The 57671-nt window shown below is 45.8% G+C and carries 48 protein-coding genes (1 of these 48 running past the window's edge); 18 read left to right on the forward strand and 30 right to left on the reverse strand.

From position 1 onward, the window contains the following. The 4 genes from CLV98_RS12610 to CLV98_RS12625 form a co-directional block, all read right to left on the reverse strand. Positions 1–2210: DUF8696 domain-containing protein (locus tag CLV98_RS12610; RefSeq protein WP_146202275.1), on the reverse strand; the 2210-nt coding region annotated here is incomplete at its 3' end. A gap of 839 nt (positions 2211–3049) precedes the next feature. Continuing rightward, positions 3050–3718, reverse strand: coding sequence for a 2-C-methyl-D-erythritol 4-phosphate cytidylyltransferase (locus tag CLV98_RS12615; protein ID WP_109674923.1), 669 nt, complete (start codon positions 3716–3718; stop codon positions 3050–3052). Positions 3719–3802: 84 nt separating this feature from the next. Beyond that, positions 3803–4852 (reverse strand): tRNA preQ1(34) S-adenosylmethionine ribosyltransferase-isomerase QueA, encoded by a 1050-nt coding sequence (queA, locus tag CLV98_RS12620; RefSeq protein ID WP_109674702.1) that lies wholly within the window; start codon positions 4850–4852, stop codon positions 3803–3805. Positions 4853–5066: 214 nt separating this feature from the next. After that, on the reverse strand, positions 5067–6569 hold the full coding sequence (locus tag CLV98_RS12625) for an acetyl-CoA carboxylase biotin carboxylase subunit (RefSeq protein WP_109674703.1): 1503 nt from the start codon (positions 6567–6569) through the stop codon (positions 5067–5069). A 184-nt stretch (positions 6570–6753) separates the two neighbouring features. Between CLV98_RS12625 and CLV98_RS12630 the strand changes: the two genes are divergently transcribed. After that, the gene (locus CLV98_RS12630; protein WP_109674704.1) at positions 6754–8016 is read left to right on the forward strand and encodes an aminotransferase class I/II-fold pyridoxal phosphate-dependent enzyme; all 1263 of its coding nucleotides are present in this window, start codon (positions 6754–6756) and stop codon (positions 8014–8016) included. A 264-nt stretch (positions 8017–8280) separates the two neighbouring features. Next, entirely contained in the window at positions 8281–8460 is a 180-nt protein-coding gene (locus tag CLV98_RS12635) for a BF3379 family histone-like protein (protein WP_109674705.1), read from the forward strand. Positions 8461–8518: 58 nt separating this feature from the next. Here CLV98_RS12635 and CLV98_RS12640 read toward each other — a convergent pair whose 3' ends face one another. From CLV98_RS12640 to CLV98_RS12650, 3 genes are all read right to left on the reverse strand, one after another. Further along, complete coding sequence (locus CLV98_RS12640; protein WP_109674706.1) at positions 8519–8929, reverse strand: MaoC family dehydratase; 411 nt, start codon at positions 8927–8929, stop codon at positions 8519–8521. Positions 8930–9080: 151 nt separating this feature from the next. Continuing rightward, on the reverse strand, positions 9081–9458 hold the full coding sequence (locus CLV98_RS12645) for an HPF/RaiA family ribosome-associated protein (protein WP_109674707.1): 378 nt from the start codon (positions 9456–9458) through the stop codon (positions 9081–9083). Positions 9459–9682: 224 nt separating this feature from the next. Continuing rightward, on the reverse strand, positions 9683–9985 hold the full coding sequence (locus tag CLV98_RS12650) for a DUF4286 family protein (protein WP_109674708.1): 303 nt from the start codon (positions 9983–9985) through the stop codon (positions 9683–9685). 156 nt (positions 9986–10141) lie between these two features. Between CLV98_RS12650 and CLV98_RS12655 the strand changes: the two genes are divergently transcribed. Continuing rightward, positions 10142–10561, forward strand: a complete 420-nt coding sequence (locus tag CLV98_RS12655; RefSeq protein WP_109674709.1) for a cytochrome B — start codon at positions 10142–10144, stop codon at positions 10559–10561. 57 nt (positions 10562–10618) lie between these two features. Here CLV98_RS12655 and cysM read toward each other — a convergent pair whose 3' ends face one another. The 11 genes from cysM to CLV98_RS12710 form a co-directional block, all read right to left on the reverse strand. Then, positions 10619–11491: a cysteine synthase CysM gene (gene cysM / locus CLV98_RS12660; RefSeq protein ID WP_109674710.1), complete on the reverse strand. Its 873-nt coding sequence runs from the start codon at positions 11489–11491 to the stop codon at positions 10619–10621. A gap of 50 nt (positions 11492–11541) precedes the next feature. Further along, complete coding sequence (locus CLV98_RS12665; RefSeq protein WP_109674711.1) at positions 11542–12756, reverse strand: lipase family protein; 1215 nt, start codon at positions 12754–12756, stop codon at positions 11542–11544. 87 nt (positions 12757–12843) lie between these two features. Then, positions 12844–13575: an alpha/beta fold hydrolase gene (locus CLV98_RS12670; RefSeq protein WP_109674924.1), complete on the reverse strand. Its 732-nt coding sequence runs from the start codon at positions 13573–13575 to the stop codon at positions 12844–12846. A 154-nt stretch (positions 13576–13729) separates the two neighbouring features. Beyond that, positions 13730–15445, reverse strand: a complete 1716-nt coding sequence (locus tag CLV98_RS12675) for an AMP-binding protein (RefSeq protein ID WP_109674712.1) — start codon at positions 15443–15445, stop codon at positions 13730–13732. A gap of 113 nt (positions 15446–15558) precedes the next feature. Continuing rightward, the gene (locus CLV98_RS12680) at positions 15559–16092 is read right to left on the reverse strand and encodes a GNAT family N-acetyltransferase (protein ID WP_109674713.1); all 534 of its coding nucleotides are present in this window, start codon (positions 16090–16092) and stop codon (positions 15559–15561) included. Positions 16093–16111: 19 nt separating this feature from the next. Then, the gene (locus CLV98_RS12685) at positions 16112–17506 is read right to left on the reverse strand and encodes a hypothetical protein (RefSeq protein WP_109674714.1); all 1395 of its coding nucleotides are present in this window, start codon (positions 17504–17506) and stop codon (positions 16112–16114) included. A 57-nt stretch (positions 17507–17563) separates the two neighbouring features. Further along, positions 17564–18748 (reverse strand): hypothetical protein, encoded by a 1185-nt coding sequence (locus CLV98_RS12690; RefSeq protein WP_109674715.1) that lies wholly within the window; start codon positions 18746–18748, stop codon positions 17564–17566. A 96-nt stretch (positions 18749–18844) separates the two neighbouring features. Next, positions 18845–19423, reverse strand: coding sequence for a hypothetical protein (locus tag CLV98_RS12695; protein WP_109674716.1), 579 nt, complete (start codon positions 19421–19423; stop codon positions 18845–18847). Positions 19424–19436: 13 nt separating this feature from the next. Then, entirely contained in the window at positions 19437–19976 is a 540-nt protein-coding gene (locus tag CLV98_RS12700; protein WP_229203354.1) for a thermonuclease family protein, read from the reverse strand. 153 nt (positions 19977–20129) lie between these two features. Next, positions 20130–20528 (reverse strand): thiol-disulfide oxidoreductase DCC family protein, encoded by a 399-nt coding sequence (locus CLV98_RS12705; protein ID WP_158281252.1) that lies wholly within the window; start codon positions 20526–20528, stop codon positions 20130–20132. A gap of 386 nt (positions 20529–20914) precedes the next feature. Then, positions 20915–23359 carry a ribonucleoside-diphosphate reductase subunit alpha gene (locus CLV98_RS12710; RefSeq protein ID WP_109674718.1) on the reverse strand — a complete coding sequence of 815 codons (2445 nt, stop codon included), beginning with the start codon at positions 23357–23359 and terminating at the stop codon, positions 20915–20917. A gap of 461 nt (positions 23360–23820) precedes the next feature. On the opposite strand from CLV98_RS12710, the gene CLV98_RS12715 reads away from it, so the two are divergent. From CLV98_RS12715 to hemC, 7 genes are all read left to right on the forward strand, one after another. Continuing rightward, positions 23821–24711 carry a sugar phosphate isomerase/epimerase family protein gene (locus tag CLV98_RS12715; protein ID WP_109674719.1) on the forward strand — a complete coding sequence of 297 codons (891 nt, stop codon included), beginning with the start codon at positions 23821–23823 and terminating at the stop codon, positions 24709–24711. A 119-nt stretch (positions 24712–24830) separates the two neighbouring features. Next, positions 24831–25073, forward strand: coding sequence for a type B 50S ribosomal protein L31 (locus CLV98_RS12720; protein ID WP_109674720.1), 243 nt, complete (start codon positions 24831–24833; stop codon positions 25071–25073). A gap of 126 nt (positions 25074–25199) precedes the next feature. Further along, positions 25200–26405 (forward strand): putative sugar nucleotidyl transferase, encoded by a 1206-nt coding sequence (locus CLV98_RS12725; RefSeq protein WP_109674721.1) that lies wholly within the window; start codon positions 25200–25202, stop codon positions 26403–26405. Positions 26406–26420: 15 nt separating this feature from the next. Beyond that, positions 26421–27539: a DNA polymerase III subunit gene (locus CLV98_RS12730; protein ID WP_109674722.1), complete on the forward strand. Its 1119-nt coding sequence runs from the start codon at positions 26421–26423 to the stop codon at positions 27537–27539. Next, positions 27536–28045 carry an ATP-dependent zinc protease family protein gene (locus CLV98_RS12735; RefSeq protein WP_109674723.1) on the forward strand — a complete coding sequence of 170 codons (510 nt, stop codon included), beginning with the start codon at positions 27536–27538 and terminating at the stop codon, positions 28043–28045. The genes CLV98_RS12730 and CLV98_RS12735 overlap by 4 nt, the downstream gene beginning before the upstream one ends. A 9-nt stretch (positions 28046–28054) precedes the next feature. After that, positions 28055–28957 (forward strand): 30S ribosomal protein S6--L-glutamate ligase, encoded by a 903-nt coding sequence (gene rimK, locus CLV98_RS12740; RefSeq protein WP_109674724.1) that lies wholly within the window; start codon positions 28055–28057, stop codon positions 28955–28957. Positions 28958–28969: 12 nt separating this feature from the next. Next, positions 28970–29896 (forward strand): hydroxymethylbilane synthase, encoded by a 927-nt coding sequence (gene hemC / locus CLV98_RS12745; RefSeq protein WP_109674725.1) that lies wholly within the window; start codon positions 28970–28972, stop codon positions 29894–29896. A 165-nt stretch (positions 29897–30061) separates the two neighbouring features. Here the strand turns inward: hemC and CLV98_RS12750 are convergent, their stop codons facing one another. After that, positions 30062–32707: a TonB-dependent receptor gene (locus CLV98_RS12750; protein WP_109674726.1), complete on the reverse strand. Its 2646-nt coding sequence runs from the start codon at positions 32705–32707 to the stop codon at positions 30062–30064. A gap of 279 nt (positions 32708–32986) precedes the next feature. Between CLV98_RS12750 and CLV98_RS12755 the strand changes: the two genes are divergently transcribed. The 3 genes from CLV98_RS12755 to CLV98_RS12765 are packed head-to-tail and all read left to right on the forward strand — an operon-like array spanning position 32987 to position 35457. Continuing rightward, positions 32987–34060 carry a sensor histidine kinase gene (locus CLV98_RS12755; protein WP_109674727.1) on the forward strand — a complete coding sequence of 358 codons (1074 nt, stop codon included), beginning with the start codon at positions 32987–32989 and terminating at the stop codon, positions 34058–34060. Further along, entirely contained in the window at positions 34057–34794 is a 738-nt protein-coding gene (locus CLV98_RS12760) for a LytR/AlgR family response regulator transcription factor (RefSeq protein ID WP_109674728.1), read from the forward strand. The genes CLV98_RS12755 and CLV98_RS12760 overlap by 4 nt, the downstream gene beginning before the upstream one ends. A gap of 21 nt (positions 34795–34815) precedes the next feature. Next, positions 34816–35457, forward strand: coding sequence for an SGNH/GDSL hydrolase family protein (locus CLV98_RS12765; RefSeq protein ID WP_109674729.1), 642 nt, complete (start codon positions 34816–34818; stop codon positions 35455–35457). Between the two features lie 116 nt (positions 35458–35573). Here the strand turns inward: CLV98_RS12765 and CLV98_RS12770 are convergent, their stop codons facing one another. Then, entirely contained in the window at positions 35574–36668 is a 1095-nt protein-coding gene (locus CLV98_RS12770; protein WP_109674730.1) for a chorismate mutase, read from the reverse strand. A gap of 183 nt (positions 36669–36851) precedes the next feature. Here CLV98_RS12770 and CLV98_RS12775 point away from each other — a divergent pair, with 183 nt between their 5' ends. Together CLV98_RS12775 and CLV98_RS12780 are read left to right on the forward strand one after the other, a co-directional pair. Further along, positions 36852–38054 carry a proline dehydrogenase family protein gene (locus CLV98_RS12775; RefSeq protein WP_109674731.1) on the forward strand — a complete coding sequence of 401 codons (1203 nt, stop codon included), beginning with the start codon at positions 36852–36854 and terminating at the stop codon, positions 38052–38054. A 53-nt stretch (positions 38055–38107) separates the two neighbouring features. Continuing rightward, positions 38108–38836 (forward strand): lipoprotein signal peptidase, encoded by a 729-nt coding sequence (locus CLV98_RS12780; protein ID WP_109674732.1) that lies wholly within the window; start codon positions 38108–38110, stop codon positions 38834–38836. A gap of 36 nt (positions 38837–38872) precedes the next feature. Here CLV98_RS12780 and CLV98_RS12785 read toward each other — a convergent pair whose 3' ends face one another. The 5 genes from CLV98_RS12785 to uppS form a co-directional block, all read right to left on the reverse strand. Beyond that, positions 38873–40414 carry a hypothetical protein gene (locus CLV98_RS12785; protein WP_109674926.1) on the reverse strand — a complete coding sequence of 514 codons (1542 nt, stop codon included), beginning with the start codon at positions 40412–40414 and terminating at the stop codon, positions 38873–38875. 320 nt (positions 40415–40734) lie between these two features. Then, positions 40735–41343: an OmpH/Skp family outer membrane protein gene (locus tag CLV98_RS12790; RefSeq protein WP_109674733.1), complete on the reverse strand. Its 609-nt coding sequence runs from the start codon at positions 41341–41343 to the stop codon at positions 40735–40737. 11 nt (positions 41344–41354) lie between these two features. Continuing rightward, on the reverse strand, positions 41355–41981 hold the full coding sequence (locus tag CLV98_RS12795) for an OmpH/Skp family outer membrane protein (protein ID WP_109674734.1): 627 nt from the start codon (positions 41979–41981) through the stop codon (positions 41355–41357). A gap of 50 nt (positions 41982–42031) precedes the next feature. Then, the gene (gene bamA, locus CLV98_RS12800; protein WP_109674735.1) at positions 42032–44626 is read right to left on the reverse strand and encodes an outer membrane protein assembly factor BamA; all 2595 of its coding nucleotides are present in this window, start codon (positions 44624–44626) and stop codon (positions 42032–42034) included. A 6-nt stretch (positions 44627–44632) separates the two neighbouring features. Next, a complete protein-coding gene (gene uppS / locus CLV98_RS12805; RefSeq protein ID WP_109674736.1) occupies positions 44633–45385 on the reverse strand; it encodes an undecaprenyl pyrophosphate synthase in 753 nt (250 codons plus the stop codon). A gap of 679 nt (positions 45386–46064) precedes the next feature. Here uppS and CLV98_RS12810 point away from each other — a divergent pair. From CLV98_RS12810 to CLV98_RS12820, 3 genes are all read left to right on the forward strand, one after another. Continuing rightward, positions 46065–47339, forward strand: a complete 1275-nt coding sequence (locus tag CLV98_RS12810) for a Glu/Leu/Phe/Val family dehydrogenase (protein ID WP_109674737.1) — start codon at positions 46065–46067, stop codon at positions 47337–47339. A 216-nt stretch (positions 47340–47555) separates the two neighbouring features. Beyond that, entirely contained in the window at positions 47556–48635 is a 1080-nt protein-coding gene (locus CLV98_RS12815; protein WP_109674927.1) for a sensor histidine kinase, read from the forward strand. 30 nt (positions 48636–48665) lie between these two features. Beyond that, a complete protein-coding gene (locus CLV98_RS12820; RefSeq protein ID WP_109674738.1) occupies positions 48666–48965 on the forward strand; it encodes a Dabb family protein in 300 nt (99 codons plus the stop codon). 203 nt (positions 48966–49168) lie between these two features. Here the strand turns inward: CLV98_RS12820 and CLV98_RS12825 are convergent, their stop codons facing one another. The 5 genes from CLV98_RS12825 to CLV98_RS12845 form a co-directional block, all read right to left on the reverse strand. Further along, the gene (locus CLV98_RS12825; protein ID WP_109674739.1) at positions 49169–50215 is read right to left on the reverse strand and encodes a Gfo/Idh/MocA family oxidoreductase; all 1047 of its coding nucleotides are present in this window, start codon (positions 50213–50215) and stop codon (positions 49169–49171) included. A 176-nt stretch (positions 50216–50391) separates the two neighbouring features. Next, positions 50392–52293 carry a RagB/SusD family nutrient uptake outer membrane protein gene (locus CLV98_RS12830; RefSeq protein ID WP_109674740.1) on the reverse strand — a complete coding sequence of 634 codons (1902 nt, stop codon included), beginning with the start codon at positions 52291–52293 and terminating at the stop codon, positions 50392–50394. A gap of 19 nt (positions 52294–52312) precedes the next feature. Continuing rightward, positions 52313–55804 carry a SusC/RagA family TonB-linked outer membrane protein gene (locus CLV98_RS12835; RefSeq protein ID WP_229203355.1) on the reverse strand — a complete coding sequence of 1164 codons (3492 nt, stop codon included), beginning with the start codon at positions 55802–55804 and terminating at the stop codon, positions 52313–52315. A 173-nt stretch (positions 55805–55977) separates the two neighbouring features. Beyond that, positions 55978–57039: a FecR family protein gene (locus tag CLV98_RS12840; RefSeq protein WP_109674742.1), complete on the reverse strand. Its 1062-nt coding sequence runs from the start codon at positions 57037–57039 to the stop codon at positions 55978–55980. A gap of 118 nt (positions 57040–57157) precedes the next feature. Continuing rightward, positions 57158–57671, reverse strand: partial view of an RNA polymerase sigma factor gene (locus CLV98_RS12845; RefSeq protein WP_109674743.1) — the 3' portion only. The gene runs 95 nt beyond the window's last position; 514 of the gene's 609 nt are visible here — the last part of the coding sequence; its start codon lies off the right edge, out of view — the gene reads right to left on this strand; it ends in the stop codon at positions 57158–57160.

A 57671-nucleotide genomic window follows, 5' to 3' on the forward strand; every position in this document is an offset into this window, starting at 1 on the left:
ACCCCCGCTCCGGCACAATTGCCTTTATCGGGCCCAGCATCAGCCTTATAGGTATTCAAAATCACCTGGTCCGATTGCTGGCATCCATTGGCATCGGTAACTGTAAGGGTATAAATGGTATTTTCGGTACTACTTACAGATGGGTTGGCCGATGTAGCTCCCGTGCTCCAAAGGTACGTATAGGGACTTTTACCTCCCGTTGCCGAGGGACTTCCACCCAAATTTTGAGACACCCCCGAGCAGGTCTGCATGATTCCTGTAACTCCCCCACCAGCATCTACAGTAGGAGCAGCGTTGGGCCCTACCAGCACAGCGGCCACCTCGCTGGTACTGTACAGTTCCCCGCCACAACAGGCCCCACCCATGGTCAGCCTTCTAAAGTACTTTGCAACGGTAGTCGGGAAGGGCGAATAATTTTTGTCTGTGGCCCCTACCAGATTCGTCCAAGGCCCACTGGGAGTATCGGCCACTTGCCACTGATAGTCCAAATTGAGCGGAGCTTGATTAAAAGGGATACCCATATAATTGAACATCTGAGGGAAGTTACTGCCCGGTATCACCATTTCACCTCCTATTAACTGCTGTACCAATCCATTGGCGCATACGGTTTGAGAGGCTGGAGACAAGGGATCAGCAACGGGAGCCGGCAAAGTAGGACATATTTTATATTTAATTGTCCCAGGGTTATAAATAATTCCAGAAAAAGGCGCCGACGTTACATTATTACCAGAGAAATAACTTTGAAAATAAATAAAATTACCCTCTACATACAACTTTCTATAAAAGTTCTGAGCGGTAAATGAATCGGAATAACCATCCTCCTGAATAGAGGAGAAGCATAATTGTCCATTGGCATCAAACTTGGTAATGGCATAGCTTTCGGGATAACTATTGTTATAGCTACTCCCATCGGTAGAGGGTGTATTAACGGTACATTTGAAACCCAAATAGACCTCTCCATTGGCCATTCCCATGGATGGATAGCCTTCATGCCCGGTCCCTCCAATGAGGGTGGAATAGGCAATTTGCCCCCCGGCGTCAATTTTGGTTAGAAAAACATCGTCCCCCCCAACGTAGGGGAGTCCATTCACCACCGGGTAATTAGGCGACCTTGACTTACCCGTCACATACAATTCCCCATTATAAAGCTCGGCTCCATACATCTCTTCATTGCCGCTCCCCCCGATATATCTGGCAAACTGCATAAACCCAGAGGGGCTGAATTTCATCACCACCACATCGTTGCCTCCCCCATGACTGGACCCCGTGGTGATGGGCACAGCGGTTGCTACAGAGGTTTTACCTACCAAGAATACACCAGAGGCATCGGCATATACACGTCCAGATATACCAATCCTAGAAATATATTTACTCCATAAAATTGCCCCTGTATTCGCATTTAGGGCCGTCACTACAGAAGTAGCCGCATTCGCTACGCTGGGATTATAAACACTCCCATCGGTTACAGGGTAATCAGACGACTTTGTCGAAGCAGTAAAATAAATGACCCCATTAGCATATTCATAGTTGGGTCCGTCTTCATTATTGGCTCCGCCTATCAAAGTAGAATAGAGCAAGGCCCCTGTGCTCGAATAGCGACGTACAAAAACATCACTAGATCCTTTATGGCTAGTACCGTCCGTAGTATAAAAATCTGAGGCTTCTGTTTGACCGGTCACAAGAACTTCATTGCCGATTGTTCGAATAGAACTAGTATATTCATAAAAACCAGTATCCCCATTTTCCCCGCCTATATAAGTCGCAAATTCGACAGCTCCGGTATGCTCATCCATAATTACAAAGCCGGATTTATAATTCCTAAGCTCATTGCTGGACCCATTCGTTACAGGCAAATCCTTAGAATTTGAGTTAAAGCTTACAAATACTTTTCCGTTAGCAACATCTAATCCACTGGGCCTATCATCTCCTTCCCCCCCAAATAAGGTAAGAAATTGAGTGTCCCCATTTTCATCTATGACCCCAATAACGATGTCATAAGACCCTTTATAGGAAACTCCATTGGTCACAGGAATGGATACGTCATAAGTAATTCCTCCAACTAAATAAGTTTTTCCTTGGATCACCTTGGAATAATAAAACTCATAATGACCGTTGGCACTTTTAGACCCTAAAATTCGGGCCATATCTATCCGAACCTGTGCCTGGGCTACAGGCCTGAGGCCCAGACACAGAAAAAAGAGTAAGACCATGAAAGGCCATTTTTTGGCTTTTCGCCAGTTTGTGGTAGTGTGTTGCATCCGCTCTTAATTTAATGATTGATGAAATAATAGAATAAATTTTACTCGATAGAATATATTTCTATTGCTAGATTTTTACCACATTATATGATAACACTAGTCACATATATCTATACTTAAATATACTACTTATTAGATAATTGATTACATTTTTATCAAGACCTAAATACAACTTAATATGCCCAATTCAAGGAATTCTGCCAAAACAACTAAATCAAAAAGAATACAATAATCTCATAAAATTTTAGGGGCTAAGATCTTTTAGTAAAAGTCCAAACCAAGCAAAGTACAATTTGCCGATCGAGAGTGTTAACTAGACTTTTTAAGCCAAAGAAGGAGAAAGGGTGATAAATTGGAGAATGAATAGGAGAATGACAGGCACTAAACGACCTAAGAAAATAATTACGACCAGGACTCTTACTTAAATAAATTCAATATGTAAACTTAACCTATTATGGTATACTGGGGCTGATTTATAGTAAGGGAAGGGTAAAATTGAAGAGAATAGGAATCGTAGCTATAAATAGAATCTTATCAGAAAAAAATTGATATCTCCTTAATAACAAACCAAGGACAAACAGTTTTTATAAGAACTATTTCTAGCAAACAAAACTTCAACTAATGTCAACAAAACTTACACCAATAGAACTTTAAATATTATACGATACAAAAAAAAACTATCTCTATTGCATGAAGATATAAACCTCTAGTTAAAAGAGAAAAATCTAGTCACCCCAGTCCAATAACTGTACAAAAAGAGAACAATGTATAATGTTCTAAATAAACATATACTACGGATTCAAATAAACTTTGGCCCATTCAAGATCTTCAGGAGTCGTAATTTTGATATTTTGATAGGATCCTTCGATGAGATGAATGGTAAAACCAGCCTGTTCGAGTACGCTGGCACAGTCGGTAAATTGGGGTTGATACCCCATGGTGAAGGCATGCCGCATCCTTTCGAGATGAAATGTTTGCGGGGTTTGAACGAGGCGAAAAGCCGTTCGATCCAAGGCTTGATTGCCATCTGGATCCACGTGCCGAATAGAATCTTTGAGCGGGACGCTAGTCACGGCGCTGCCCTGAGACAGGGCTTCACGGAAACCCAGAGCAATAATTTGCGGATCGATAACGGGTCTTACTCCATCATGAACCGTTACTAGCCCAGCAGTATCTGTAATGGAATTCAATCCGTTTTGGACCGAATGAAAGCGGGTATCTCCACCTTCAACAAGGGAATGTTCGATTATAAAACCATGGCTCAGGCAAAGGGATTTCCAATAAAGCATTTGGCTGGCAGGCAATACGACGATAATCTGCAGAGATGGCGAATAAGCCCTAAAGGCGCGTAAGGTATGCATGAGAATAGGCAAACCGTTGACCTCTATAAATTGCTTAGGTAGGTCGCTCTTCATACGGCTACCGCTACCTCCGGCTACTATTATTGCAAACTCTTTCATAATCGGACCATAAGGAAGGGTCATTTAAGAGTCGGCACCTGGCCTATACCTACTTAAATGACCCTTATGCAAACAAAGGAATACTTATATGATTAACATAGCGTCCCCATAGGTAAAGAATTTATATTTCTCTTTGATCGCTAATTCATAGGCTTTCATCACCAAATCGTACCCTCCGAAGGCACAGGCCGACATCAATAGGATAGATTCTGGCAGCTGGAAATTGGAGATCATAGCATTGGCAATTTTGAAATCGTAGGGAGGAAACACGAAACGATCGGTCCATCCTTCTACCTCTTTCAAATGCCCACTAGCCGACACCGACGACTCAATGGCTTTCAAGGAGGTGGTACCTACGGCACACACCCGCTTTCCTTGGTCGATGGCCTTATTGACGATCGCGGCACTCTCTGGGGATATCCTATAATTTTCTGAGTCTGTTTTATGCTTGGTCAAGTCCTCAACATCTACATTACGGAAGGTTCCTAATCCAACATGCAAAGTAACGGGAGCAAATCCTACTCCTTTTATTTCCAAACGCTTCATCATAGCTTTGGTGAAGTGCATACCAGCTGTTGGAGCCGCAACGGCACCCGTATGCTCGGCAAAAATGGTCTGGAATCGTTCCCGGTCGGCAGTTTCTACCTTCCTTCTGGAGATAATCTCAGGTGGCAGGGGCGTCTCACCCAGTTCGTCGACCAGCTTCATAAAGGCGTCGTTGTCGCCATCGTACAAAAATCGTATCGTACGACCTCTGGAAGTGGTGTTGTCGATTACCTCGGCTACCAAATCGCTATCCCCAAAGTACAGCTTATTGCCTACCCTGATTTTACGTGCCGGATCCACCAGTACATCCCAAAGGCGCATTTCTCTGTTGAGCTCTCTCAACAGAAACACCTCGATTTTGGCACCCGTCTTCTCTTTTTGGCCAAACAACCTTGCCGGAAAGACTTTAGTATCGTTAATGGCCATGACGTCGCCGTCATCAAAATAATTGATTAAATCTGCGAAAGTTTTATGCTCTATCTCTCCTGTTTTGCGGTGTACCACCATCAAGCGTGACTCACCACGGTCGGCAGGGTGCAAGGCAATTAAACTTTGTGGGAGATCAAATTTAAATTCGGATAGCTTCATAGCTGGTTTTTCAGAGTGTATTGTTATATGTCGGCCTGGAGCCTCTTGCATTCACTAAAAATCTGCAACGGCCTCTATTCTTAATAAGCGCAAAACCGTGGCTCTTTACTGTCTTAGTGCGCTTTATGAAAAATTTGTCACTTCCCTTCAGCACTAAAATTAAGACCGCAAAAGTACCTATTTATTCCCAAATATACTAGCACTTTTTATGTCGCTAGGGATTCCGGCGCTGCTGTTTCCATTTTGAAACTTTATTTTCATTCCCCCCATTTGCAGGCAAGTGTTCGGCATCCACCGATTTTTTGAGTTGTTGGGTCATAAGCACCGCAACGACCCGCTGATCCTGAGTCGATTGCCCCGACAACAGGTCGGGTGTAAAGTGCTGCTGGACAAAATTAGTATCGAAGCTAGCATCTAAAAAGACAGGGTGTTGACAAACAAACCGACAAAAATCTAGGGTAGTTTGAACGCCGAGGATTACAAATTCCTCTATCGCCCTAGTCATTTTGGCAATGGCTTCCGGTCGATCCTGCCCATAAGTGATGAGTTTGGCCAGCAGAGGGTCATAATAAATGGGGATTGTCATACCTGATTCGACGCCATCGTCGACGCGCACTCCATTCCCTAAAGGAGGTGAATAGGCCCGTAATTGACCAACATCGGGGAGAAAATTGTTTCGGGCGTCCTCAGCATATACCCGACACTCTATGGCGTGGCCTCGTATCCCTATTTCCGATTGCTCGAAAGGAAGGCGCCTCCCTTCGGCGATATAGATCATCTGTTTCACCAGGTCAATCCCGGTAATAAGCTCGGTAACAGGATGCTCCACTTGCAGTCTGGTGTTCATTTCTAAGAAATAGAACCGTTTGTCCTCGTCCAGGATAAACTCCACAGTACCGGCCCCATAATATCCACAGGACCTTGCCACGTCGATTGCACAACGGCCCATGGCGGCCCTAGTGGCGTCATCGATAGACACCGACGGCGCCTCTTCCATGACCTTTTGGTGCCTCCTTTGTATGGAGCACTCCCTATCGAAAAGGTGTACGATCTTCCCATGTTGGTCGCCTAACACCTGTATTTCAATATGCTTGGGAGAGGTTATGTACTTCTCAATAAAAACGGAGCCATCGCCAAAAGCCGCTTCAGCCTCACTGACGGCCCGGTCCATCTGGTGATCAAAATCGGCCTCGGAGTCGACAATGCGCATACCCTTACCCCCGCCCCCAGCACTAGCCTTTATCAGAATTGGATACCCAATAGTGGCGGCTACTTGCTTGGCCACCGTACGGTCGGTAATAGCCTCTGCAGTTCCCGGCACCATGGGTATATCATAAGCTGCGGCGGCCGTCTTGGCGGCGAGCTTACTACCCATCGTTTCGATGGCCTCCGAGGAGGGACCAATAAATATCAACCCCTCCGACCTCACCCGTCGGGCAAACCCTGCGTTTTCGGAAAGAAAGCCATAGCCAGGGTGAATGGCATCGACCCCCAGCTCTTTGCTTATTTCTATCAATTTGTTTTGGTCCAAATAGGATTGACTTGCCTCCGGCGGCCCTAGGCACACGGCCTGGTCGGCGAAGCGTACATGGGGGGACGTACGGTCGGCCTCACTAAACACCGCTACCGTGGCGATGTCCATTTCTTTGGCCGTTCGTAAGATTCTCATGGCAATTTCACCCCGATTGGCCACAAGAATTTTTTTTATTTCTTTCATGCGCTTTCTTGCTAAAAGGTCGAATGCACTAAATAAATGCATGTATTGTAAATGTAACACATTATTATTTCCTTAACTTACAAGTTCCTGTAGTATAGGATGGTATTATTCTTTACCATTTTTTTTTAAATTTGCATTTATCTAACATATGTAATATTTAATTACCCACATAAATAAGACGAAAGTGGATATTTTTGAGAAACTACACAATAACTCAGGCCCCATAGGCACCCCAGCTAAAATGCTGAATAGTCACCATTACTTTTCTTTCCCTATGCTGGAAGGCGACTTGGGCCCCAAAATGAAATTTATGGGCCGCGAGGTGCTTAACTGGAGCCTTAATAATTACTTAGGCCTAGCCAATCATCCTGAAGTAAGAAAAGCGGACGCCGATGCTGCAGCAAAATGGGGACTAGCCTACCCGATGGGAGCCCGGATGATGTCGGGAAACTCTACTTTACATGAGCATTTCGAAAAAGAACTCGCCACTTTCGTAGGGAAGAAAGACGCTTTCTTGCTGAACTACGGCTACCAGGGAGTGATGTCGGCGATTGAGTGCCTATGCGACCACCGCGATGTAATCGTATACGACGCCGAATCGCATGCTTGCCTAATCGACGGTATCCGTCTGCACAAAGCCAAAATGGGAACTTACTATAAGTTCAACCATAATGACATGGAGAGTCTCGAAAAAAACCTTAAAAGAGCCACCAAAATGGCCAACGAAAAGGGAGGCGGCGTGTTGGTGATCACCGAGGGTGTATTTGGAATGTCGGGTAAGGTAGGTGACTTAAAAGCCATCGTAGCCCTTAAAGAGAAATACGAATTCCGCCTTTTGGTCGACGACGCACACGGCTTTGGAACCATGGGTGAAACGGGTGCTGGAGTGGGCGAAATGTTAGGCGTTCAGAAAGATGTAGATCTTTACTTCTCGACCTTCGCCAAGTCTATGGCCGCTATCGGAGCATTTATTGCCTCCGACGACCCCGAGATTATCATGTATTTGAAGTACAATATGCGTTCGCAAACCTACGCGAAAGCCTTACCAATGCCTTATGTAGAAGGTGGCCTAAAGCGGTTAGAAATGATCAAGACGATGCCCGAGTTGCGCAGCAAACTCTGGGAGAACGTACGCGCTATGCAGAACGGACTCCGTGCCCGGGGCTTCAACATAGGAGAAACCGAATCGCCGGTGACCCCCGTATTCCTACATAGCGAGGGGGGAGTACCAGAGGTAACTCGCATGGTTCGCGACTTGAGAGAGAACATGGGCGTATTCTGCTCTATTGTAGTATATCCAGTGGTACCAAAAGGACAGATCATGCTTCGTATTATTCCTACTTCTGCGCATACCCTCGAAGAGGTAGAGTATACCCTCAATGCCTTTACAACCTTAGCCGACAAGCTCAAAAATCGAGTTTATCAGCTGGAAGAGGTGAGTGAATAACAAAAAGCATAAAACAGTAAATTTGCCCCAAAAAGGCCCTTTTTAGAAAAAGGGCCTTTTTTATTGGAATTTAAAGCAACTTTTTAATATATACTTAAATAACTGATTATCAATCCATTATATAAACTACTGATAGTCAATTGCATTATACACTTGTTTTTTTTTATTATTTGAGTTGCGTTAAAGTTTTTAATTACTAAATTTCGGTCAAAACAGGCCGTATAGGCCAATTAAGGCATAATTTAACTATAAAACCAAACCATCATGACACGATTTGAGGAAGTTAAAAATTTGATTTTATCTCTGGAAGGTGATTTCGATAAATTCTACAGCAAAGAGAACCAAGCCGCTGGAACGCGTGTTCGTAAAGGCATGCAGGATCTTAAGACCCTGGCACAAGACATCCGTACCGAAGTTCAAAATAAGAAAAACGCTGCAGAATAATATTTAAAGCACACGACAACACTGAGCCCGACTCCTACGAGCCGGGCTTTATTTTTTTTTAAAACTTCTCCTTATTAATCATCGTGGCCACGCCACGCGTTACTACCTTCTTAGTTTCGGCATCTTTGATTTCGGTGGTTATCTCAGCGACATGTTTATCGGGGTTGAGCGTCTTAATGGTAAAGACGGCGACATAGTCGGTATCTACAAACATGGGACGAAGGAAATCCAAAGTTTGATTGAGGTAAATAGATCCGTGACCAGGATACTGGGTGCCCAGAATTTTGGTAAATACGGTAGCACCTAGCATTCCATGAATGATGGGGCGTTTGAATAGGGTCGTAGCCGCATATTCCGCATCTAAATGCAGCGGATTATCGTCGCCAGTCAGTTCGGCGAAACGAACTACTTGTTCCTGGGTAAAACGGAAAGAATGCTCGAAGGATGCCCCAATCTCTGCTTTTATCATTTTATATTCCTGTTATTGGTGATGAGAAGTAAAATAGTGAAGTTACAACATTTGCGCTTTCAAACAAGGTATTTTGGGTAGGTCACCCCTCTGCGGGCAAAAAAAGAGCCGCTATCCCTAGCGGCTCAGAAAAAATGATTTATACGAACTTTCAGTCTTCTATATCCTCTTCTATCAAGGACTCATCGTCCATAGTGACCAGCGTGGAGGCTAACTTAGGTGCTCTGGCTTTATTCTTTTTATCTTTAAATTTCACCACCCTCATTTTTAACGTATCTAAGGCCAGATCGGTGGCTTCTTCGAAGGTAGTACCTTGTTCTCGCACAAACACCGTTCCTCCCGGAACATACAGTTTCACTTCTAGCAATTTGGTATGCAATTTCGCATTTTCGCTCTTATCCAGTTTCAAGAATACCTCACCACTCGTGATCCGATCGTAAAAGGTATCTAACTTATCCATTTTTTGTTGGATAAACTGAAACAATTTTGGATCAGCATCGAAGTGAATTGCTTGCATCTGCAGTCTCATAAGCACATTGGTTTAAGGTAAAACAACACTTATTCATTACGGGAATACCCAATTGAATTGCATCATCATTAGGTACCTATTGGCAAATCCCCTCCCATTTCCTCTTTCGCTTCTGCCTAGAATAATGGTAGAGTGAATAAATGAAATTAAATGCTAAATGTCAAGTAAACCAAGGCTTATTTTATCAAATATCGTTGTGCCTAATTGGGCGCATACCGGCTCCCTCAAGCTTCTTCCAAAAGGGTTTTAAAAGAGACATAATGACCATTAAACTTCTGGTGATGCGCATCGGCCAGAGCAGGCTGAAATTCAGTTTGATAGGCCAAAAAATCCTCCATACTATGGAAACGGAACTGAGTAGTATAAGTGACTCCTTCATTTTCAATTTCAGTTAACAAACGAAGTAGCTTGCACTCTGCCGGCAACCCTGTAGCATGTATGGCGGGAAGATAGGTCGTTTTCATATAGTCCAGCCATTGTTTTTCGGCCGGCAAATTTACATTGACTGTAATGTTATAGATAATCATAGGGAGCAATAATTGTTAAAAGCTACAAATATCCGATTAATTCTGAAGGTGACCTAATGAAGCAGGGGGAAGATAGATAGCCGATAATTTGGGAGTACTATACCGGGCGATTACCTTTGTGCCCTTACAATATTCACTAAAATCCTATCGAATCAGATGAACATGCTCATTCATGCCCACTCGGGCCTACGTTATGTGGTATTAGGGTTGCTGATCGCCTCAGTATTTGTAGCTTACTCTAAGTGGCAAAGTAACGACCAAGGCGATAGCAAGCTGTACCTTTTTGCGATGATCGCGGCCCATACTCAGTTGTTAATAGGACTGATCCTTTTCAGTATGAGCCCTAAGGTCGATTTTAGCATGATGGGAAATGCCCTTTATCGGTTTTTCACTGTCGAGCATACGATCATGATGTTGATCGCCCTGGTATTGATCACCATGGGCAGGGTAAGAGCCAAAAAACTTACTGGAGCGGACAAGCATAGGACGGTTCTGTATTTCTATTCCCTTGGCCTGATTATGATCTTGGTAGCCATCCCTTGGCCTTTTAGAAACCTTGGAGCGGGCTGGTTCTAAAACATACGTGGAGCTACCCTTCCCGCACAGGTGACGGAGGGTAGCTCCCACAATTTTTCAACCAAACAGGTCGCTGGATAGGTAACGGTCGCCCCGGTCGCAGATGATGGTAACGATCACCCCTGATTCTATTTCGGAGGCCAGTTTTACGGCAGCCCATGCGGCTCCTCCACTACTCATCCCTGCAAATACGGCCTCTTCCCTAGCCAATCGTCTGGTCATACTAGCAGCATCCTGTTGGCTCACCTCTATCACCTTATCCACCCTTTTTGCATCAAAAATTTTGGGCAGATAGGCCTCAGGCCATTTTCTGATACCCGGAATACTGGAACCATCGGTGGGTTGGCAGCCTACAATCTGCACCGAAGAATCCTGCTCTTTCAAATACCGCGACACCCCCATTATGGTCCCGGTGGTCCCCATGGATGAAACGAAATGGGTGATTTTCCCCGAAGTATCCTTCCAGATCTCCGGACCTGTAGTACGGTAATGCGCTTTCCAATTATCCTCATTCGCAAACTGATTTAACATAAAATACCCAGGTTCTGAGGCCTTCTGATCGGCATAGTCGCGAGAAGCCTCTATGGATTCCTTCAGGATCACCTTAGCGCCAAAGGCCTCCATAGTCAGCACTCGCTCTCTGGTGGAGTTCTCGGGCATCACCAGCTCTATCTCTATCCTAAACAAGCTGGCGATCATAGCCAGGGCTATTCCGGTATTACCACTGGTAGCCTCCACCAACTTAACCCCTGGCTGAAGCTCGCCCCGTTCCATGGCCCCTTTGATCATGGCATAAGCCGCCCGGTCTTTTACGCTTCCTCCCGGGTTATTCCCTTCCAATTTGCCATAAATCTTAACGTTGGGATTGGGGTTAATATGATCTAAATCGACCAAAGGCGTATTGCCTACTAAATGAAGAAGAGATGACATAATTGAAATAACAATAATAAAATAAAAAAATCTAGGCCGGGATCTCCCCCTTATTTACCCGTAAAAAACAACAAGGTACCTAGTAAGAAATCGTCAATAGAAGTACTGTGCGTGCCTTTTGAGACCGGGATGAGTTGCAGGTCGGGAGCTCCTAGCTTGGTCATGGCATCATAGGCATTTTGGGAATTGAAAAAGAACACCAGCTGGTCGTCGGTTCCATGATACAAACGTGTAGGAGTAGTGGGTTTCCAGTTGTAAACATCATTATCGGCAATGGCCTCTGCTAGGGCTGTATCGGTTCCATCAGCCACCGCCTTGCGGAACGAATCGGTCAAGATGCTATTAAAACTCACATCGATGGGGTAGTCTAACCCTGAGGACTGAATACCACTGGCATAAGGCTCCTTAAAATAATAGCTTGCCGGACGATTGAGACCATATACCCGATCGTAGGTCAGCAATACCCACAGATATAGCTTATTATAGGAAGCGATTCCATGAGTAGGAGCGTTGACGATATACTTCATAAAGGCCGTTTTATCATAGGCTCCCGCACCACAGCTAGAAGCGACTAGGTTAAACTCGCTGGAAGCCTCTTCCTCTATTTTTTTTTGCAACGACATGGTGGCATACCCTCCCTCCGAATAGCCCGCTAAAAACAGCTTATTGTTCCATTTGGTAGTATTTTCTTTGGCAATAAACTCTTTTACTGCCCTCAACATATCCAACGAAGCCGAGGCCAAGCTGGCCCTATGCTCATAAGGGTGTTGAAAATCTTTGGATGCTCCGTAGCCGATATAGTCGGGATAGGAAATGATATACCCCTGTGCTCCAAAAAGGGCCCCAAAGGTAGCCGCCTCCGAGTCGGGTTGAAAATTGGAAGGTGCCGAAGCGTCCGACTCTATGGTACCATGCTGCACGCTAAGCAAGGGAACTTCTTCATTGGTATCGGGCACTATCACCGCCCCAGTGGCGGTTATGGTTTGCCCATCGGTATTCTTTGTCTGGTAGGTAAGCTTATAGACAATGACTCCGTTTTTGACATACGCCGCTAAAAGAGGGGAGATCTTTACGGCTTCTGCGGTAAGTTCCGCCTTGGTGAGCGTAGCAAGCTGCGTACTGCTGACCAGTACGCTGGGATCGTCAACAGGATCGACCGTATCGTCTTTCTTACTGCAGGAAGCAAAAAACACAATAAGCGAAAGTGCCAGCCACTGAAACGGTTTTAGAAAAAAGGGGGTTCTCAATACCTGTGCTTTAATCATAAGAGATTCTATTTTTAACAGTGCTACTAATAGACTGTAATTGAAACCGGACTTTACCCGAAATAATTCAATGGACTCTTATTCTCCTTATAACTTACCCATAAACCAACGTATCATCCGGGCTGTGGCGTCGGGACGCTCTATCATTCCCATATGTCCTGCCTCGGCCAATATAAAGGGATAGCACCTTTCGGGAAGTGTCGATAGCTCCATACCACTCTCAAAAGAAACGAAAGCATCCTCCATCCCCAAAATAAGCAATACGGGAACCTTCATTTCTTTTAGTACTTCGGTATTGTCGGCCCTGTCGCGCATGGCGTTAATACCTGCAATAAGTGCCGCTTCGGGCAGTTTGGCAAAGAAATCTATATGCTCTTGAAGCTTTTGCGGATGGGATGCTTTATATCTTTGGCCAAATAAATTGGGTGCCGTATTTTTCAAAAATGAAGGAGTCCCATAGTTCCTAATTAGGGTGATGGTTTGGTTGCGTTGGTGTTTTTTGGATTCGTCGTCGGCCAAGGCGGTGGAGTGAAACAAACCAAAGCCTACGAGCATGTCAGGATATTTCTTAGCAAACTCCAAAGCGATATAACCGCCCATCGAGTGACCAATCAACGTACACTTCTGAATGTTGGCACTGGTAAGAAAACGATATAGCTCATCGGCATATGCTTCGACGGTCTGGCACGCTGTAAACAAGGAAATATTAGGCCTAACGATGGTAAAACTATCGTTCAGAATGGCATCGAGCTGGTCCCAAATAGTATCGTCCATGCCATGACCATGCAAAAGAACCAAGGTTTTACGTTGAAAAATCATATGAAAGTAATTTGCAGTTGAGTTATATTTCCAATAAATATACATAAAAGGCCCCTTATCAAAGATTAAAAGGGGCCCTTTTGATTCAAAATTGTATTCATTTGGGGGAATGACCTATCAAACCCAGGTAGTATTCGCCCCGACGTCCACCGGCCTAGGCCGGATGTTGCAGGGATTCTTCCCGAAGGGTTCTACGCAGAATCTTTCCGACGTTACTCTTCGGTAATTCCGTTTTAAAAATGATACTCTTAGGCCTTTTATAACCCGTAAAATTCTCCTTGCAGTAGGCCACCACTCCTTCTTCGGTCAGCGATGGATCACTTTTGACAATAAATAACCGCACTGCCTCTCCTGAGTGCTCGTCGGGCACGCCTACGCAGGCTACCTCAAGCACACCGGGACATTTGGCCATTACGTCTTCGATCTCGTTCGGATAAACGTTAAAGCCCGACACTAAAATCATGTCCTTTTTACGATCCACAATTTTAAAGAAACCGTCTTCATCCTTCACGCCTATATCTCCGGTTCTGAACCATTTCCCAGACTCATCTTCAAAGAACACTTTTTTTGTTTCTTCTGGTCGGTTAAAATAGCCTTCCATTACCTGTGGGCCCTGGGCACATATCTCTCCCCTTTCTCCAATGGCCGCCCAGGTTTCGTCATCCTTCAGCACCCTTAGCTCCGTACTAGGAATAGGCACCCCTATGGTACCTACCCGTTGTTTTCCATTCAGCGGGTTCACCGACAATACCGGTGAGGTTTCAGATAGGCCATAACCTTCTACCAAATGACAGCCTGTCACTTTATACCAGTTTTCGGCCACCACCTGCTGAAGGGCCATACCACCGGCTATGGTGATTTTTAATGAACTGAAGTCCAACGCCCTAAACGCAGCATTATTGAGCATGCTATTGAAGAGCGTATTAAGCCCTGGGAAAATATGAATATCATACTTCTTCCATTCTTTTATAAAGGCAGGAAGATCTCTAGGGTTGGTGATCAGCACATTATGCCCTCCCCATTTCAAAGCACATAAGGCATTGACGGTCATGGCAAACACATGGTACAAGGGTAACGGTGCTACCAATGTGATCTGGCCCGAAAATTGATTCGTTCTAAAACTAGACATCAGCCATTCATTCACCGCTTCCACATTGGCCAGCAGGTTGCGATGCGTCAGGCAGGCTCCCTTGGAAACGCCAGTAGTACCGCCTGTATATTGAATAAAAGCCAGGTCGTTGCCTTTACGCTGCGGCCGTTGATAAGGCAAATGCTCCCCCTTAGCCAATGTCGAAAGAAAGGAAACTTTCTTGTCGAGGGTATAGCTAGGCACCATCTTCTTCACATATTTCACGACTGCATTGACCAATATCCGTTTAGGGAATCCCAACATATCGCCAATCTCGGTCACGATCACATGTTTGATATCGGTCTGATCCACTATTTTTTCCAGATTCACCGCGAAGTTCGCTAGGATCACAATGGCCTTGGCCCCCGAGTCTTTGAACTGATGTAGCATTTCCCGACTCGTATACAGAGGGTTGGTATTGACGATCACCAGCCCCGCCCTTATTGCTCCAAACATGGCTACAGGAAACTGCAATAAGTTGGGCATCTGAATGGCAATACGGTCGCCGGCTACCAAACCTATGGATTGAAGGTAAGCGGCAAAATACTGACTTAGCCTATCTAATTCTCCAAAAGTGAGACTTTTGTCCATATTCGTATAGGCCTTTAGGTCCTTATTATGCACAAAACTACGCTCCATCAGCTCGATAAGCGAAGGATAAGCGTCAGGGTTTATTTCGTGTGGGACACTGGGGGCATAAAATTTATACCAAGGATGTCCCATGGTTTTATCTTCAATCATTGGTTCAACGTTTGCGTGATCACAAATTCAAGCTTTAATTTAACAATTTAAATGATTTTATTGAATATTCTCATTTAAATATTTAGAAGCCGTTGAGCTAAAATGGGCCATATTCATTTATTTTGACCCTCTTTCCAAGTTTTACGTGCCAACTCCCAAAGCCATAACGCCCCTTCATCGGAGTCCTGGACATCGGATGTATATACGAACCCCAGGTTTTGCAATAGCTGTGTAGAAGCATTCTCTTCCGACATGGTATGGGCTATCACCTTATGCACTCCATTGCTGGCAAATGCATGTTCGACCAGCCCCTTTGCGGTTTCGGTAGCCAGACCTTGGGCCCGCATATCGGGCATAATTTCATAGCCTATTTCTACGATTCCACTCGAATCGGGCTCCCCCTTATAGCCACAGCTGCCAATGAGTTGATTTCGCTCCTTATGGATGGTCAAATACACCCACCATTCTCTCAAGGGAGGGTGTTGTTTCCAGCGTTCATAGGAAGGGGCGAAGGTGTCTCTAAATTCGGTCCATTTCTTAGGGACATTGAGGCCCATCACTCTACCCAGTACATTATTGCCCATTTTGATAGCATCAAACAGGGTATCGTCGCAGGGGACGAGTCTTAATCTTGGTGTTTCAATCATACGTTTGTTATTGTAATGCTCATTCCCCTGTTTCGCTCCCCGAGTCGAATCGGTCGGAAATGACCTTTCTTATCGCTTGATGGGGGCGCAAGGGAGGGTTCTTTGCCATAGCTTGCCCTCTTTCGGCGTTGGTCTTAGCCCTTATGGCGAGGTTGCTCGTGGACAGGTGCTGACTTCGCCAGAGCCTGTACTCCTCCTCGGTCATCACGTCCTTGGCTACCTGTCCTCTAGCATAGCCATCGGCATAGCTATTGTTTTGGCTATCGCTTAAGGCTATCCGTTGTTCCGATTCCAGATGTTCCAATTCTTTCTTAAGGTCTATTTCCTCGGTACGGATATCCCAAAGTGGCTCTAACATTTTAAGCTCATTTTCGCAGATATTCTTCTCCGAAGTATGCCTACCTATGGCTACCCGTAAGGGAGCCGCCATTTTTAAAAGCTTCTTCCTTCGTCTTTTCAAGCGCCATAGTCGGGGATCTATCTGTAGCCAACGCAGCCAAAAGGCCTGCAAAACAGGAAGCGCCATTCCTAGCGACACGGCCCCAGCGATGGCAAACATCACCCCACTAAGCACAAAAGAAAGTAAGGCCCAGGGGCTGTTGACTAGGTTCAGATTCAGCTGGTCCGATTCTCGTAAAGCCTGTTCAATTTTATTGGTCAACTCTGGGCTATCGATAGGTAGCCCAGTCAGTGGGTCTACCGCATTGAGCTGCAGGTTTTTTACCGACTTATTGATCGCCGACTTCATCATGTCGGTACGGTAGGCTTCATACCTAAACCATCCCAAGACTGTCAGCGTGGCTATAGCAAAGAGGGAAAGAATTAACTTGAACCGTGCATATCGCTTCTTGGCCGGTTCCGCATCGGAAGCATGATAAGGCCCCTCTATCAACCGATCGTAGGCAGGTTTTAACAGAACCGACAACATGGCAAGGCCAATGGCAAAGGCCCAGGCTTCGTTGGAATTCCGGATATTGAGGGCATAGGCCACGATCTCGTGGGAGATGATCAGGTCGCCAGCAATAAATGCCACTCCAGCAAAAAGGAAGATCAACCCCGCTAATAAGGAATAATACGGGGCTTTATTGGCTCTTTTTTCCTGCAAAAGCTCCTTTTCCTGCTGCCCTTCCACCAATTCCTGCTCCACTTCGTTTAACAGGGTTTTGTGGGTCTGTAGGGCGGTTTGCTCCACTTGCAGCCTATCGAAGGCACTTTTTTGTTTATGGGTATTGGCTCCCATACGCTCTTGAATCTCTTTGAGCCTCTCCTTTTTTTCGGATATTCGTCCAGTCAGCCAGTCGTAATCGGCCTTACTTTTCAGATAGGCCTCATAACTTTGCCTATCGAGTCCTTCTAGGCCATTGGTATAACCGTGCTGATACTCGTCGGAATGTTGCCCTGTATATGGTTCCATTGCTAAGAAATTTAAAATTGATGCTGATACAGAAATGTCGTGGTGCCTATCGTCAGGCTACTTCCCTTGATCACTAATATATTTCAGTTCCTTACCCGTCAAGCGCTCCTTCATGCTTCTTGCCAAATGATATTCGCTTTCAAATATCTTGATCAGCATATTTCTTTTCGCAATAATCTTTTCGCGCTCGGTCTCGGCGGTAGCTTGTTCTCTAACGGCCTGCCATTTTTGCACCCGAATTTCACTTATCTCCCCCTCCAATTCCCTCAGCTCGGTTCCCCAAGCCGCAAGTTCCTCTTCGGCCAGCCGCTGCCGCCGACGTAGGCTTAGCCACGACTGAAGGTCTTTCCTTAGGACGGTGACGTTACTCAACAGCAATTTGCCCGAAAACAAAAATAGGAACAGTACGAATACAAATACGCCTAAGGCATGCCAAGGGGTTTGATGCTGCCACGCATGCACCAGGACGAACAACGCCGCAGCTACAGGCAGGCCGGTCTCTTCCAAGACGGTACGCCAATTGGCTCTAGCGTCGCCTTGGTGAAAAAATGAAATATGCCCAAATAAGTTGAACATCCCCGCACAAAACACCCCCAAAGCCACCCATGGGGTATGCGGGTAATCGGGCAGGAGCGTTTCTTCGATTAGAAAAAAGTTACTCACGCAGACTACCAAACTCAGCACAAGCCCTATAATGGTCCGTGGCAGGAAATGGTGGTGGTCTGCCGGAATAGTAGATCGTTCCTGCATACTTCTAGTAAGCTCAGAAACCCGCTGTGTCTTTTGCCCTATAAATAAATTATACTCTTGAATCTCCTCATTTTTCCGCTCAATGTCGGCACCAAAACCGGCCGACAGTTGGGAGAAATATTGATGGATAATATCCGTTTTTTCGGTAGGATCCGACTCTGATAACCCAAATAACACCCCTTCGTCGCGAAGGATGTCCTCGTCTCTCAGCCAAAGGGGCGGTGGAGCGATGTCGTGGGACCACCCTTGCTCCCCTTTCAATACCGACCTATCGAAGGCTCCGGGTTCTACCTCTTCATTTCCAGCTAAAGTCGGAGCCGGTTCGGCAACTACCGTTGGGGCAACCTCCGTTGGGGCAACTCCCGTTGGGGCAACCTCCGTTGCGGCAACCTCTTCCGAGGGTACCTTGGGCAAGGCTTTGGGCGTATAGTACTCCTCCTCGGAATCCCCCGATCGAAGCCAGTTTAATAGTCTGTTTTTTATGGTTGCCATAGGAATTTCATGAGTTGAGGTACTATTATCCTTCAAAACAAGTTAAGAAGCCATAATATTGTGATGGTCGGTAATAAAACTACCCCAGTGAGGGAGTTACTTCAGGAATATTCGTTTTAGCGCTTCCCAAAGTGCTTTCTTTTTTTCTACATCGTTGGCAATGGTAGCCAAGGGCTCAGCGAGCAAAAACCACACTCCATCGACGAATTTGGGGGTATAGGGCACCAGCACCAGGTCGACCTGAAGGCGAATAAGGGGCACCCCAAAACTAAGTAGATATTGTACTTTTTTAGCTGCCAAGGCACCGTTCGCATCTTTGCTTTGCAGATAGCTATAGTTGATCACATCGGCCTGGGTCATCGAGTGCCCTACTGCCTTCAAGATGTTATTGAGTAAGGTGGCTTCTTCTTGGGGAATAGCTTCTTGGAGGGAGCTATCGGTAAGTACGAGTAACGGGTGCTTTAGAGTAGGGAATGGGTGGTCAGCAACCATAGCCGGGGCTACGGGGGTAGGCTGAGCCGCCGTAGCCGCTTTGGGCTTCGGCTCCTCGGCTTTGGGTAGCTGCGGAGCTGAACTCGCCTTTGGATCCACTTTATACGAAGTACTCCCATCCTCTAGGCGGAAGAGGGTGTCGTTTTCGTACAAAATATGATATAGATTGATAGACGGTTCCATGATACTGGCTTAATTATTTCCCCAAATTTACTGTCGAGGGATTCCAAATCCCAATTTTTTGCTGTTGAGCCTTCTTCTCTAATGCGGCATATTCCTGATCGGAAGAATACTTTTTGAAATGCACGGCCAGACCATTTTCAACGAGCGTCTTATTGAGCACTTCGCCATTTTTCAAGACTACCTCTCCCAATAATCGACCATAACGGTCAAACTCCCCCTTATGACGTATTTCTACCGTTTGGCGAAAACAACGGTCGGCTACCAATTGTTTGGCCACGTTATAGTACGGACGGCCTCGTTCTGGACAGTTGATATGTAAAAATCGGATCCGGATAGGCTTTCCGGTGCGCTGTCCGGCCCCTTTTCCGGTGTATATCAACTTAAGCTCGATGGTGTCTCCGTCTTGTATCGCAATCACCTCGGCCTTTAAAGGGTTGGGCACCTTGTCGGTCTTGGGTATCGCCTGAGCCACTACAGGGCTCGAGCCTCCTACAAAAATGATAAATACGAATACTGCTAAAAATCGGTGGGTTTTAAAGAAAGTAAAATGCACGTAACTAAGAACTGTTAATTTGTAATAAAGAGTCAAAAGCCTTCATAGGCCAATGAGACCACGAAGGTAAGACCACAACCCGAATTTCCCTTCATTTTATAGCAGCATTTGCGAATTAGCCCTTTGTCACTTTTCCCAAGAGGTAGCCAATTCTTAAATAAATCGCCTCTTCCATTCTGGTTTTGGCAGCTTACAACTATTGTTTGACCCTATGACGTGATGTCGGTTGCGAGCTACCCAGTCATACACCAAATCTCGAAGGACTTTCGGCAAAATACGCATTCCTGAAACCCAGCGCCAGCGCCCCCCCAAATCGTACAAGAGGTCCAGCACCCCCGTCGATTTTTCGGTAAGCCTACCTTCATGCAGATAAAGAAAGGTATCGAAGTCGCTCAAGGAACGCCCATGCTCGCGTAAGGTCTGTTGGCCATAGTCCGACTGCAAGGAACAAAAATAAAGTTTCTCCCTTCGGTCCCATTTCAATAACTGTAGCACGAAGCGATTGCACAGGGCACAATCTCCATCGTAAAAAACTATATGCTGTGGTTTCATGATTACCATACTTCTGACAGGCCTTTACCTTAGGCTTCAAAGGTGCTCTATGCAAGAGCAACGATTTTGAAGGGCTCTTTTGTTCATAACATCACTGATTTACTAACCACTGGGCTTTTGAAATGCTCAAGCTTTTTCTATTTCTATACCGCTTGCAGCATTATTCCATTCTTTATTTATACAACATCATATAACCAACTAGTTAAATTGTCCAGAAACTTCCTTGAAACAATTCTGAACACAGGGTGATCCATGCCTTCAAGCCTCACAGCTTTCAGTAAAGAATCTCCCTTATTGGCTAGCCTGAAGGCCTAGTATCTTAAACCTAAAAAAACTCCTCCAAATGCTTCTGGAGGAGTTTTTTTAGGTTTCTAAGGGATCGCAACTTAGGACCCACAGGCTTCGCAACCTTCGGGGTCGTCGAGCGAACATTGCATGTCGGCTCTTTGATCGCGCACGGGAGCCGGTTTGGTATGCTCCTGGGCGTATTGCGCATAGTTGAGCTCCTTTTCGGCAATGGCCGCCGTGGCGGGCTCTATTTGCCGCTCTCCTTGCTTGCTGACTGTAAACTGTACCGGATCCGACGCCGCCCGGGTCCGGAGGTAGTACATTCCTGTTTTCAATCCTTTTTTCCAGGCATAGAAATGCATGGAAGTTAGCTTTCCAAAATTGGCCTCTTCCATAAAGATATTCAGCGACTGCGATTGGCAGATAAATGCCCCCCTATCGGCCGACATATCCAACAAGCTCCGTTGCTTTATCTCCCAAGCGGTTTTATACAAGTCTTTAATATGCTGTGGAATATTAGGTATCGCTTGCACGGACCCACTAGTGCGGACTAGGTTGTTTTTCATCTCCTCATTCCACAATCCCAATTTCACCAAGTCTTTAAGTAAATACTTATTCACGACCACAAACTCCCCTGACAACACCCTTCTTACATATATATTGGAAGTAAATGGCTCGAAGCACTCATTATTTCCAAGTATTTGGCTGGTAGAGGCGGTAGGCATAGGCGCCAACAAAAGGGAGTTACGCACCCCATTCTGTATGACCTCCTTACGGAGCTTTTCCCAATCCCAACGTCCATTCTCAGGGCTTACACCCCACATATCGAACTGGAATATCCCTTGTGAAATGGGGCTTCCCTCCCAGGATTCGTAGGTACCTTCCACTTTGGCGAGCTCCATAGAGGCCTCCATGGCACCAAAATAGATGGTTTCAAAAATATCCTTGTTCAGCTTGCGCGCCTCTTCGGAATCGAAGGGCATGCGCAACAGACAAAACGAATCGGCCAAGCCTTGTACGCCTATCCCGATAGGACGGTGACGTTTGTTGCTGCGCTCTGCCTCTACGATAGGATAATAATTAAGATCGATGATTCGGTTTAAGTTTTTGGTAATCACCTTCGTGATTTCGTACAACTTCTGATGGTCGAAGTGCATATATCCATCAGGCCCCTCTTCTACAAATTTGGGCAGGGCTATCGAAGCCAAGTTACATACTGCGGCCTCGTCGGGGGCCGTGTATTCAATAATTTCTGTACATAAGTTCGAGGACTTAATGGTGCCCAAGTTTTTTTGGTTGGACTTGCTATTGGCATGGTCCTTATACAGCATATACGGCGTCCCCGTCTCTATTTGAGACTCCATAATAGCAAACCACAGATCCTGTGCTTTGATGGTTTTTCGGGCCCTGCCTTCTAATTCGTATTTCTGGTAGAGTTTCTCAAATTCGGCACTGTGCGTATCGGATAGGCCAGGGCATTCGTGGGGATCGAAAAGCGACCAGGTATCGTTGCTTTCCACTCTTTTCATAAACAAATCGGGGATCCAGAGCGCATAGAACAAATCGCGTGCACGCTGTTCCTCCTTACCATGATTCTTTTTGAGATCGAGGAAATCAAAAATATCGGCATGCCAGGGTTCCATATAAATGGCGAAAGAGCCCTTGCGCTTGCCTCCTCCCTGATCCACATAACGGGCCGTGTCGTTAAAGACCCTTAGCATAGGGACAATACCATTCGACACGCCATTAGTACCCTTGATATACGACCCAGTGGCCCGTACATCGTGGATGCTCAGGCCTATGCCCCCCGCCGACTGGGAGATCATCGCACAGTTTTTGAGCGTATCGTAGATACCACTGATACTATCTTCTTTCATCGTCAGCAAAAAGCACGACGACATCTGAGGCTTCGGGGTGCCCGCATTGAACAAGGTAGGAGTAGCATGGGTAAACCATTTTTCCGATAGCAGGTGGTAAGTCTCAATAGCCGCAGCAATATCGGTTTGGTGAATCCCCACCGCTACACGCATGAGCATATGTTGTGGACGCTCCACAATGCGACCCTCTACTTTGAGTAGATAAGACTTTTCTAGAGTTTTATACCCAAAATAATCATATCCATAATCCCGATCATAAATGATGGTAGAGTCCAATAAGGATGCATTCTGACGAATGACCTCGTAAACTTCTTTAGAAATTAAAGAGGCATTCTCCCCGGTTTTCTCGTCTATATAAGTATAGAGCCTTTTCATGGTCGCAGAAAAGGATTTCAGGGTGTTTTTATGTAAATTAGAAATCGCAATTCTAGCAGCCAATATCGCATAATCGGGATGCTTGGTAGTCATAGAAGCCGCCGTTTCTGCCGCCAAATTATCCAGCTCAGCAGTGGTAACACCATCGTATATCCCCGAAACCACCTTTTTGGCTACTTCGACAGGTTGAACGAAATGAGGGTCTAGGCCATAGCTCAGTTTTTCGATCCGAGCCGTCACCTTATCAAATTTGACAGATTCCCGGCGGCCATCCCGCTTAATGACGTACATTGACATGTTAATATATTGTTTTATAAGAAGTTAGTATTTTAAAAATTCCTAGGGGAGGTATCTCGTAGTCGTTAAAAAACATTTGAAATAACATCAAATTAAGGTAAAAAACAATCGTTCCACAGACCAGCAAATCGGTACAAATTGAAAAACCTACGTTATCAAATTGTTAAAAATCTTATTTCAAGTGGGTTACCTCCGGCACCAAGCAAACCGGCCGTTCGAAAAAAAAAAATAAAAAATTATTTAAATGAGTAGAAAATAAAAAAAGCTTACAAAATGGGAAACTTTTTTTGTATTGAAAATTCATTAAGTACTGACAAACAATTATTTAATATTTTTTTCTGACAACTTTTTTATACTAAAAATATTCTACATACAACATTTTATTTGACATAACATCGAGCTAACCTAACAAAAACAGGCAAAACCGCAGTTATTTCCACTAAAACCAACGATCTATGGACAACTCCCTTATTTCCAGAAGAGACTTTATCGCTACTGCGGCAACCTTAGCTGCCCTCCCCAGCCTAGCAGGCTCTTCCGCTTGGGCGCGGGGATCTAGCCCTTCCATCACCCTGGGGGTGTTTGCGGCCTACCAGCATGCTGCCTATCTGCAATCCTTGGGCTTCGGCTATATCGAAGAGGCGGTAGGCCGATTCCTACTTCCCTCCGAAACAGAGGCCCCATACTATGAAAATCGGGACGTGCTCCAGCAGGAGGGATTCCCGATAAAGTCCTATGTTGTGCTTTTACCTTCGGCCATAAAAACGGTGGGTCCCCAAGCCCAACACCAAGAGGCCCTGGCACGTACCCAACTAGCCCTTCGGCGTGCCAAGGAATGTGGATCTTCTTATATTGTATTTGGGAGTGGCGGGGCCCGGAACATCCCCGAGGACTTCAACCGCCACGAGGCCAAGGCCCAACATATTGCTCTATGCCGCCAAATGGCCCCCATGGCCGAAAAATACGGCATCACCATCGCCATTGAACCACTCAACCGAGGTGAAACCAATTTTATTAACAGCCTCGCAGAAGGCGTAGAAATAGTGGAAGCCGTAAAAAGCCCAAGGGTCAAGCTTCTTTGCGATATCTATCATATGCTCAAGGAAGACGAACCCGCCAGCGAAATAACTAAATATGGGAAACATATTGTACATTGCCATATTGCCGAAAAAGCGGAACGCACCCCACCCGGTGTAATGGGCGACGACTTCCGGCCCTATCTAAGTGCCTTAAAGCAAACAGGATACCGAGGAGGGCTTTCGATAGAATGCTTCCATTACGACGACTTTTCCAACCAAATCAGAACCGGAATTGCCGAGCTTCAAAAGCAGATAAACGAAGTATAAAAATAACTGACGCTCAATTTATTAAAATATAAGCAGGTAATATTTGCGGAGTCAAATTTTAATTTTTACTTTTGCATTCCTTTTTGAGAAATGTATAGAACACAAAATACCATATAACAATGAAAAAAGATATTCATCCCAACTATAGAGAAGTGATCTTCTGGGACTTATCAAGCGACTTTAAATTCATCACTCGCTCTACGATCGAGACTGACGAAACCTTGGCCTGGGAAGATGGAAAAACTTACCCTGTATACAAGGTCGAAGTTTCTTCGAAATCACACCCTTTCTATACTGGTAAAAATGTACTGGTAGACACAGCAGGTCGTGTGGATAAATTCAGAAAACGTTACAACAAATAATAGAATCCTCTATTTTTTGTTAGAAGATATAGGCAGTCTCTCAGGTGTTCACCAAAAGAGACTGCCTTCTTATTTGTGTCGTAAAAAAAATAAACGAACTTTGGCTATACATTTTCACTTCTACACATGCCAACATTAATCTTATTCGACGACCCAATCCTTCGATTACAATTAAGCCCTCTTACACTTACCCGACCCATCGCCCAACTCCGTTGTGGGATCCTTACCCTGAGCGAAAAGTGGCAATTATGGCTTCAGAAGCCTGTATTTTACCTAACAGAAGCCTACCTACAAACCAAGTATCCCAGTGCTGACAGCGACGATCTACTGCTAATCAACGGGGCACTCTGTCCCGACGATGCCCTAACCCAGGCCCTTGGAGCCCTAAAAATGGAGCAACAACTGGTAGCGGCCGATGGCACCCTCCTAGCCTATAGAACCGCCTCAGCCAAGGGCTATGAGCGCCTAGAAGTCCGGCAGGATGCGGTGGTTTTTGAGGCACCTGTAACGGTAGTACGTAACCCATGGGACGTCTTTTTGCAAAACGGGGCTCAAATCGCCCTGGACTTTCGCAAAGTAACGGAAGGCCGTAAGAGCAGCATCATTTCCGACCCTTTTACGCATTGTTATAACCCCGAAAACATTTTTATTGAAGAGGGCGCCGTAATTAAAGCCGTAATATTGAATGCCGAAACTGGACCTATATACATCGGCAAGGATGCGCTGATTCAGGAGGGATCGACCATACAAGGGCCATTTGCCATAGGCAAAGGCAGCAGCCTTGCTCAAGGCACCAAAATAAGACCGAACACCAGTATAGGCCCCTATTCTAAAGTGGGCGGAGAGGTCAGCAATTCGGTTATTATTGGTTATAGCAACAAGGGGCACGACGGCTATTTGGGCAATTCTGTTTTGGGCGAATGGTGTAACCTAGGAGCGAATACCAATAATTCAAATTTAAAAAATGACCATAGCCCTGTAAAGCTCTATAGCTACAGAACCATGGCACTGGAAGATACCGGCATCGTCAACTGTGGGCTTATCATGGGCGACTATTCGAAGTCGGGCATATCTACCATGTTCAATACCGGAACCGTGGTAGGCGTCAATGTCAATGTCTATGGTGCGGGGTTTCAACCCAAGCACATCCCCTCTTTTAGCTGGGGTGGTGGGGCCGAAGGCTTTACCCCCTACCGGCTTCCCAAGGCCCTAGCCGTGGCTATCGATACCTGTAGCCGACGTCAGGTTAGTTTTGGAGACGAGGAGGAACAAATATTAACCCGTATCTTTGCCCTTTCCCAGCAGCAGAGTACCCAATCAGTGAACACCTAGTAACCAAGACTCCCAGTGTTATTTAAAGAGATCCCAGGACTTGAAAACATTAAAAAAACGCTTAAAAGGTCGGTAGAAACCAGCCATTTGGCTCATGCCCTGCTGTTCGACAGTACCGTTGGAGGCGCTGGGCTGGCCATGGGACTGGCATTTGCCACTTATATCAATTGTGAGAATAGGACTTCGGAAGATGCCTGTGGGGTATGCGCATCCTGTATCAAGATGAGTAAACTCATCCATCCCGACTTCCATTTTATATTCCCAGTGGCTGGCGCAAAAAAAAGCTCGGGTAATAACAGTGAATCGTTTTTGCCCTTATGGCGGTCGTTTTTGAGTGAGAACCCCTACCGGACCCTCCCCGAATGGCTCGATCATATTGGTGCAGACAATAAGCAGGGCAATATATCGGTAGAAGAGGCCCGAGGCGTGCTCCGTAAACTTTCTGTCAAATCCTATGAAGGGGAGTACAAGATACTCTTGATATGGAAGGCCGATATTATGAATGCCTCCTCGGCCAATGCTTTGCTAAAAATTCTGGAAGAGCCTCCTGCAAAAACCCTTTTTATACTCATTAGCGACCAATCCGATCGCCTGATAACCACGATTATCTCCCGTACTCAGCGCATCTACATTCCTGCCTTTGCCGATAGCGAGATAGAAGGCTACCTAGAAGGGCGTGGAGTGGCCAAAAACTTGGCCCATCAGATCACCTTCCTTAGCGATGGCAATCTTTCGCAGGCCATTAAGCAGGTAAACGAACAGCAAGACGACACCAGCAATTGGTTTGCCGACTGGATGAGGGCCTGTTACCGCTACGACCTAGAGGATTTGGTAAAACGAGCCGACCAGTTCGATACGATGAACAAAGAGCAACAAAAAGCCATGCTAGAATATGCTTTGCGCCTCTACCGCGATATGTTGCTATGGGCCCAAGGGGCCGGGGAACTATTACGTGTGCCAGAAAAGGAACTCACTTTTGTAAAAAACTTCTCCAAAGCCGTTTCATTTGATGGGCTCGGAAAAATGATAGATGAAATAAATAAGGCATATTTGCATATTGAACGCAACGTAAGGGCTAAAATGGTATTTTTGGACCTTTCCCTGACCGTTGCCCCCTATTTCAAAACGAAATGAAACCTGCTAATCCATTAGAAGTTATAGGTGCTACCGACTATGTAGACCTTCCTGAGCTAGGATGGTACTATGCTTCGGCGCGGATCGACTCTGGCGCTACCAGCTCTTCTATCCATTGCTCGAGTGTCAAACTGATACAAGAGGGGGAGACTCCCGTGTTAAAAGTGAAGCTAGACTCAAAACGGGGAGCACCGGAGCATTGCTTTACAACGAGCAATTTCAAGGAGACCGTCGTCAAGAACTCTTCGGGCCTTGCAGAAAAACGTTATGTTATCAAAACGGTGATCGAGCTGTTTGGCCGAAAGATCAGAACAGAATTTTCTTTGGCCAACCGTAAAAAGATGCGCTATCCTATACTTTTGGGTCGGAAATTATTGAAAGGTCGATTTATAATCGATGTCGCCCAGAAGGATCTGTCGGTCAAGAAAAAAGTAATCAATCAAAATCCTGAGCAGCAAACGCTCCACGACAAGCCAAGTGAATCTTTGCCGCCATCCTTAAAATAGACTAAAAAGATGAAAATCGCCGTATTATCTACCAACCCAGAACTTTACTCAACGAGGAGATTGGTAGAGGCAATAAAACAAAGAGGGCATGAAGCCGTAGTGATAGACCACCTTAAGTGCTTTGTGATGATAGAAGGGGGCAACCCTACCATCATCTACAAAGGCGAGCCGGTGGAACACCTCGACGCTATCATTCCTCGAATCGGGACTTCCGTAAATGCCTTCGGGTGCGCGGTCGTACGACAATTTGAACTAATGAAAGTCTTTTCGACCGTCAAGTCTCAGGCCATCTTACGGTCCAGAGATAAGCTACGGAGCATGCAGGTACTGGCAAAGGCCGGAATCGACGTACCCAAGACGGTATTTGCTAAAAATCCTTCGCAAGTTAACGAGCTTATCAAACAGGTGGGAGGCCCCCCGGTGATTATCAAGCTCCTAGAAGGCACCCAAGGTGTTGGGGTGGTTTTGGCAGAAAGTACCAAAGCAGCCAAGTCCACTATTGAGGCATTCTATGGCTTAAAGGCTAACTTTTTGATCCAGGAATTTATTGCCGAGTCGAAAGGAGCCGACATCCGGGCACTAGTCATAGGCAACCGGGTAGTGGCGGCCATGAAGCGGCAAGGACACGAAGGCGATTTCCGTTCCAACTTGCACAGAGGTGGCGAAGGCTTAGCCATTACACTGAGCCCCGAGGAAGAGGAGGCGGCCGTATCGGCAGCCAGGGCCTTGGGTATTAAAATAGCCGGTGTCGACTTGCTGCAGTCGGCAAGGGGACCCCTGGTGATGGAGGTCAACTCCTCTCCTGGCCTAAAAGGAATAGAGGGGATATCGAATATCGATGTAGCCTCTTTAATCGTGCAGTATATAGAAGATAAAATCATAACCGACGAAGGCGATACGGTTGGGGTGTAAGTAACGATATTTATGAAGCAAATAAGAATAGGAACGAGAGGGAGCAAACTAGCCTTGTGGCAGGCATACTATGTTCAGGATCGGCTACAAGCCCATGGTATGGAATCTGAAATTGTGATTATCGATACCAAAGGTGATCAAATACTGGATCGATCCCTGTCCAAAATAGGCAGTAAGGGGGTATTTACCGAAGAGCTAGAGGTGAAGCTAGGCAACGGGGACATCGACTTGGCCGTGCATAGCGCCAAAGACATGCAGTCGTCACTAGACGAGGCTTTCGAACTCATTGCTTTTACCCCTCGCGAAAAGACCAACGACGTATTACTAAGCAGCAATAAAGCGCTCAGTCTCGAATCGGGAGTGCCCTTCGTGATAGGAACCTCCTCCACCAGGCGGATCGCCACGTTAAAGAGCCTATACCCGCATATAAAAACCGTAGATATGCGTGGCAACCTGCAAACGAGAATCAAAAAAATGCAGGATGGCCAATGCGATGCTTTACTACTGGCCTATGCCGGGGTACATCGGATGGAATACGATGATCAGATTGCACAGGTATTGAGCTTGGACACCTTCACACCAGCCGTAGGCCAGGGAACCATCGCTATAGAATGTGCCGTAGCCCTCGAAAAAGAAAGAAAAACCAAGATCAAAGAAGCACTCAATGACCCCGCTACCGAGACCTGCCTAAAAACCGAACGTGCCTTCCTCAAAAAACTGGAGGGAGGTTGTAGCATTCCGGTATTTGGCTTGGCAACCCTATCCGGAAACCAGATTCATTTCCGTGCCGGCATCATCAATTTGTCGGGCAGGAAGTCTATCAGAATAGAGCGCCAAGGCCCTATGGATGCCCCAGAGGCCTTGGGCTTGGCCATGGCCGAGGAATTGCTGGAGGCCGGGGCTGAGGCCATATTGAAGGAGATCAAAGGCCAGCTATAAACACCTTACCCCCTGCTTGCACGATGCTAGGCCTATTGCATAAAGGCCTGCTCAGCCATAACCTACCTCCAGCAGCGGATAAGAATCCACGACTCCACCCTCATAAAAAAAAGCCCTAGACCGTGCTATACAGTCTAGGGCTTTTTTAGTTCAAATGACTACGACTCAATTGGTTTTGGTAGTCGCTGGAGTTTTGTCCGTTTTGGTATCGGAAGTAGTGGCTACTTTGCTTCTAGTGGTAGTACTAGGTGTGGGGGTAGACTCCGTATTGCCGGCACTCATACTTCCACCTTCACTCTTCTGATCGTCGTTATTAATCGATTTTTTCCGACGCGTTTTTTGCTCCACAAAATTCATTTTACCTAAACGATACGAGAAGTTCACGCGAATACCTCGGTTATACAAAAAGTTGTTATTCACCTGGGTAAAGGTACTCGACTCTATGCTCGTCTTCATATTGAAGCTAGGCGCCAGGAAATTCTCCATGGCCAGACCGATACTTCCACGCTTGTTAGCAAAGTCCTTCTTAACTCCTAAGTCGTACATTCTAAATCCAGTTTCATATCCCTGAAGCTGTACGTCTCTTCCGCGGCTAAAGGCCCCAGCCTGGATTCCCCAGCCTTTGTTGAGCGATACACTGGCCCGCAACCGGCCGCTGGTTACGAAACCTGAGTTGCTAGATGCAAGCGCCGGATCGGGGCTATTATTAGACAAGTCGGAATAGTAGGTATCAAAGCCCCCGCTGATCTGCAGTCGCTTGAAAAAGGTGATGTTACCAAAGATATTGACACCATAGTTTTTCTTATTACCAATATTGCCATAAGTTGTGGTAACCACCCCTTCGTCACTCGTCGTACGGATTTTCTCAATAGAATTGTTGGTAAACCTAGCGAAGGTTGACACATTGACGTACAAGGAGTTTTTAAAGAAACTGGTGCTCAATTCCACCTGATCGGTCAACTCAGGATCAAGCTCAGGATTACCAAAGCTTATATTGTTAGGATTGGAGGTATTTACGTTCGGGTTCAAGAATTGAATACCGGGACGTTGCAAACGACGGTTATAGCCCAACTTGATGGTCTGTCCCTTCCCTACCGTTTGAGAGATATTGATACTAGGAACTAGGTTGGCATAGGCCGGAATGTCTAGTTTACCAATTTCACCCTGAGTAGCATTGATGCCCGTATATTCATAACGCGCTCCCGCTTTTAAAGAGAACTTGCTCTTGGTCGTCAGGGTATAGGACAAATACCCCGCCGCTACATTCTGGTCGTAATTTAGGCTACTCGGTGACTCTGCCGTACCGATGGTATTATAATAATCATAATCACTCACTACCTGGCGGAAGATTCCCTTACCACCTACTTCTATCATTTGATTATCCTTAATAGGCGTTTGGTAGTCTACTTGAAGGGTGCTTTCTTGGTTAAAGCTGGCGTTATTATTACCCTGAGCACCTAGAAATTCTTTAAGCTGGGAGTTGTTGAGGCTATACAGGTCTGCATCATAATCGTTGGTCCTATTGTTCCGGCTAAACTGACCCGATATGCTAAACTCTTGCTGTGGCTTAGACAGGGTCTTGTAATAGTCTAGGTTAATATCCCAAGTCCCCGACTCATCTATCACATTCACATCGCGATAGTCGGTGGTAGTGGTGGTACCTATTCGCGTCAAGGTTGTCAGATCTTGGGTATTATTGAAGTTACGAACCCCGTACCGTACATTGGCCGACAAGGTTGTCTTAGCGTCTAGGTCGTAATCCCAACCCAAGTTATACGATCCAAAAGTAATTTTGTTTTTGGTATCGCTCATCTGAGAGATAGTAAAGTCAGATTCTTTACCGGTCTGCACATTTTCGGATTTGCCAGGCATATTGTACATAAACCTCCCAAAGCCTCCAAGGCTAAAGCCCATATTTCCTGAACGGTAGTTGCCGCGAAGGCCTACATTCGTCCCACGGTTTCCTACCCCGGTATTAAAGTCGAGGGTACCGCCTTGAATTCTACTTTTCTTAGTAACGATATTGATGATCCCCGCGGATCCTTCAGCGTCATAACGCGCCGATGGAGAAGTGATCACTTCTACCGACTTAATCATATCGGCCGGAATTTGCTTCAAGGCATCGGATACACTGGTGGCGATAATGGTAGAGGGCTTATTGTTGATCAGGACCCTAACGTTAGAATTCCCGCGAAGAGACACATTCCCGTCCAAGTCTACCGTAAGCATCGGCACTTTTTTCATGACATCGCTGGCATCTCCGCCCTTGCTGGTAATATCTTTTTCGGCGTTATAAACCAATCGATCTACTTTTTCTTCGATCATTTGGGCCATACCCACTACCTCAACCTCATTGAGCTGAACCACGTCGGGGGCCATCAGGATAGTACCTAGATCCAAATCGGTCTTTTTGTCGATATGAACCTTGTTAATCGTCTTATTTTTATAGCCGATAAAAGAAATAAGAATTTTAAAATCCCCACTTGCAACCTTGGTCATAGTAAACTCCCCTTTTTCATCGGTGGTAGTACCATCTATAGGGCGGTTGGACTTTAGGTCGATTAAGGATAAAGCTGCAAATTCTACAGGATTATTACTCACGGAATCCTTTAGTACTCCTTTTATTTTCCCGTTACCCTTTGGGCTATCTTCTGTCGTTCCCGGGATTACCGTTTCCCGATTCCTCAAGCGGCTGTCGTTGCCTCCACCTCCACTGCCTCCTCTTCCTCCACCTCCTGGGGGTTGCGACCATGCGTTAAAGCATATCAATGTGAGTGTAATGATGGCGGCTAATAGTTTTGATTTTTTCATAATGGCTTTAGATAAAGGACATAATTACAATTTCAAAGTAAATAGATTACTGGCGTAATTTTTTGCTAAATAGATATAGCTACCCACAGAATAGATCAATTTGGCGTTTGAACCGACGAAACCTAAATGACATCTATCAGCCATGCTAAGAGATAGACCAGAACAAGGTATAGGCAAATACCACTAGACTGTCGAGTATACCGCTATCCCGATCGATTCTTAGACATTAATTGCACTTTTTACGTTAAAATTGTATCATTAAGTTCAATACCCAAACGAATGACTGAAACAAGCCCATCCAAGAAATATCCCGCCTTTTTACTTCATATTTTGGGTTGGATATTCTTAGCTTTTCTAATGACTTGGCAGCCTCTAAGCTGGCAGATAGAGCTCCCTCACACCTTCTGGATCAAAGGCGTGGCGCAGTTTTGCCTGCTTATCGTGCTGTTTTACCTCAACTACTATCTGTTCTACCCGAAGTTCCTTGCCAAAAATAAGGTCCTGTACTTTATAGTATTGAATGTCCTGGCAGTGGTGGTTCTGGCCTATGCCATCGAGCAAGTCAAGATCTTGATCAACCATGGCGATTATATGGAGCGCGCCTTCCAGGCCGCTCGGGAATCTCCAGGACCTAAAAAGCCCAAGGACAAAATCGACACTTTCGCTTTGTTAACCGCCCTGATCATCATAGGAGTAAGCACCAGCATTGCGGCCGTCAGAAACGCCCAGTTGGACCGAGAGTTCCGTCAGGAATTAGAGCAGCAAAAGATAAAGTCGGAATTGAGTTTCCTAAAGGCCCAAATCAACCCGCACTTCTTTTTTAATACGCTCAACAATATTTATGCCCTCACTTTAATTGATGTAGAAGCGGCTCAAAAAGCCCTACACAAGTTATCGCGACTGATGCGCTATGTTCTTTATGAAACCCAAAGGGAAACCGTACGCCTTAGTGAGGAGATCGCCTTTGCCCAGGATTATATTCAGCTGATGCAGCTCAGGCTCACCGACAAGGTGCGGGTAACGCTAACGCCCCCAAGCGAGCTGGTAGATGTACCTATAGCGCCTATGCTCTTCCTTCCCTTTATAGAAAACGCCTTTAAGCACGGTGTGAGCGCTACAGACCCTAGCGAAATCGAAATAACGATATCACAAGAGCAAAACACCTTGCATGTGGAGGTGATCAATACGCTTTTTATAAAGAAGTCGGTTTCCCTGGACGGAAGTAACGGGATAGGCCTCACCAACACCCAACGCAGGCTGGACCTGCTGTATCCGGACCGATATCAACTAGAGGTAAAAGAAGACATTGCTAACAAAGCCTATGAAGTAAGACTTTCATTACAAACTATATGACACTCGTTTCTTGCATTGCCGTCGACGACGAACCGCTAGCCTTAGGGTTAGTCTGCTCGTTTATAGAAAAAACCCCTTTCTTAAAATTAGTTGGAAGATACTCCAGTGCAGTTGAAGCCCTGGAGGCCATCCATTCCCAGCCGATCGACCTCATTTTTTTAGATATCCAAATGCCCGATCTCACGGGGATCGAACTGGCCCGGGTGATCGATAAAAAAGAAGGGAAAACACCTAAGCTCATCTTCACCACTGCTTTCAACCATTTTGCCCTTGAAGGCTATAAGGTAGACGCTTTGGACTACCTATTAAAACCCTTCAATTATGAGGAGTTCCTAAGAGCGGCCACCAAGGCCCAGGCCTATATGGAGCTGGTGCACCGGGCTGCAGCTCCGCCCAGCCCTCAGGCGCCCACAGAGGAATACCTCTATTTAAAAGTGGAATACCAGATGTACAGGATCTTGTATGACGATATTTTGTATATGGAAGGTTTGAAGGATTATGTGAAAGTTCATTTAAAAAATGAGCCCAAACCCTTGCTCTCACTCACCAGCCTCAAATCGCTAGAGGATAAGCTCCCCGAAAGTAAGTTTATGCGTATCCACCGCTCCTATATCGTCAATCTGGACCAGATCAACGCCATCACTAAGAACAGCATACAAATCCAGGGGCAGACCATCCCGGTCAGCGAACAATATAAAGAAGCTTTCTCGCAGTTTCTGAGTAAGTGGCTCTAATGCGGCGCTTTTAATGCTGCTATGAAGTATCCTTTCCGATATCATCTCTCTATTGGACTCAACGTCCTGCTGTTGGGCTTTAACTTGCTGATGGGTTTTATCTACCGCGACAAACTCTACCAATACGTGGTTCGTGAAGGAGGGCAACACCAGATCGTGATGTATGGGAACTCGATAACGGCTCAGGGCAAGTGGGTAGAGCTCCTGGCCCGAACCGACGTACTGAATGCCAGCCTTCCCGGCCAGACGACCTATCATTTCTTGCAGGCCGTACAAGAACGGGTCATCGATAAAAAACCCAAAATATGTTTTGTAATGGGCGGTATCAACGACATTACCATTGGTGTGTCCCCTCAGAACCTTCAAAAGAATTATAAAGAACTGCTAGAGGCTTTGATGCGGGCGGGTATTACGCCCATCGTTTCGTTGACCTTATACGAGCAAAACGATGCAAATAGCAAACGGCAAGTAGACTTATTAAATCAATTTTTAATTTCCTATTGCCAGCAAGAGGGGATCCAGTATCTCAACCCGAACGAGTACCTTTCGGATAGTACCGGGCTTAAGGCAGCCTATGCCGTCGACAAAACGCATCTGAATGAGCGTGCTTATCGGCTATGGGCGGCAGAAATTCGGGAAGTCTTGCACCAGAATAAGCTATAATAAAAAATTGCCAATGGTCGGTGTCCCCACCAACCAACAAAATCCCCCGTCCCAAATTAAAATCAAAAAGGCCGTCTTCTTTCGAAAACGGCCCTTTTTGATTGGTTCTATCTTAATTAAGCATTCACTTGGTTCATCACCTCAGTTTGCTTACGAATAGATTCCATATGAACGAGTTTGAAAAGCTCATCAACCAAGTTTGGATAAAGGTTCATACTTTTACCCCAACCAGCACGAGTTTCCAATACTTCGCGGAAACGGTCTACCTGATAGGCCGCCACATTATTATCACGCTTGTATTCGGCAAGCTTTTCTACCAAAGCCATACGTGCAGCTAGGTTTTCTAGAAGCTCACGGTCTAGGTGATCTATTTTGCCACGCACCACTTCAAGTTGTGTTTGGTAATCGCTACCGTAAGAGCCTTTTCTTACGTGAAGCTCATGAAGCATTTCACCTAAGGCGGCTGGAGTCAACTGCTGGGCGGCATCGGACCAAGCCTTTTCGGGCTCCCGGTGCGACTCAATAATAAGACCATCGTACGAAAGGTCCATAGCACGCTGAGCCAATTCGAACAAATACGCACGCTTTCCTGCCATATGGCTAGGATCGCCGATCACTGGAAGCTCAGGGAACAAAGTTTTGAGCTCGATAGCGATATTCCACATCGGTGAGTTTCTAAACTTAGTCTCTTGCGCGTTGGAGAATCCACGGTGGATGGCTCCAATTTTTTTAACACCAGCCTGGTTAAGGCGCTCAAGGGCACCTACCCACAGTTGAAGATCGGGGTTAACAGGGTTTTTCACCAATACAGGGACGTCTACACCTTTCAAGGCATCGGCTAGTTCCTGAACGTTAAAGGGGTTAACGGTGGTACGAGCTCCTACCCATAGGATATCCACATCGTATTTCAGGGCAAGCTCGATATGCTGCGGAGTGGCTACTTCTACTGCCACAGGCAAACCTGTTTCTTTCTTCACTTTCTGCAACCAAGGCAATGCGGCTTCCCCCATTCCTTCAAAGCTACCGGGACGGGTCCGTGGCTTCCAAACTCCTGCACGTATCACGTGCGCAAATCCTTCTTGCTTGATCTGGCTTGCGGTTTCTAACATTTGTTCCTCGGTCTCTGCACTGCAAGGCCCGGCAATCACCAAAGGTTTACCCTCGGTATTAATCCAACTGCTTAGCGGTAGGATATCTAAAGAAGCATTCATATTCAAAAACTTGTCCTTAGTAAAAATAGAAAATTGTAATTTATCGATTCTTCATTATGTGCATTTCGGAGATTGGCGTACATTTGGCTCTACAAACAGCCCTCTTCCTCTATGACGAACTACTTTACTCATTCAACCTATTTGATTCCGGATTTCAACCATTTGAAAACTAACATTTAAAAGATGGCTCTTCCCACTCAAAAAGACCTTAATTCCGTTTCATTTGAAGACATTGCCGTCGCATTTGCCTCAAAATCAGACCAACAACTTCGTAAAACCTACTGGCTTTTCAAAATCATGAATAAGAGTAGGGCAGTAAATTTAGGCACTTTTTTCCTAAAGCTTGCACTAAAACTAAACTTACCTATAAAAAATCTTATTCGAAGCACTATTTTTGAACAATTCTGTGGAGGTGAGACCATTAGTGACTGCGAACAGACGATTACCCACTTAGGACAGGCCGGCATCGGCACCATCCTCGACTACTCCGTAGAAGGCGAAGAAACAGAAAGCTGCTATGACCTCACCCTTCAACAAATAATACTGACCATCGAAAAAGCGGCACATACCCCTCATGTTCCATTTGCCGTTTTTAAACTCAGTGGTATCGCCCCCACCGAACTTTTGGAGGCCTACCAGCGCGAAGAATCCCTGAATACTGCCGACCAAGCCGCCTTCGACAAGGTCGTTAGCCGGCTCGACACCCTATGTTCGTACGCATATCATCATGATGTGCGATTGTTTATAGATGCCGAAGAAAGCTGGATACAGGGAACTATCGACCAGCTGGCCAGCCGTATGATGGCCCAATATAACCGCAAGAAAGCCGTCGTATTCAATACCTATCAAATGTACCGGTCCGAATCCCTGCAAGGACTCAAATCGGCCTACCTAGCAGGAAGGGAACAGGGCTACCATATAGGGGCCAAACTCGTACGTGGAGCCTACATGGAGAAGGAGCGCCTAAGAGCGAGGGAAAATAATTACTCGAGTCCTATTCATGCCACCAAAGAGGCTACGGATATCGATTATAACGCGGCCATAGAATTCTGCCTCGAGCATTTGCAGTTTATGGCCATATGCATGGGCACCCATAACGAATACAGCTGCCAGTACTGCATCAGCCGAATGAAGAAAATTGGCCTCGAACTTGACGATGAGCGCATTTGGTTCGCTCAATTGCTCGGCATGAGCGACAACATTACCTACAACCTGGCCCAAGCGGGCTACAATACGGCCAAATATGTCCCCTATGGGCCCATAGCCTCCGTGATGCCTTATTTGATACGCCGAGCAAGGGAAAACACCGCCATGACTGGACAAAGCAGCAGAGAATACTTACTAACAAAAAATGAAATGGAAAGGCGAGGAATCAGTAGTTTGTAACTATTCTTCCTTAATTTAGCATCCTAATTAAATGATTCAAGGTCGCATACCGAATGAATAATTCTAAGAATCCTACCCCTTACTTACTACTTAGCGTATTACTGATCGTGATCGATCAGGCTTCCAAAATGCTAGTACATCATTATATGGAACCCGGTTTTTCTGGACAGATTCCCTTGATAGGTGATTGGCTTAAGCTCCATTACGTACTCAATCCTGGAATGGCCTTTGGCATGCAGCTGGGGCATGAATACGGCAAGTTATTCCTAACGCTCTTCCGATTAGTCGCCATGGTGGGCATCGGGTGGTACCTGGTCCATTTGGCCCGCACAGAAGCCCCCAAGGGCCTGCTTTGGGCGCTGTCTATGATATTGGCAGGCGCTGTAGGAAATGTCATCGACAGCACCTTCTATGGAGTTTTGTTGGACAACGCCCCTTATGGCTCTCCCACCCCTTGGTTTCATGGCCAGGTGATCGATATGATTTTTGTAGACTTTTGGGAAGGGTTTATCCCCGACTGGGTACCGCTATGGGGTGGACAATATTACTCCACGCCAATATTCAATATTGCCGACTCCTGCATATTCCTAGGAGTATGCAGTATCCTGATCTTTCAAAACCAGATGCAAGGCCAAAAGCCTGCTGAAAGCCCTACCGAGGCTCCAGCACAGGACCCGTCCTCGGACGAGTCCATGGACCAGCCTACCACCGAAGCTCCCGATACTACTGAGCCAGATCAGAAAGATGGGCCTACCAACGAAACGCCCAGGCAGGAATCATAATCCTGCCTGGGCGTAAGCTCCTGATGGGCTTATTACTTACTGATTATCCTTGTCCAGCGGTAAAAAGTCCTTAAAGGTTTTCTTGATGGCTACATCGGTAGCCTCTTTCTTATTTTCCCAATTGGCATCCAGCTCTAGGGCTACTAACCCGCTTAGGTTCATCAAGGCCTTAAATTCATCGAGTTTCTTAATGAAATCATTCTGACGCCGAGCCGATTTCTGGGCGTACTCCCTAGCGAAGACGTCTCCTTTATTTTGGAGTTCGTTCTTTTTTTGCATTACATAGTTAAAGCGATCTAAGAGGCCATTGACCGACTTACCGATCACCTCGGTAGCCTCTAAGGTACCCACCGTAGCTACCGTAGTACCTCCAATGGTGGTAATATAGCTGCGTACATTGGGGTCCGACTTGGCTATTACCGACGACAGACCCGTGGTAACCCCCAGGGATGCGTTAAGCAACGAACGACTCTTCTTGCCTTTCTTGGCCTTGGCATAGGCCTTTTTCAATTGTCCTTCCTTTTCTTTCATCTGCTCGAGCAAGCCCCAGGCATTCACCAAGGCTCCTCTGTAGAGGTTAAACAAGTACGTGTCACGCACGCTCTCATCCACTGTATTCTTAATAACGAAATGGATGCTGCGCTCGCGCTTATTATGGGCCTTATCGAGCACATAGAATATCACATCGAAAGACAAGGTATCGAAAGGATCCTTTACAAAATCATAACCGGGCTCCCAAATAAACTCATAACTGGTCGCCGTGTTCTTTATTAGAGCCGACTGAGGCACATTTTTATTATCCGAAATAAAATTAAAGGCGGCGATATCGTCCTCCCCATTGGGATCCGACAGGCTAAACCTCAGATTGATACGGTTATTTTCCAAACTTTTCACCACGGTGGTCTGAGGTATTACCGTCAGATCGGGGGCCAAATCCATTTGGGTTATTTCTAATCGTAGCTTTCCCTTAGTACGTACCTTGGACGGCTGGTCCTCTACATAAAACTCCATGTAGCGTGGTGCCTCTCTCAGTATATTAAATTGCTTAATAGAGGGTTCCCAAATCACCTCCCCGCTAGCGGTAAGTCGCATCCCTTCGGGCATGCCCCCGTCCAATATGGGAATAAAAACCACTGGATCACCGTCAGGATCCCGAACCGAATTCATATCGATTTGATAGGTATTTTGGGTTTTATATTGGACATAAAAAGGCTTGAGCTCGTCGACTATAGGGGGTCTATTGACATGAACCACCTTAAAGAGTACCTCCTTGGATACCGATTCTCCAAGGCTGGACATGGCCTCGAAGACCACTGAAAACGTTTTGACTGTATTGATCCGATCGGCGGCATCGAAGCCCGGAGTCCATACGAAGTGCCCCAGCGAATCGAAATACATCTCTTTGCGGAGACCACTCGTAATATTATAGACGATGCTGTCGCCCTTGGCACCACGCGATTGCAGATGAAAGTTGATCTCTTTCCCTTCTTGAATCACGTTCCAATCGGCATCATTGGGGAAGACCAACTGAAAAGGTGACACTATCGGTTCCTGTGCCCAGGCAAGGGAACAGGACATACTCAGGAGCACCAACAGTATTATTCTAGACACATTTCTGAAAATCATAGGGTGAGAAAATGGATTATCTTATGAAGCAGTAATTTTAATTTTAAACGCAAATTTCGCAATAACTATACAATGAACAAGCAAAAAATAAGAGAATCACAAAAACTATTCCAGCTGAGCACAGGTCTGACAAATTGCAGATATATCATTAATCTTATACCCAATTGGTCAATAATAGCGCTTTCGAAACCCTTGTCTCCGAAAACATAAATACCGGAAAATAGTCTGTTTCGGACTATTCCCCGGTATTTACCTGTACCTAAGAAATAATTTTATTTCTTAGGAGCTGTAGCTGGCTTGGCAGGAGCGGCAGGTGCTGGTGCTGCAGCTTCTTCTTCAAGTTTGTCAGGATCCACGCCCAATTTTTTAAGGATAAGGTTGGTGGCGTTATGCTCTTCAGAAGCGGCAAAAAGAATAATAGGGGTAGTACCTGCACCACCATCCATATTCAATATATACAGGAAGCCATTTTCCTTACCAACGGCCTGAATAGCGTCGTTAACTTTTGTCAAAATAGGCTCTAACAACTGCTGCTGCTTGTTCTGTAGAGAAGTTTGGGCATTATTTTGCATTTCTTGAACGCGGGTCTGAAGGCTTTGCAATTCCTTTTCCTTGTCGGCACGAATTACATCGGTCATATTAGCCCCATTCTTCTGGTAAGCTTCATATTTTTCTTGAAACTCCTTATAGGTTTCACCTATGGCTTTATCGAGTTGGGCTTTAGTGATTTCCAGTTCATTCTGCATTTTTTTAGCTTCAGGGAGCTTACCAATGATAAAATCCACGTTGGTATACCCTATCTTGGTAAGAGGCGTCTGTGCTACTAGCGTAGTACTGAAAACGGTCATTACGACCATAAAAGCCATTAATTTTTGTTTCATTGCGTTGTTACTTATTTACGTTTATTGGTTGTACTTTTTTGTTTGGGGTTACTACTTTCTGCGGCACTGCCCACTTGAGCCTGGGGGGCACTTCCTACTGCCTTGTTTTTATCGCTATCTGCTTTTTCATTCAATCCCAGCTCTTCTATAATATAGTCGGTGTAGTCGTGGCGTGGATTGGTATAAAGCATCCCAATATCACTGGACTTATCGAACATAATATCGATTCTACGCTGGCTACACACTTTATTTACCGCCTGTTGGACCCTTTCCAGGACGGGCTTCATGAGTTCTTTTTTCTTTTGAAACATCAAACCCTCCATACCGAATATTTTACTATTATACTCTTGGGCTTCGGTTTCCTTACTTTTTATTTCGGCTTGGCGTTTCCGCTTCAGGTCGTCCGTCAACAGCACCTCTTCGGCCATATAAGCCCTTTGAAGCCTATCTACTTCCCCGAACTTATCCTGAATCTCCTTGCCCCATTTCACCGAAAACTTCTTCATTTCGGCTTGTGCCAGCTGATATTCAGGCATTTTACTGGTAATATACTCCATATCGGTGTAGCCCAGCTTTTGGGCCGAGGCTACAGAAGCCGATATTACAGACAAAACTAGTAAAATAAAAATCTTCTTCATGCCCTAACTAGAATAAAATGCACTCTTCTAACGAAATCGTAGTTTTAATATTATCTAATCTGCTGTCCGATGGTAAAATGGAACTGTGGGCCAGAGCGCTGGGTTTGTCCGTCGAGGGCGTCAAATCCATATGCCCAGTCAATCCCCAAGAGTCCAAAGGCCGGCATAAAGATCCTGGCTCCTACCCCTGCCGATCGTTTCAAGTCGAAAGGGTTGAACTTTTGATACGTCCCCCAGTTATTTCCTCCTTCGGCAAAGCCTAAAATAAAGATCGTCGCTTGCGGGTTGAGCGATACGGGGTACCGTAGCTCCATTACATATTTGTTATAGGCGATCCCACCCCCATCGGCCGGTCGGCCATTGAGTAGCGGCCCTACTTGCTGATCCTGATAACCCCTAAGTCCTATAATGTCCTGGTCGGCCAGCGAGAAGGCGCCCTGTCCTGCTAGCCCCGAGCCCCCCAATACGAATCGACCAAAGGGACTAAATCCGGCCTTATTGCTATAACTTCCCAGATACCCCATGTGCGTCCTGGCGGATAGCACCAGTTTACCCGTAATGGTAGCATAATAGCTGGCATCGAACATATATTTATGGTATTCTACCCACCGATACTTTTCGGCAGCATCGCTATAGTCCGACTTCCTAAAGGCCGAATATGGAGGAGTGAAAGTGGCACTCAACGAAATATTACTTCCACTTCTTGGGAATTGGTTATCACTTAGCGTATTCCTCGATATGGTGGTATTGAACGATACGTTATTTGAGACCCCTGTGTTATAGGCTCCTCCAAAAATATTGATGGAGTCGAGGCGGTAGCGGTTATAAGAAAGCGAATGCGTCAATACCAAGTAGCGATCTGGCTCTTTAAGCCTGCGGCCCAAGGAAACGGTCACACCATTATTGAAATACCCGCCCCGATACTGGATCCCTGATGAAGAGCCACCAGTACCATAGCCATATAAAGAGTTATAGTCCGTCTGGCGATATACTGTTCTCTGGAAGGAAACCCCAAAGTTAATCGGTTTTTTACCCCCTAGCCAAGGTTCGCTAAAGCCTAGAGAGTAGGTTTGGTACTGCTTACCATTGGCCTGGAAACGAACCGACAATTTCTGCCCGTCCCCTGAAGGAAGCGGCTTCCAGGTTTCTCGGTTCGGGATATTTTTGATAGAGAAGTTATTGAACACCAATCCAAGGGTACCCACAAAGCCTATATAACCACCCCATCCACCGGAGAGCTCTATTTGGTCAGAAGGCTTCTCTTCCACGGTGTATTCGATATCCACCGTTCCGTCATTTTGATTGGGGATCGGCTGTATCTGAATTTTCTCTGGGTCGAAATAACCCATTTGCGACAATTGGCGCTGGGTATTGATAATCTCCGTTTTGCTAAATTTCTGTCCAGGCAAGGTGAATAGCTCTCGCAATACCACCCTATCGCTGGTCTTCGTGTTTCCGTTCAGCAAAATCCTGTTAATAGTGGCTTGTTTTCCTTCAAACATGCGCATTTCTATATCGATCGAGTCCCCCACTACGGCCTTTTCCGTAGGGTCGATACGGAAATAAAGATAACCGTCGTCCATATATATGGAGCTTACATCCCCACCGGGTATCCCCTGAATTTTCTTATCGAGCTCTTCAGGATCGTAGACATCCCCCTTTTTAACACCTAGGCGCTCCCCCAAATACTTGGAGGTATAGAGGTAGTTACCCGTCCAGGTAATGTTCCGATAATAGTATTTCTTACCTTCATCCACCTTCATTTTAATGCTGATGGTCTCGCCGTTATTTTTAACGGTATCGTATTCTATGGTAGCATCGCGGTACCCGTTCTTGCGGTAATAGGCGATCAGCTTCTCTTTATCTTCGTCGTATTTTTTAGGAATATACTTCGAAGGGTTAAACAGGCGCCCCAACATTTTTTGCTTTGTACCCTTCAATTTTCTCTTCAGGGTACGATCACTAATTTCGGTGTTACCCTCAATATCTATTTTCTCGATTTTTACTTTTTTCCCTTTGTTGATCGTGAAGTTCAGGGTAGCCTGCCCACGAGAGGAATCCGGAATCTGCAACACCTTGACTTTGGTATTGTAGAACCCCTTATCCATATAATATTTCTTGATGATCAGCTGGGTATTTTTGATCATGGTGGGGGTGATCACCCTACCTTTAATCAGCTTCACCTTATCGTTCATCGTTTCTCGCTCTCCTTTTCTGATACCCGAAAAAGTAGCGCTATACAAGCGAGGACGCTCTTTAATATGAATATTTAACCAGATTTTCTCTCCTTCGACCTTGGTGGCCAGAATCTCGACATCATCCAGCGTACCGAAGTCCATCATTTTTTTAATAGAAGAGGTCACCGCCGGTCCTGGGACCCGTATTTTGTCTCCAGGCTTCAGTCCGGAGATGGAAACCATAGAGTTGGGGTCCAGGAACTGCGTCCCTGATACGGTTACCTCAGCGATGGTATATTCCTTTGGATTAGCGGGGTCAATACCCATATTGGCAACCGGAGCGGCTGGTTTGGAAGTAGCCCCCAAGCCAACGCGTTGGGCCTTTACGGCTACGCTACAAATCATTATTAACAGCAACACCCCTCTAAAATGTGCCAATGGCTTACTCAAGTTTTTCACTAGGTTCATAAAATTTTACTTAGCACTGTTTTCTTTTATCTGATCACCTGTTTTCCCAAACCTTCTTTCTCTTTTTTGGAAAGAAACGATGGCTTCAAATAAATGTTCTCGCCGGAAGTCGGGCCAGAAAAGATCTTCGTAAAAATATAGCTCGGAATAGGCCAATTGCCAAAGCAAGAAATTGCTAATACGATGATCCCCGCCGGTTCTTAACATCAAATCCACGTCGGGACGTTGCTCGGTCGACAAATAGGACCGAATACTATTTTCATCGATCTCCGAGGGCTCCAAACGACCCTCTTTCACCTCCTGTGCCAGCCTACGAGTGGCTTGCAACAGATCCCATTTTCCACTATACCCTAAGGCCAAAATAAGGTTCAACCCGGTGTTACCGCTTGTGGCATCTATCGCCTCAGCAAGGGTTTTCTGACAACTAGAAGGCAGGCTTTGCGAATCACCGATCGTACTCAAACGAACATTGTTCTTCATCATGGTAGGCAGTTCGTTCCCGATCGACTGAACCAACAACTCCATCAATGCCCGCACTTCATACTCCGGCCTTCCCCAATTTTCGGTAGAAAAAGCATAGAGTGTCAGATAGGAAACTCCTACTTCCACACATCCCTCTGTCACTTCCCGTACCGCCTTAATGGCATTCCGGTGCCCGAAGATACGTGCTGCACCTTGTTTTTGTGCCCAACGCCCATTGCCGTCCATAATAACCGCAATATGTTGGGGTATATTACTCATTTCTATGAGTTCCTTCATTGTAACCGAACCCTTTTAACCATTTAATAAATTGCAAAATCACGCCTTATGATTTTCCGTATCCTATTTTATATTGCCTTTAGCAGACACTCTTCAGACTAAATGGTAAGAATCTCAACCTGAGGTACGCAGAAAACGCACCATTTGTGAAAATCTACCTCAAAATTAATGCAATTAGCCTTACTGACTCCACAAACTAGTTGAAATACAGCAATATAAATTTACTTATACTATTCCTAATCTGAACAAGGTCGCAATTTAGGAATAAGTAAGGGGTCTACAAAATCATTATTTCATTACCAGATTTGAATGCCAGAGGATTAATTATCAACAAGATGCCCGATAGGCCCCATTACCAGCTTGCAATTCCCTAGCTATCGACCGTCGTTTTCCAAAATATTGTACAGGCCATACAGAATTTTTTTTCTCAGAATTTAGCATTTTTAGCCTTATTATATTCTCTCAAAAAGCCTATGATTTATTTGGCATCCATCTATGGGAACCTTATAACATTTCAAGTTTTGGCCAAACTAAAAAGAATCTATGCCTCCCCACCAATTGGATAATTTTATGAAATTATAGTTTTTTAAAATTAGACAATTAATTCTAGTAAGTTTGTATCATCGTATTTTTATACATTCATAACAGATTAAAAATCAACAATTTAAATTCAAATAACATGTCATATATTGAACCGGCACCAATCACGGATAAAGAGAACCCATTGGAGTCCATGATGCAACGTTTCGACAAGGCCGTAGAACTTCTGGGTATCACCGACGAAATGTATCAAATACTAAAAGTACCCCGCAAGCAGGTTATCGTGGGACTACCGGTTACGATGGACTCCGGAGAGATCCGCACCTTCGAAGGATACCGGGTTATTCACTCTACCATACTAGGCCCTAGCAAGGGCGGGATCCGCTTCGACCCCGACGTCAACCTGGATGAGGTAAGGGCGCTGGCAGCTTGGATGACCTGGAAATGCGCCGTGGTAGATATCCCCTATGGAGGAGCCAAAGGTGGCGTGGCCTGCAACCCCCGCGAAATGTCGGCCGGAGAGATGGAGCGACTCATGCGCGCGTATACCACTGCGATGCTCGACGTTTTTGGCCCCGACCAGGACATCCCCGCTCCCGATATGGGCACGGGCCCCAGAGAAATGGCCTGGCTGATGGATGAATATAGCAAATCCAAAGGGATGACGATTCCGGCGGTGGTTACCGGAAAGCCCCTCGTCCTGGGTGGGTCTTTAGGCCGCACCGAAGCCACAGGACGTGGAGTAATGGTATCGGCATTGGCCGGCATGGAAAAGCTGCGCATCAACCCCTACCGGGCTACGGCGGTGGTTCAGGGCTTTGGCAACGTAGGAAGCCATGCCGCCCGGCTTCTGCGCGAAAGAGGGGTGGCCGTGCACGCCATCAGCGACATCTCGGGGGCGTATTATAACGACTCCGGCATAGACATAGACGCGGCAATGGCCTATCGGGATAAAAACAGGGGGTCACTGGAAGGCTTTACCGGGGCCGAGCTCATCGCTCCCGACGACCTATTTACCATGCCCGTCGATGTACTGGTGCCGGCCGCTAAGGAGGATGTGATCACCAAAAAGAATGCTTCGGAGATAAAAGCCCGGATGATCGTAGAGGGAGCCAATGGACCTACCTCTTCTAAAGCCGACGACATCATCCACGACAAAGGCATCATGGTAGTCCCCGATATCCTGGCCAATGCCGGTGGAGTTACCGTCTCCTATTTCGAATGGGTACAGAATCGAATTGGATATAAATGGACCCTGGAGCGCGTCAATCGCCGTACGGATCGAATCATGAAAGACTCCTTCGACAAGGTGTACCAAACCTCCATCAAGTACAAGGTTTCTCTACGAATAGCGGCCTATATTGTCGCCATCGAAAAGGTATCGAGCACTTATACCTACAGAGGTGGCTTCTAAAATAACGACCAGGGAAGTCCTCAGTTGGGAGGGCTTCCCTCTTTAAATAGGGCATGCCCACCCAGTTGGGAGCTCCAGCTGGGTGGTTGGGATACATTAATAAACTGTTATCTTTTACTTTTCTTGCCGCACACTGACTAACTTTATGGGATATTTATACTTTTGTATATAGAAATGCTGTCCGTACTACGCCAGCCACAAAGTCATCCCGACCCCATGTCTTTAAGTCCCCGATTCATAGCCTTTATACTGGCCCTATTAATCTCCCTGATCACGACCGCCTTCCTTTCCTTCGTAGTTGGCGTGACCCGCAGCATGCAGTTTGTGGCCTTCGTCGCAAGTTCCTTGAGCTCCTTTTTCCTCGTTCTGTATGCCGTCGATATTCTTGTTTTTAGGGAGGTAAATAAAATGTATCGCACCATACACAAATTAAAAATGAAGGATTTTAATATCACGCCGCGAAAACGGCTGTTTAAAGAATCCAACCCATTGAAGACCATCAATGATGAAATATTTGTATTTGTAACAAAAAAGCAAAAGGAAATTGATGAGCTAAAAAAACTGGAATTATTCAGAAGAGAATTTCTAGCCGATGTTTCCCATGAATTCAAAACACCCATTTTTGCCGCTCAGGGGTTTATCCATACCCTGCTCGACGGCGCCATGGACGACGAACAGGTCCGGGAGCGTTTCTTGCGCAAAGCAGCCAAAAACCTCGACAGCCTCGATGTGCTCGTAAAAGATCTGCTGGTATTGTCGCAAATGGAAACTGGTGACATCAAAATGAACATGGCCCCAGTAGATTTACTCCAACTCACCTTTAATATTTTTGGACGTTTGGAACATATCGCCGGCTCTCGAAATACGAGCCTAAAGGTAAAACCCGACAACCTAGAGGCCGTATGGGCCATGGCCGACCAAGACCGCATTGAACAGGTGCTGCTCAACCTCATTGAAAACGCCATCAAATATGGACATGACAACGGGAAAGTCATCGTTCATTTTAGCGAAAACAAAAAGAGTATCGAGATATCGGTGCGCGACAATGGCCCGGGAATCCCCCAGGAACACCTCGTCAGAATTTTTGAACGTTTCTATCGGGTTGACAAAAGCCGTTCTAAGGATCGAGGAGGAACTGGCCTAGGCCTGGCCATCGTTAAGCATATCATCAATGCCCACGACACCAAGATCGCCGTCATGTCCAAACCCGATAAAGGCACTACCTTCTCCTTTAAGCTGGAAAAGGCCTCAACGCAACCCCTAAGCGATGCCCACGCCACAGAGAATCCAAGTTAGTTTACTATTTATATAAATCCCTAATTGACTATGTTTATTCATAACGTATTTTTTTGGTTAAAAGACAAGTCCAACGATGCCGATAGAGCGGCCCTCCTAAAAGGAATTGAAAGCCTGAAGTCTATCGAGTCCGTTCATACCGCTTATGTAGGAACACCTGCGGGCACCAATCGCCCGGTAATCGATGCCTCCTATGACTTTGCCGAAATCCTTGTTTTCGAAGACGAAGCGGCCCACGACGTGTACCAAATTCATCCGATACATACCAAATTTGTAGAAGACTGCGCCCATCTATGGGAGAAGGTGGTCATTTACGATGTAGAGGCTTAAGTACCTATCCACACTTATCCACAGCAATACACACATCCTATGTGGACAACTGTGGATAAGTTGTTAATATACTCATTATTAGCTAATTAAATTGTTGATATCCATATCAGTTATGTGGATAACTATCCAACTAAGGTGTGTATAAGCCAAAAGCCCGAATCTTGTATAGGATCCGGGCTTTTAAAATATAACTGTGAAAAGCTTTAGAAAATAGGTACTACACGGCCTTCTTCATTGCTTTTGATAGCGGCTTCCAACACCCGCATGGTGTTCACCCCATCGCGGCCTGTCACGGGCTCATCGGCACCATTGACAATGGACTGATATACGCCTTCGAAATACTCCACATAATTGCCTCGTTCAGTAGACACCGATTCCCTGATCACCTCTCCATTTCGAAGGGTATGCAGGGTTCCCTCCAAGCCTTCTGGCTCGGTACACCAGGTATCGAAGTCGGGTTTATCACCTGCCACGAGCCTATCTTCCTGCTTATCTCCGCGATGCTTGAGGAAAGATCCCAGTTGTCCATGTAAAATATAAGCGGGGGCCATTTCACGACAAATAAAACTACCCTTTACTCGCACGCGCAAATCGGGGTAATAGAGCAGCATATCGAAGTAGTCGTTGACCTGCGAGTCCTTACGGACGATGCGTAAGTCTCCAAAGACGGCATCGGGCATTCCGAAAAGGGACAAGGCTTGGTCGGTCACGTGCGACCCTCTATCGCGGAGCAAGCCAGCCCCCGGAGAAGGTGTTTCTAAGTGAGCCTTGGCATTCAGGTCGGGCAGATGTTGCTCATAGGCGAAAGTCACTTCGACCAAATCCCCCAATACTCCCTGATCCACTATTTTTTTAACGGTTTTAAAGTCGCTGTCCCACCGACGATTTTGAAATACCGACAACTTCAATCTTTTTTCACGGGCTATGGCTTCGAGCTCTATGGCTTCGGCGGCCGTTACGGTAAAGGCCTTTTCTACCACCGCATGCTTACCGGCCAATAGCACGGCCTTGGTGTACTCATAATGCGAGTTGATCGGCGTATTGACGATCACGAGTTCGATGTTATCGTCTTCTAAAATTGACGCCAGGCTTGGATAGGAAATGGCCTCGGGGTAGTCTTGCTGGATAAGCTTCTTGCTACGCTCCCAAGAACCCAACAGGTTGAACCCAGGATGAAGCTGAAGGAAGGGTGCATGGAATATTTTCCCTGACATCCCATAGGAAAGCAAGGCAGTGTTAATGGTTCGCATGAATATATAAGTCTAATTGATATGAATATAAAAGTGGAAGGAAAACTCCAACGAGCCAAAAATAAGTCTACTCTTTTACAATTGCGAACCAGAAGAGACAATAAATGCCTCATAGCAACAAAGGCCACCCCTTTGCAGGGGCAGCCATCGTTAAGAATTAGGAATAGGGGTAAGTATTACCAGCCAGGGTTTTGTTGTAGCCCAGGAGTTTTTACCAATTCATTCTGCATGATCGGGAACAGGTAATGGCGAGGAGCGATAAACACCCTATTTTCTACATAAAAACGTCTCATTTTGTAGCGTTTATTGCCTATTACGATTTTACCCTCCGGATCTTCAATCGGTTTCATCCCGTTGATCATATGTTGCGTTTTAGGATAAGGCCAGGCATTTTGAGACCTCTCGTCGTTGGTGCTACCAGCGGCTTCCCATTGCGCCTCCTTCTCTAGCTCCATAGGGTTGCTGGCGTCCAGATAGAGCCTAGTAGCCCAAAACCTGTTGTTTTCATAATACAGCTCTACCCGACGTTCCCGCTGAATATACTCGTTCATCAACGCTTTATCAGAAAGCGCCGCTGGAGGAATAGGAACCATAAAGGACCTTTCCCGTACCATGTTGAGTAGGTCATAGATTTCGGCATTGGGACCAGTCGTTTCATTGACCGCCTCGCAATAGATGTATATAAACTCGGGCAGGCGCCAGATGGCTGGGCCATTGATATCGAAGCTTTTATCCCGATTCCAACTTTCACGAATCACTTTACGCTGAAAATAACCCGTAGTGGTAGAGTTAGTGGCGCCAATCTTATCGGGGCCGGTGGCGGTATTAATCACCGTTCCCTTAAAAGTAGAACCATGATAGGTTACATCTCTATAAAAACGGGGGTCACGGGCAATCCCTTCATAAGGGTTCTCGTCGTCGTAGCCATGCTCCGCCGCTTTGGAACCATAGATAGGATACCCATAGCCATCGGGACCAATATATTCATACTCGTCTACCTGCTCCTGAACGGGTGCTTGGCGCGTACTACCATTCCATGAGGGAGGGTAAACATCGCCCTGCCACGCATGGTTTTTATCTTTGGTAACGAAAAATACGGCTTCCGTTTCGAATGCATCCATATTGAACAACAGATCCCACAGACGGGCATAAACTTTTGAGTTATTCTTGTTCTGGCCGGCATCATCGTTGAAGTCCGTTTCAGAGTGGCCCTTGTACAAGCTATACCGGGGCTTACCTTCTACCTTAAAGTCCATTACGGCTTTAGCGGCTATTTTGGCGGCTTCCCAACGGCTTTGGTTATACCCATATTCGGAGGCAAATACCCGAGTGTCGTTAGGAAAATTCCCTCCATTCCACATGGGAGTAGCCGCCATCCAGCGCACAATGGCCTTCAGGCCCAAACAAGCGCCTTTGTCTATCCGGCCAAAATCGGCCCCTCTCCATACGTCTGGCACCCTGGCCAAGGCCGAGTCGCAATCCATAGCAATCTTTTCTACTAAGGCATGGTAGGACTCCTTCTTAAACTCAATATCGCTGCCCACTTCCCAGGTTCGGTCCATATAGACCGCCTCACCATACATCCGGATAAGTAAATAGTGCAGATAAGCCCTCATAAAGTAGACCTCGCCTTTTCTTTTTTCCAAATCGCCGGCCTGCAGTGGGTTGTCGGGCGTATTATAGGTTTTGACGCCTTCTAAGAAAACATTGGCTTTCCTGATTTTGCTGTATAGCGACCACCAATATTGACCGGTATCGCTCCTATCGGGCATCCCATTGGCGCTCCAGTCGCCGCTATTAAACTTATTGGTAATGCCGGCCTCCACGTTCGAGCCTTCGTTTTCGTCTGTAGCCGAAGCGGTAGAGAAATGGTTAAAGAATACCAACGGCTTATTGGCCGACTTGATATTGGCATACAGGTCCGTCACCAACTGATTGGCCTTGTTATACCTTAAAAAGACCTGTTCGGCATCAATTTGATCATCGGGTTTTCTATCAAGAAAATCTTCATCACAACTACTCGACACTACCAGCATCAAGATGAGTGCTATATATTTCAAATTCTGAATGAATTTCATTTCAAAAATATTTTAGAGGTTAGAAAGAAAGATCGAGTCCGAAATTGAACACCCGTTGCACCGGATACCAGTCCCCCGATCCTTCGCGCGTTTCAGGATCCATTCCTACCTTAGACAGGCTATCCCAAGTAAGCAAATTCATTCCTTGAGCATACAGCCTTAGCTTGCTAATTTTCAACCTTTCCAGCATAGGCTTCGGTAGGCTAAATCCTATTTCCACGGTCTTCAAACGCACATAGTTCCGGTCGTACAAGAACAAGCTACTGTTATTGTTCTTATTATTATTATTGACCCCAAAGTGCAAGGCTGGATAGGTGGCCGTTGCCGCCGTTTCTGGTGTCCAACGGTTTAAGTGCATGGGCTTCACCTTGCCATATTTGTCTTGAGAGAACAGCGGGAAATCGTACGCGGCGGCTCCATTCAGCTGCATAGATCCGCTAGCAGCTCCCTGGAAAAGCAAACTAAAATCGAAGGCCTTGTATTTAGCTCCTACTGGAAGTCCAAACATAATTTCAGGGTTGCTAGGGTTGCCAGTAGCCGTTCTGTCGCCCAGGTCATCGATTCTACCATCTCCATTCATGTCCTTGTAGACCACATCTCCAGGAATCAGCTGTCCCCAGGGCTGGAAGCCCGCTCCATTGTTCATCTCATTGAGTTGCTTAGCTTCCTCAGCATTGGCTACAAAATGATCGAATACATAATTAAAATGTTCCCCAATCCTTCTTCCTGTGTTGGCTCTACCGGCATAGTCATAGGCAATTTCGTTCATAAACAGGATTTTGTTCCTGGCAAAAGTAAAGTTAGGTCTCACGTAATAGGTGAAGTTTTTGCCTATTGAGCCATTCCAACCTAGCTCCATATCGAAACCTTTATTTTCGACCCTACCCGAGTTGACATAAGGGGCGTTCTTACCTACGATATCGGAATAGCCTAGTTTATCACCACCGCCTAAGTCCGTAATGATATCGTAACGGTTCTCCTGGAATAAGTCCAATGTCAGGGAAAGCTGTCTGAATAAAGTCATATCGATCCCTATATTGGTCTTCTTCGCTTTTTCCCAGGTCAGCTTAGGGTTCGACAGGTCTCCTTCTTGAAGTCCCCCGCCGGCACTAGAGCCGAAATTGTCGGTACCGAAGTTATAATTACTCCCTCCAACAAAATACTGTAGATACAAGAAACGCTTATCGTTGGGCAGGCGGTCGCTACCCACCAAACCATAAGAAGCACGGATTTTAAGGTTATTCAGCCAATTGCTGCTTCCTTCCAAAAATTTCTCCTTACTCACTACCCAGCCGGCCGATGCCGAAGGAAAGAATCCATAACGAGTCCCTTTGGCAAAGTTTTCCGATCCGTTATAGGCAGCATTAAATTCGAACAAATAGCGGTCATCGAAACCATAAGTGGCTCTACCCGTAATGCCCTGATACCTAAAAGGCACTTGGTTATTAATCACCCGGTTAGATCTATTGACCAATACCATACCCGTCACTTGATGCTTCGCAAAATTGCGCATATAGTCGAGCTTCACCTGTACATAGGCCCGGTTGTTATTGTCGTTAAAGCTAAAACCATTGCCGATGGTCTGATCGATTTGGTATTTATTACCAGACTTATAAGCCCCTAAATAGTGACCAGGCGTCCGGTATACATCCGAACCTTCGGTAGGAACGAAAGTGGCATACCCAGGATACTCTTTGTAACCTTCGGCATAAGTGGGGACATTCCGCTGAATCCACCTTCCTTCCTGGGAGTCATATGAAAACACCCCGTCGATTGAGAGCCCCTCCGTAATAAAATTCAACTTATGTCCTAAAGAAAACGAACCGTTCAGATAAGTATTTCTTTCGTTCAGATAACCCGTTCTGCTCAATTCTCCTAGGATATTTAAGCGGTATATCTGATCGCCATACAACATTCCTAGTGGGTTATTGGCCACAAAAGTAGCATTGGCTTCATTCCCGTTATTTTCAAGAACAATAGGCAAATAGGAGGGCTGAGTGTTGGCAATTTCCACGAGCTTAGAGGCCGTGGTACCCGGGGCGTTTCGATCGGTAATCCTGGCACCAATATCTAGCTTCGCATAAAAATTGTCGGTAATATCGATGTCAATATTCGATCTAAAATTATATCTTTTGAATACGGCCTGAGTACTATAAGCACCATTCAAATTGTCGTGCTTGTAGTTACCATCTTGCTGAAAATAGTTGGCCAGCACGAAGTACCTGGCCCGCTGCGACCCGCCACTGATAGAGAGGTTATAATCGGACTGTTTACCGTTTTTAAAGGCATAGTCAAAATAATCCCAGTCGTAGCCCAAGCCATCGGAGTTGTCGCCTTTGGCTTTTCTAAAGTTCGCAATCGCCTCCTCAGAAAACAGATTCAAGGTAGAGGGATCGGCTCCATTGCTATCGTTTAGCCGCGCCTCGTTGTACAGCATGGCATAGTCGGCAGAGCCCAAATACTTAGGAAACTGTACCGGTTGGTTAATACCATATGCCGCCTTAAAGTTTACAGTGGCTTTATCCTGCACCTTTCCCCTTTTGGTGGTGATCAGGATTACCCCATTGGCCCCTCTTACACCATAGGGAGCGGTTGCTGAGGCATCTTTAAGTATCGAAAAGGTTTCAATTTCGGCCGGAGACAGGTAATCCATACTTCTTTCCAGACCATCTATAATGACAATAGGAGCCGTGTTTCCGTAGGTAGCCATTCCTCTAATAAAAAGATCGCTGCGATCCACCCCTGGCTCACCACCGCTAAACTGGTTGGCCAATAGACCCGGCAAGCGACCTGCCAAAGAGTTGGTAATACTCGCCGTAGGGCTCTGCTCCAAATCGGCCGTGGTGATGGTGGCGATAGATCCCGTCACCGTAGCCTTACGTTGGGTACCAAAACCCACAATCACGACTTCTTCGAGCCCTGCCAGATCTTCCTCGAGGACAAACTCTAGGCGGGTTTGATTCCCAACTGTCAACTCCTGGGTACGAAAGCCAATATACGACACCACAATTACATCGCCGGGGTCGGCCTCAATCTTAAATTCACCAGAAGTGCTCGTAGAAGTTCCTTTTTCGGTTCCTCTCACGATCACCGTGGCGCCAGGTAAGACCTGGCCTTTGCTATCCTTTACAATTCCAGATAGTTTGTCCACTACTTCTGGAAGCAGTTCATTCTTTGCCGGCTGAGTGACATCCTTGCCACCAGCACGCTCTTCGAATACTGCTATTTGGTTACCTATCAGTCTATAAGTAAATGGACTCTTTCTAAAAGCTTTATTGAGCAGAGTGGGCACTTCAACCTGCTGTAAATTCAGATCTACGGCTGTTTGCTTTAATTCGGCCAGAATGTCATCATTATAAATAACCCTATAATCACTTTTCTTTTGAATTAAATCGAATAGCTGAATCATATTCCCCCTTTTTAGCTGGACGTCGATCCGCGTCTTTTGGGAAAAACTATTGGCCTGAACGCCCATCACCCCCATTAAAATGAGAAGTAGCGTTATTTTCATAATCCTAAGTAGTTTGTAAGGATATACTAATCCCAACTGACCATAGTTATTTTGGTCAAATTTTTTCATAAATTTGCATTTACATTGTTAAGAATAAATTAACTTCCACGCCCTTCAGGTGGGAAGTGCACTGGTAGGCGCGCCAACGTCTACCAGTTTTTTTTATCGTAATTCTATCTCTCTATCAAATACCCCCTTTCCGTTAAATGGTAAGACATACCCGTTGTTACCGATATGGCGCCGAGGGCTTGCTCGACGGTATCAGCCAGATCCAAAGTACCCGAAAAAGTTTCTTTGGCTAGCTTGGGATCGTTTAATTCAATAGGTAGCTTATAATACCTATTGAGTTTTTTTAATATCTCTTGTAACGGAGCCTGATGAAGGATCAAGTAGCCGTCCTTCCAGGATACATACTCGGCCACATTTACCGTGTAATGGTTAATTTTTTGGCTATTGACGTTATATCGTAGCTGTGTGCCTGGTGTCAACTTTCTCGTATTCTGGCGCAACAGATCGATGCTTTGAAGGGAGACTTCGATGCTTCCATGAACCAGGGTCGTTTGGGTGAGTGCGTCGTCGGCATAGGCACTTACGTCGAATCCCGTCCCTAACACTTTTACTTTAAGATCTTTGGTTTGAACATAAAAAGGTTGACTCTCTCTATGGCTGACCTCAAAATAAGCCTGCCCCTCTAGATAAACTTCCCTATGATCCTCTTCGAAGCGTACGGGGTAGACCAGCTTAGAGCCCGAATTGAGCCATATTTTAGTGCCGTCCTCCAGGGTGATCACCGACCGCTTTCCGTAGGGCACTATCAACTTATTATACCCCAACCCTACCTTGGGAGTCATCACAATCTCACTATCGTTGATCCCAATACTCTTATCGTCCTTATGAACGATTTCTGAATGTTGGTCTTCTAGGGTCACCACACGACTGTCGGATAATATTAAAGCGGACCGTCCCGTATCGGCTACCATTTCTGCAGCCAACCGCTTCATAGTCCCTAGCTCGTTGCTCGGAAGGGACAGGAAATACATGCCCGCAAACAAGAATACGAGAACAGAAGCTGCAGCCAATCCCCAACGAAATCGATAACGTGTCCTATTCTGGGATTCTAAACTCTCCACGATCTCCTCCCATAACATATCCTTATCAGACGCAGAAAACGTGGTAGGTCGAATCCCTGTCTTAAAAAATCGAAGCAATATTTGCCAGTCCTCGTTCGCTTTCATTTCCTAGTTTTATATCTCCTATGACAAAAGAATCCTGATTTTGGACCATAACTCTTTGTGCCTTCTTATAAGAGAAAGAAACGTACGGAATATAGACTCACAAATTAAAAAAAATTAATTATTCCTGTAAAATAAAACTTAACTGGCTCGTTAAGAACAAGATAGCACTTGGCTCTAAATTATCTCGAAGCACCTTAAGCGCACGATATACGAAGGTTCGACAGGTAGGAACCGAAATTTGCATCATCTGGGCGATCTGTTCATAGTCCAGATCGTGTGTATAGCGCAGATACAAGATTTCGCGTTGACGCTCGGGAAGGCGGTTGATCTCGTCGGCCAGAGAGGCCATCAAACGTTTTTGCTCCTCATCCTGAATCATCAGGTCTTCGGTGCTGTAGTCGAAGCTACGAATAGAAAAAGAAGGATCGGAACTGCTTTGAAACCGAAACCGCTCCGACTTGCGTTTCACTACCAAAAGCTTCCTTTTGAAGGATTTTAACAGATAATAGTGAACGTTGACTTCCTTAGCCAGGTTTTTGTGGTAGGCGTGTAAATCGATGAATAGGTCGTGGATGCTATCTTTTACCAAATCGGAGTCGTCGGTATAGCGCATACCAAAATCATACAGTACG

This window comes from Dyadobacter jejuensis, assembly GCF_003149085.1.
Taxonomy (GTDB): domain Bacteria; phylum Bacteroidota; class Bacteroidia; order Cytophagales; family Spirosomataceae; genus Dyadobacter; species Dyadobacter jejuensis.

Bases quoted from the DNA above. Each gene is read 5' to 3' on its own strand.
- CLV98_RS12720 (WP_109674720.1), top strand. From the start codon at position 24,831: ATGAAAAAAGATATTCATCCCAACTATAGAGAAGTGATCTTCTGGGAC.
- CLV98_RS12725 (WP_109674721.1), top strand. From the start codon at position 25,200: ATGCCAACATTAATCTTATTCGACGACCCAATCCTTCGATTACAATTA.
- CLV98_RS12840 (WP_109674742.1), bottom strand. From the start codon at position 57,039: ATGAAAGCGAACGAGGACTGGCAAATATTGCTTCGATTTTTTAAGACA.
- CLV98_RS12790 (WP_109674733.1), bottom strand. From the start codon at position 41,343: ATGAAACAAAAATTAATGGCTTTTATGGTCGTAATGACCGTTTTCAGT.
- bamA (WP_109674735.1), bottom strand. From the start codon at position 44,626: ATGAACCTAGTGAAAAACTTGAGTAAGCCATTGGCACATTTTAGAGGG.
- CLV98_RS12625 (WP_109674703.1), bottom strand. From the start codon at position 6,569: ATGAAAGAAATAAAAAAAATTCTTGTGGCCAATCGGGGTGAAATTGCC.
- CLV98_RS12640 (WP_109674706.1), bottom strand. From the start codon at position 8,929: ATGATAAAAGCAGAGATTGGGGCATCCTTCGAGCATTCTTTCCGTTTT.
- CLV98_RS12705 (WP_158281252.1), bottom strand. From the start codon at position 20,528: ATGAAACCACAGCATATAGTTTTTTACGATGGAGATTGTGCCCTGTGC.
- CLV98_RS12615 (WP_109674923.1), bottom strand. From the start codon at position 3,718: ATGAAAGAGTTTGCAATAATAGTAGCCGGAGGTAGCGGTAGCCGTATG.
- CLV98_RS12655 (WP_109674709.1), top strand. From the start codon at position 10,142: ATGAACATGCTCATTCATGCCCACTCGGGCCTACGTTATGTGGTATTA.
- CLV98_RS12770 (WP_109674730.1), bottom strand. From the start codon at position 36,668: ATGAATGCTTCTTTAGATATCCTACCGCTAAGCAGTTGGATTAATACC.
- CLV98_RS12635 (WP_109674705.1), top strand. From the start codon at position 8,281: ATGACACGATTTGAGGAAGTTAAAAATTTGATTTTATCTCTGGAAGGT.
- CLV98_RS12710 (WP_109674718.1), bottom strand. From the start codon at position 23,359: ATGTACGTCATTAAGCGGGATGGCCGCCGGGAATCTGTCAAATTTGAT.
- CLV98_RS12675 (WP_109674712.1), bottom strand. From the start codon at position 15,445: ATGATTGAAGATAAAACCATGGGACATCCTTGGTATAAATTTTATGCC.
- CLV98_RS12825 (WP_109674739.1), bottom strand. From the start codon at position 50,215: ATGCGAACCATTAACACTGCCTTGCTTTCCTATGGGATGTCAGGGAAA.
- CLV98_RS12775 (WP_109674731.1), top strand. From the start codon at position 36,852: ATGGCTCTTCCCACTCAAAAAGACCTTAATTCCGTTTCATTTGAAGAC.
- CLV98_RS12830 (WP_109674740.1), bottom strand. From the start codon at position 52,293: ATGAAATTCATTCAGAATTTGAAATATATAGCACTCATCTTGATGCTG.
- CLV98_RS12810 (WP_109674737.1), top strand. From the start codon at position 46,065: ATGTCATATATTGAACCGGCACCAATCACGGATAAAGAGAACCCATTG.
- CLV98_RS12715 (WP_109674719.1), top strand. From the start codon at position 23,821: ATGGACAACTCCCTTATTTCCAGAAGAGACTTTATCGCTACTGCGGCA.
- CLV98_RS12760 (WP_109674728.1), top strand. From the start codon at position 34,057: ATGACACTCGTTTCTTGCATTGCCGTCGACGACGAACCGCTAGCCTTA.
- CLV98_RS12750 (WP_109674726.1), bottom strand. From the start codon at position 32,707: ATGAAAAAATCAAAACTATTAGCCGCCATCATTACACTCACATTGATA.
- CLV98_RS12685 (WP_109674714.1), bottom strand. From the start codon at position 17,506: ATGGAACCATATACAGGGCAACATTCCGACGAGTATCAGCACGGTTAT.
- cysM (WP_109674710.1), bottom strand. From the start codon at position 11,491: ATGTCATCTCTTCTTCATTTAGTAGGCAATACGCCTTTGGTCGATTTA.
- CLV98_RS12795 (WP_109674734.1), bottom strand. From the start codon at position 41,981: ATGAAGAAGATTTTTATTTTACTAGTTTTGTCTGTAATATCGGCTTCT.
- CLV98_RS12680 (WP_109674713.1), bottom strand. From the start codon at position 16,092: ATGATTGAAACACCAAGATTAAGACTCGTCCCCTGCGACGATACCCTG.
- CLV98_RS12650 (WP_109674708.1), bottom strand. From the start codon at position 9,985: ATGATTATCTATAACATTACAGTCAATGTAAATTTGCCGGCCGAAAAA.
- CLV98_RS12645 (WP_109674707.1), bottom strand. From the start codon at position 9,458: ATGAGACTGCAGATGCAAGCAATTCACTTCGATGCTGATCCAAAATTG.
- CLV98_RS12815 (WP_109674927.1), top strand. From the start codon at position 47,556: ATGTCTTTAAGTCCCCGATTCATAGCCTTTATACTGGCCCTATTAATC.
- CLV98_RS12765 (WP_109674729.1), top strand. From the start codon at position 34,816: ATGAAGTATCCTTTCCGATATCATCTCTCTATTGGACTCAACGTCCTG.
- rimK (WP_109674724.1), top strand. From the start codon at position 28,055: ATGAAAATCGCCGTATTATCTACCAACCCAGAACTTTACTCAACGAGG.
- CLV98_RS12665 (WP_109674711.1), bottom strand. From the start codon at position 12,756: ATGATTAAAGCACAGGTATTGAGAACCCCCTTTTTTCTAAAACCGTTT.
- CLV98_RS12785 (WP_109674926.1), bottom strand. From the start codon at position 40,414: ATGTCCTGTTCCCTTGCCTGGGCACAGGAACCGATAGTGTCACCTTTT.
- CLV98_RS12735 (WP_109674723.1), top strand. From the start codon at position 27,536: ATGAAACCTGCTAATCCATTAGAAGTTATAGGTGCTACCGACTATGTA.
- CLV98_RS12755 (WP_109674727.1), top strand. From the start codon at position 32,987: ATGACTGAAACAAGCCCATCCAAGAAATATCCCGCCTTTTTACTTCAT.
- uppS (WP_109674736.1), bottom strand. From the start codon at position 45,385: ATGAAGGAACTCATAGAAATGAGTAATATACCCCAACATATTGCGGTT.
- CLV98_RS12690 (WP_109674715.1), bottom strand. From the start codon at position 18,748: ATGGCAACCATAAAAAACAGACTATTAAACTGGCTTCGATCGGGGGAT.
- CLV98_RS12820 (WP_109674738.1), top strand. From the start codon at position 48,666: ATGTTTATTCATAACGTATTTTTTTGGTTAAAAGACAAGTCCAACGAT.
- queA (WP_109674702.1), bottom strand. From the start codon at position 4,852: ATGAAGCTATCCGAATTTAAATTTGATCTCCCACAAAGTTTAATTGCC.
- CLV98_RS12670 (WP_109674924.1), bottom strand. From the start codon at position 13,575: ATGATTTTTCAACGTAAAACCTTGGTTCTTTTGCATGGTCATGGCATG.
- CLV98_RS12780 (WP_109674732.1), top strand. From the start codon at position 38,108: ATGAATAATTCTAAGAATCCTACCCCTTACTTACTACTTAGCGTATTA.
- CLV98_RS12695 (WP_109674716.1), bottom strand. From the start codon at position 19,423: ATGGAACCGTCTATCAATCTATATCATATTTTGTACGAAAACGACACC.
- CLV98_RS12835 (WP_229203355.1), bottom strand. From the start codon at position 55,804: ATGAAAATAACGCTACTTCTCATTTTAATGGGGGTGATGGGCGTTCAG.
- hemC (WP_109674725.1), top strand. From the start codon at position 28,970: ATGAAGCAAATAAGAATAGGAACGAGAGGGAGCAAACTAGCCTTGTGG.